Here is a 55420-nt window from a genome sequence, read left to right on the forward strand (position 1 = left end):
GCCATGAGCCGGGTGTTTCTGGTCAAACTTTTGCAGAAATACGGCAAACGCCGCGCCGAAGATGTCGAACTGTCGTCGCGGTTTACGTCCCAGCACTATCAACGCGTTCTGTCCTATGTGCAAAAGCGCCTGGATCGCACGATCACCGTTGATCAACTAGCGTCCGAGGCTGGAATGAGCGCGTCACACTTTGCCCGGGTCTTCAAGGAAACGCTTGGGTCAACGCCCATGCAATATGTCATGTCGTTCCGGGTCGAGCAGGCGATGAAGATGATCGAGGATCCTGCGCGTCCTTTTGGCGACATTGCCTTGGCTTGCGGGTTTTCCGACCAGGCGCATTTCACACGCAGTTTCAAGCAAGTCACCGGGCAGACCCCGCGTGCTTTTCGGGCTGCGCTGAGCGGCTGACGCGGGACCTTTGAAAAGCAGACGGGCCGGTGCAAGTATTTTGGCCCCTGTCTTAGGACCTTTCATGTCATCTGTCTTGCGCCGAACCTGACAGTTTTGGAAGATACCGCCCTGAACATCACCGCTGCGCTGATGGCTTCGACTGCCACGCCGGTTCAGTTTTGTTGCAGGTCACTGGTGGATCAAGGCTCAGGTCAGAGCTTCGGACGTCTGATCCGTGAGCTTGCCCGAGGTCAGCGCGGCCAGAGCAACCATTGCGGCAGCGGTACCCAGTACCAAGGCCAACCCCCCGATCTGGTAGGTCAGACCTGACAATACGGTGCCGACCAGACGGCCTGTGGCATTGGCCATGTAGTAAAACCCCACATCCATCGTCACACGCTCGGACTTGGTGAAGGCCAGGATCAGATAGGAATGCAGAGACGAGTTGACGGCGAAGATCGCGCCAAAAACCAAAAGGCCGATCACAAGCGTTACGGTCAACCAGGGTTCAGGTCCATCTGACACAAAAACTGCCAAGGTCAGAGCCGCAGGGACAAAAAAGAGTGCAACGGCCCAATTGCGCGCGGCACCTATCAAATCGCTTTCGCTGCGTTGTGCGGCACGCAATATCCTTGGCGCGTTGGCCTGCACGGTGCCATACAGGATGATCCACAGGGCCATGAAGGTACCGATCATGAAAAACGCCGCCCGATTGCCGTCTTCTGTGCCGTCAGACAGAACGGCGTAGAAATAGATCGGAATGCCGACCACAAACCAGACATCCCGCGCGCCGAACAGAAAGACGCGGGCGGCGGACAGCCAATTGACATTGGCGGATTTCGAAAACACTTCTGAGAACTTCGCGCCCTTGCGCCCTTTGGGCAGACCCGGCGGCATGAAAAGGAAGACCGCCAACAGGATCAGCGCCAGAATCGCTGCCATTACAATTATTGCGGTCATGAATCCAAGCGTTGCCAACATTGCCGCGCCCAGCAGAAAACCCAGGCCCTTTACCGCGTTTTTTGACCCGGTAAGAACGGCCACCCATCGAAATAAGCCTCCACCCTCAGCCGGTGCCAGAAGTTTGACCGCGGATTTCGAGGACATTTTGGCAAGATCTTTGGCTACCCCGCTTGCCCCCTGCACCACCATCACGAAGGTGACCGAAGCGGCGACAGTCCAGTCCGGATCAAGCTGCGTCATGGCGAGCAGCGCCACCACTTGCAGGCCCAGCCCGGCATAAAGGGTCGAGGTCAATCCGAACCGAGCGGCAATCCAGCCTGCGGACAGATTGGTCACGATCCCGGCGATCTCATAAAGAACAAACAGATAAGCCAGCTGAACCGGCGAGAAGCCCAAAGTATGAAAGTGCAACAGCACCAACATCCTGAGCGCCCCGTCAGTCAGCATAAAGGCCCAATAGGCCGCCGTGACCGCGATATAGGCCGACATGCCTTCGGGCCGTTGGGTCACAGCGACGCCCCAACCATCAAGGCCACATCCACCAGACGATGCGCATAGCCCATTTCGTTGTCATACCAGGCGTAGATTTTCACCTGTGTCCCGTTCACCACCATTGTCGAGGGCGCATCCACAATCGATGATCGTTCATCATTGGTGTAGTCGGTCGAAACCAACGGGCGCGTCTCATAACCCAGAATACCCTGCAACTCACCTTCGGCGGCTGCTTTGAAGAAGGCGTTGACTTCTTCGACCGTCGTTTCCCGTTCGACTTCGAACACGCAATCGGTCAGAGAGGCGTTCAGCAAGGGCACCCGCACCGCATGACCGTTCAGACGCCCTTTGAGTTCGGGATAGATCAGCGTGATCGCCGTTGCCGAGCCAGTGGTGGTCGGGATCAGTGAATTCAGGGCAGAACGTGCGCGGCGCAGGTCTTTGGCAGGCCGGTCTACGATGGTTTGCGTGTTGGTTACATCGTGGATCGTCGTCATCGACCCATGGCGGATGCCAAGATTTTCGTGAATGACTTTGACGACAGGTGCCAGGCAGTTGGTTGTGCAGGATGCGGCGGTCACGATCTTATGGGTGGCAGGATCATAGGTGTCGTCGTTTACACCCACGACAATATTCGCCGTCGGGCCGTCCTTGACCGGCGCGGAAACCACCACTTTCTTCACGCCAGCATCGAAGTAGGGGGACAGCTTCGCCTCGGTTTTGAATACACCTGTGCAGTCGATCACCACGTCGACGCCATCCAAAGGCAAAGCAGTCAGGTCTGTGGTGCCGATAAATGGCAGACGCGTTCCGTTCACAGTGATGCTGTCGGCATCATGGCTGAACTCTGCATCCCAGCGCCCATGCACAGTGTCAAATTCCAACAGATGCGCATGCATTTCGGGATCACCAACAGCGTCGTTGATCCACGCGATTTTTGCGCCCCGTTCCAGCAAAGGTTTCAGCGCTAGTTTTCCCATTCGGCCAAGGCCGTTTAGTGCATAGGTCGTCATTTTACGTCCTCAAAGGATGTTCGCCCGATGTCGTCGACAGCGGATTGCAAAGCGATCCGATCTAGGCTTTCGACCGGCAGCGAAGTAAAGGCTTGAATCCGACGCTTCAGCGCGCCGTAAGCGTTTTGAAAGGCCAGGCTTTTTTCGGCGTCGGTGCCTTCTGCCTTGACCGGATCCACCATGCCCCAGTGGCCGCTGATCGGCTGACCTTCCCAAGCCGGGCATTCCTCATTTGCGGCCTGGTTGCAGACCGTGAAAACAAAATCCAGATCAGGCGCGTCCGGCCCTGAAAACTCGGACACATTCTTTGACCGCAGAACCGACGTATCGTGGCCCTTGTCTTGCAGGACCTGAACCGCAAACGGGTTCAACTCGGAAAACGGCTGTGTTCCGGCGGAATACACATTGAACCGGTCACCACCAATTTCCCGCAACAGAGATTCGGCAAAGATCGAGCGGGCGGAATTACCCACGCAAATGAACAGCACGTTGAACTTCCTGTCAGTCATCGTCTCACTTCCCTTGGTTGAAGGCATACAAAGATCAGGTCGGCCGCGGCAGCAGTCCACAATCAGAAAATCAAACATTTTCTGTACGTTAGCCATGTCTATCGAATAGCGTAGGGATGTTCCGAGGCGCTCTTGTGTTACAAGGCCCGATCGTTGCAGGGCGTTCAGATAGTTTGACATGGTGCTGGGCTTGATCCCCAGCTCAGACGCCAGCTCCCCTGCTGGCACGCTGTCAGGAAACCGTCGCATTAACATGCGAAACACGGTGATACGCTGCGGATGGCCAAGGATAGCCAGTTGATCGGTTATCATTTCTATCATAATTCATGAAATATTGAATTAAATATGATGAGTCAATTTGAACCCACTGCCGTTACAAAAAATTCACAGAACGCAGTATCCGCCATATGGGTGGCCCCCTCTCGCCTCGCATCAGCATTTGGGCGCGGTACATGGGAAGCTGGCGCATCTGGACTTGCAGGCGCCAGAGTGACGGTTTAAACGATCCACTGCAGCCGGACAGAGCCAGCTCCGGCTGCCAAAGGTTGCCTCAATAGCTCAGCTGGTAGAGCAGGTCCTTCGTAAGGACAAGGTCGGGGGTTCGAGTCCCTCTTGAGGCACCATTTTTTGCTTATCTCAAAAGATCCCGCGTTGAACTCGTATTCGTTTTCGAGTTGGAAGGGCGTCGGTTACACAGGCGTCGGCCCGAGGTTCTTTGCAAAAAGGTTCATTTCTCGGTGCCGAAGGCGGTCCGCACGTGGGTGTCGACCCTATCCCGACCTTGCCCCAATACCTTGCGTGAGGCATGCTTGTCTTAGGAGGAGAGGTATCTGTTCACCGCCGGGTTAGTCGGTCAGCAGATCAACGCGGCGCCATACTTTGGGAGGAGTGTGCCATGACATCCAAGACCGCAGGTTCAACGCCACCAGACAAACTTACGCCGCAGCAATCCATGCCCAAGATCAATAAGGTGACAGCAGATGACATAACCGCTGCGCTCAAGGCCGGGTTTTCCGATTTTCTGGCGCGCCCTGTCATGAGCGGTTTCTTCGGCCTGTTCTATGCGGTTTTCGGGCTTCTGTTGATTTGGGCTTTGGTTTGGCTTGGTAAGATCTGGATGATCATTCCTGCCATTGTAGGATTCCCGCTGGTCGCGCCGTTCGCTGCGGCCGGGCTATATGAAATGTCGCGCCGCTTGCAAAAGGGGGAAAGTTTCGGTTGGTCCGAAATCCTCACGGTCATGGCCGATCAACGCAAGCGTGAGATGGGCTGGATGGCTTTTGTGACCCTGTTCATTTTCTGGGTGTGGGTTTATCAGGTTCGGCTTTGGCTGGCGATTATTCTGCAAAACGCATCTTTCTCGGATTTCGATGGGTTCTTGAACACCGTGCTATTCACGCCGCAAGGCTGGACCTTCCTGGCCATTGGCACCTGCGTCGGCGCGTTTCTGTCGGCGGTCCTGTTTTCTGTGACCGTTATTGCCATGCCTATGCTGCTTGACCGGGAAACCAATTTTGTGTCTGCCATGCTCACGTCTGTTCGCGTTGTCAGGGAAAGCCCTGTCGTTATGCTCACTTGGGCGGCAATCATCTCGGTTACCATGCTGATATCTCTGGTTCCTGCATTTATGGGCCTGATCTTCACGCTACCGATCCTGGGCCACGCCACGTGGCATCTGTACCAGCGGGCAGTACCATCGGACGAGGTGTGATCTATCGGTAAGCTCTGTGCGATAGTGGAACAGAGGCACACCTAATATTGTGCTGACAACGAAGAGATTTAGGCCGCTTTTCTGGCGCCGGTATCTGAAATGGTTCAGCTTAAATTTGTTTATGTACAGAGAAGCTATATCGGCTAACGAAGCGGGAGTGCCCACGTTCCTTTTACCAAGAACACTTCAATTCGGCACAATCCTCATCGCTCGGATCCCAAGCGCGCCGGAAGAAACCATCGGATCAATGCGCCGCTCAGGCGCGCTTTTCCCCGATTGATGCAACGCCCAAAACGTCCAGAACCTTGGCTTCGATCTGTTCGGCATTCATGCCGGCCACGGCATACATGTCCGCTGGGCTGGCCTGATCGATGAAGGTGTCGGGCAAAACCATCGAGCGGTATTTCAGCCCTTGATCAAAAACGCCTTCCTCCGACAAAAGCTGTGCGACATGGCTGCCAAAGCCGCCAATCGCGCCTTCTTCAATGGTGATCAGAGCCTCATGGTTGGCGGCCAGATCCAAAATCAGGTCGCGGTCCAGAGGTTTGGCAAAGCGGGCGTCGGCAATGGTTGGCGTGATGCCTTTGCCAGCAAGGGATTCGGCGGCTTTTTGAACCTCAGACAATCGGGTTCCGAAAGACAGCAAGACCACGCGCGCGCCTTTCTGGATCATGCGACCTTTGCCGATCTCAAGCACCTCACCCCGCTCTGGCAGGTCGACGCCAACACCTTCACCACGCGGGTAGCGGAAGGCAATTGGCCCGTCGTCATGCGCAACAGCGGTGGCCACCATGTGCATCAGCTCAGCTTCGTCTGCGGCGGCCATGACAACCATGCCCGGAAGGTTGGCCAAATACGCGATATCGAACGATCCGGCATGGGTGGCCCCGTCGGCACCCACCAAGCCTGCGCGGTCAATGGCGAAGCGAACCGGCAAGCGCTGGATCGCCACATCATGGACCACCTGATCATAACCGCGCTGCAGGAACGTTGAATACATGGCGCAGAACGGTTTCATCCCGCCCGCAGCAAGCGCTGCGGAAAATGTCACCCCGTGCTGCTCGGCGATCGCAACATCGAAACAGCGCGACGGGTAGCGTTCGGCAAACAGGTTCAGACCGGTACCGTCTGGCATGGCGGCGGTCACGGCAACGATCTTGTCGTCGCGGGCGGCCTCTTCCACCAGTGTCTTGCCAAAAACAGAGGTATAAGACGGCGCGTTGGACGGTGCCTTTTTCTGTTCACCGGTCATCACATCAAATTTGGCTGTTGCGTGCCCCTTGTCGCGGGCTTGCTCGGCCGGACCGTATCCTTTGCCTTTTTTCGTCAGAACATGGATCAGGATCGGGCCGGTCGCCCGCGCCTTGACGGTCCGCAACACCGGCAGCAATTGGTCCAGATCATGACCATCGATGGGGCCGACGTAAGAAAAGCCAAGCTCTTCGAACAACGTGCCGCCGACGGCCATACCTTTCAGAATTTCCTTGGCGCGTTTGGCCCCTTCGCGGAAAGGCTCGGGCAGCAGCGAAACCGCGCCTTTTGCTGCGGCTTTCAGATCGTGGAACGGTTCTTCCGCGTATATGCGGGACAGATAGTTGGACAACGCGCCCACAGGTGGCGCAATGCTCATCTCGTTGTCGTTCAGAATGACGATCAGTCGCTTGCCCAGATGGCCCGCGTTGTTCATCGCTTCAAACGCCATGCCTGCGGACATTGAGCCATCGCCGATCACAGCAATCGCATCGCCCAGACCTTCGGGTGTGACACCGCCCAGATCGCGCGCCACGGCAAAACCAAGTGCCGCGCTGATCGAAGTGCTGGAATGTGCTGCGCCGAACGGGTCATAGGGGCTTTCGCTGCGTTTCGTAAAACCACTCAACCCATCCTTCATCCGCAAGGTGCGGATACGGTCGCGCCGTTCGGTCAGGATCTTGTGCGGATAGCACTGATGGCCCACGTCCCAGATGATCTTGTCGCGCGGCGTATCGAATACTGCGTGCAGCGCCGTCGTCAGTTCAACCACGCCCAGACCAGCCCCAAGGTGCCCGCCCGTCACGGACACGGCCGAGATCGTCTCGGACCGTAATTCCTGCGCCACCTGTTGCAACTGCGCGTCCGAAAACTGCTTGAGATCCGCAGGGCGGTTCACAAGGTCCAGCAAGGGCGTATTTGGTCGGTCAGACATATGGCGCGTTCCTGGCTTAGCTGTCCCGGGCAATAACGAAGCGGGCGGCGTCCTTCAAGGTTTCTGCTGACGCACCGTACCCGTCCAACGCAGCACAGGCTGTTTCCACCAGCTCTGTCGCGCGGGATTTGGCCGCCTCAAGACCCAAAAGCGAAACAAAGGTCGCCTTGCCCGCGTCGGCGTCCTTCTGCAGCCGTTTGCCTGCCTTTTGGACATCACCTTCAACATCCAAAATGTCGTCAGCAATTTGAAAGGCAAGTCCAAGAGCTTGGGCATAATCGCGCAGAGGCGCCGGATCGGCCTGCGCCAGCCGCGCACCCGCACATGCAGACCATTCGATCAACGCACCTGTTTTGCCCGCCTGCAACCGGGTGATTTGTTCCAGCGTCAAAGGCGCAGCAGCGGTTTCGGCTGCGATATCCAGCGCCTGACCCAGAACCATACCCTGCGCCCCGCTGGCTTGGGCCAGAGTCAGAGCCAATTCTGCACGAATTTGCGCGTCTCCGACCTCGGGTCGTGTGCACAGCTCAAACGCCAGAGATTGCAACGCATCACCGGCCAGCACCCCGATCCCTTCGTTCCACTTTATGTGAACAGTGGGTCGTCCCCGACGCAGATCGTCATCATCCATGCAGGGCAGGTCGTCATGGACCAAAGAATAAGCGTGCAGCGCCTCGATCCCCGTGGCTGGCCAGATCGCGCGGGCCTCAACCACACCATGCAAACGCGCGCTTTCCAGCACCAGAAACCCGCGCAACCGTTTGCCGCCTTCTGTGGCGTAAGCCATGGCTCGCGTGACGTCGATATCTTCCAGAGCACCAAGAATCAGGTCAAAATGCGCCTGAATACGCGCTGCATCTTGAGCCAGTCTTTCGCGAAACATTTACTGACCGTCGACAGGTGTGGTCCCGGTGGGTTGCCCCGTGGCATCCAGAGTGATTGCGGCCACTTTCTCTTCAGCCCGCTTCAACTCGTCCTCGCACCGTTTCTTCAGGGCCGCACCGCGTTCATACAGCGCGATCGACTGATCCAACGCCACGTCGCCGCGTTCAAGCTGGCCCACAACGGCTTCCAGCTCTTTCATGGCCTGCTCGAATGTCATCTGCTCAACTGGGGTATCGGTCATCGTGCTGCCTTCATCAATTCTTCCACATGGGCGCGTGTGGCCGCGGCCAACGCGTTCAGATCATACCCGCCTTCCAGAGTCGAGACGATACGACCGTCACAAACCTCGTCGGCAATCTTGCACAGCTCGGCAGTGATCCACGCAAAGTCACCGGTGGACCAGTTCAGATTGGCCAGCGGGTCGTCCTGATGGGCGTCGAATCCGGCGGAAATAATGATCAGATCGGGGTTGAACGCCCGCAACCGTGGAAACGCCTGAGACTCGTACGCTGCGCGCATCTCAGCCCCGCCGCTGCCCGGCGCCAGAGGAATATTCAGAACCGTGTCGTGAACCCCCGTCTCATCCGGGCGTCCCGAGCCGGGCCAAAGGGGCATTTGCTGGCTGGTGATCACCAGCGCGCGCGCTTCATCCCACAGCAAATCCTGCGTGCCATTGCCGTGATGGACATCAAAATCGACAACAGCGACCCGGTTCAGCCCGTGGTGGTCCAGCGCATGTTTCGCGGCCAACGCTGCATTGCCAAACAGGCAAAACCCCATTGCAGTGTCTGTTTCCGCATGGTGCCCCGGTGGACGAATGGCGCAGAACGCGTTCGACACATCTCCGCTCAGCACTAGATCGACCGCCCGAACAACAGCCCCCGCAGCACGATAGGCGGCGTCTACCGAGCCCGGCGACATGAACGTATCCCCGTCAATCTGCGCAAACCCATCTGACGGGCGCGTGGATCGAATATCGCGAATGTAACCTTCCGGATGCACCCGCAGCAGATCGTCATCTGCCGCCAATGGCGCTGTTACCCTTTTAAGGTCTAACCCTTCCAAGGCGTGCAGGATATGTTCCAGCCGCGCCACCCGTTCGGGGTGACCCTCGGGTGTCACATGGCCCAGACAATCGGCATGGGTCAAAAGGGCAGTTGTCATTGGGGTCCCCTGTTCATCTGGCTACAAATACCTTCGCCGAAGGCATAAAACCGCCGCGCAGCGGCAAGCTTAATCGGGCGCCAGCATATAGCCTGCGCCTCGGACTGTTTGCAGGTATCTGGGCTGTTTCGGGTCCTGCTCGATTTTACGCCGCAGGCGCGTGATCTGCACGTCCACTGCGCGTTCCTGCGCTTGGCCCTTGTCGCGCCCCAGATCCTCGACCAGCTTCGCGCGGCTGATCGGTTCGCCGGGCTGGGCCGAGAAGATTTTCATCAACTGGCTTTCCGTCGCGGTCAGACGCACCGGATCTTCGCCCTGCCACATCTCACCCCGTTCAATGTCGTAGCGGATCGGGCCAAGGTTGAGGATCTTCGCCGCTGTTTCCTCGGCAGGTGTTTCTGGCATCCGGCGCAGAATGGCGTTGATCCGCAGCAGCAACTCTTTGGGCTCGAACGGTTTTGCCAGATAATCATCCGCCCCGGCCTCGAGCCCCGCAATACGGTGTTCCGTTTCCCCTTTGGCCGTCAGCAAAAGGATGGGCGTGCTGTGAGTCTCACGCAGGGATCTTGTCAGGCTGACACCGTCTTCTCCGGGCATCATCACGTCCAGGATGATCATATCGAAATCCAAACCCGACAATACCCGCCGGGCATGCGCCGCATCGCGCGCCGCCGTCACCAGGAACCCGTTTCGCATCAGGAATTTCTTCAGCAGGTCGCGAATGCGCTCGTCATCGTCAACAATCAGCAGATGGGCATCCATATCGCTCATGAGGTCGCATCCCGAAGTTTCGTATAGGCATGACGCATATCAGCATCCATCATTGCTTCAAGCACTTTGCGAAATCCGGCCACGGCTTCGGGGCCGGCATCCTTGTAGGCCGCGCGCATTCGGGCACGCTGCGCGTCGGACAGCGTGGTTTCCAGCGCTTGCCCCTTCTCTGTCAGAAATAGGTGGCGTTCACGTTTGTCCACTGTGCCAACGCGGCTTTCCACCAGACCATCTTCGATCAAGGTGCGCAAAACCCTGTTTAGAGACTGTTTTGTGACACCAAGGATCGCTAACAAGTTGTTGACCGTCGTGCCCGGCGCGCGGTTGATGAAATGGATCGCCCGGTGATGGGCGCGGCCATAGGCCATTTCGGTCAGGATGCGGTCAGGATCTGCGGTAAATCCGCGATAGGCGAAGAACATGGCCTCAATCCCCTGTCGCAATTGCTCATCGGTCAAAAACAACAAGCTCTCGCCCCCGTAACGCGGGGCAGGGCGGATGTCGGACATGGTACGCCTCATTTGTTACTCGGGGCCGAGTTTATGTCAGCCTTATTGACATTCCAAGGGCAGAGCGGTATCGAATCGCAGTTTTTGCGCAAGATTATGTCCGTATCGGACCTAAGTGGCGCAATAATCGCAAATTCAACCCGGTTCAGGAGGTTTCGCATGGCGGGGTATGATGATCGTGATGGCACCATTTGGTTGGATGGCAAGCTGGTGCCCTGGCGTGAGGCCAATGTGCACATTCTGACCCACGCAATGCATTATGCGTCTTCCGTGTTCGAGGGTGAACGCGCCTATAACGGCAAGATCTTCAAAAGCCGCGAACATTCCGAGCGTCTGATCGCTTCAGCCGAAGCGCTGGATATGCCGATTCCCTATTCGGTCGATGAAATCGAAGCCGCGAAGGAAGAAGCGCTGAAAGCCAGCGGTCTGCAAGACGCCTATGTACGTGCCCTGGTCTGGCGCGGCTCGGGCGAAGACATGGGAGTGGCGTCGGCGAAGAACCCGGTGCGCATGGCTGTCGCGGTTTGGCCTTGGGGCGCTTATTACGGCGATGCCAAGATGCAGGGCGCAAAGCTGGACATTGCCGAATGGAAACGCCCCAGCCCTGAAACAATTCCGGTTCACGCCAAGGCCGCAGGTCTTTACATGATCTGCACCATCTCGAAGCACAAAGCCGAAGCCAAGGGATGCTCGGATGCCTTGTTCATGGACTGGCGCGGGTACGTGGCCGAAGCGACCGGTGCGAACGTGTTTTTCGTCAAAGATGGAGAGGTTCACACACCCCTGGCCGATTGCTTCCTGAATGGCATCACGCGTCAGACAGTCATTCAGATGCTAAAAGACAAGGGCATCACCGTGCATGAACGCCGCATCAATCCAGAAGAGATGGCTGATTTCGAACAATGCTGGCTGACCGGTACCGCTGCCGAGGTCACTCCGGTCGGGCAAATCGGTGAATACACCTTTGAGGTGGGCGACCTGACCCGCGAGATAGCGGAAGACTACGAAAAGCTGGTTCGCTCGTAAGCTTTCAAACCCCCGCTTCGGCGGGGGTATTCTTTGCAGGACGTGCAAATCTTCGTGCAAATCGTCCGGTAGGCTGGACGATCTGCACATATCGCGTATCTTTGGCGCATGTTGGATCTGCTCAGCGATATTCTCACGCGCCTGTCCCTGCGTGGCACGTTCTATTTCCGCACATCTTTCACACCGCCTTTCGGCATTCAGGTGCCGGCCTACGAAAACGTGGCGCGGTTCCATTTTGTGCAGCGCGGTGAGCTTAAGGTGCATGTCTCAACGACTGGCGAGACTCTTCGGCTGCGGCAGGGTGACTTGATCCTGATCCCCCACGGCGCACCGCACGCGTTGCTCTGTGCCGAGGTCAAGCCATTGGATGCCTTGCCTTTGGAACAGGTGCTGGAAGTGGCTGGCTACACAGGCGACGGTGTGCTGGTTTTCGGCGGTCCCGACGACGAACGCGATACGCAGCTGATCTGCGGTCATTTCTCTTTCACAGGTCCTGCCGGGCGGAAGGGCACTGGTCATATGCTGATCGACCGTTTACCGCCCTACATCCTGATCGAAAACTACGGCGAAGAGGCCGGGGCCTGGATGGAAGCAACTCTGCGCATGATCGGTTCCGAGGTTTCCGGCGCGAAAATTGGCGGCGACCTGATTGCGATGAAATTGTCCGAAGTTCTGTTTGCGCAGGCAGTCCGGGTTTACCTTGAACGCCAGAGTCCACAGGATTCGGCTTTGGCCGGGTTTGCCGATTTGCGCATCTCGCGGGCGTTGACCGCGTTCCACCAAGCCCCGGCTGAGGATTGGAGCGTCGCATCTTTGGCGCGAGAGGCGGGTATGTCACGCACTGCCTTTGCTCAGCTTTTTGCCGAGAAAATGGGAACAACGCCGATGCAGTATCTCACTGACTGGCGCATGCAGATCGCCTGCCATGGTCTGACCGAGGCACGCTGGAACGTGGCTGATGCCGCGGCCGAAGTCGGATACGCCTCGGAAGCCGCGTTCTCGCGCGTCTTCAAAAAGCAGGTTGGTCTGTCACCGGCTGCATACAGGGCGATGCACTGATACACCGATATTTCTGAACGATCTGCATGAAGTCAGAAACGATCAGGAATTCAGCGTTCGGGATCGCCAGGTTAGCTTCCTTTCATCACTGATTGAGGAAAGGAAAATCTTATGTCCCTGCGTTTTGTCACCCGCTCTGTCCACGCGTATCTGGATTACCCGGTCGCCGTTGCCCTGATGACCTTGCCGTTTCTTCTGGGGCTGGGTCAGTTCAACCCGCTGGCCCTGTGGTTGTCTGTTGCGACCGGGGTGGCCGCCTTTGTCCTGACGGTTCTGACCGATCACCATCTGGGGATCTGGCAGGTTCTGCCCTACAGGTTTCACCTGGCGGTGGATTTGCTTGTTGGCGTCACCTTTCTGTTTGCACCCAGCTTCTTTGGCTTCACGGGAATAGATGCGGCGTTTTACTGGCTGAACGGTGCGGCTGTGGTGCTGGTCATCTCACTCAGCGCGCCCGAACAGGACGTCGCTGCCTGACGACGTTATCCACATCTGTCATGGTATCATCATGATACTGTCAAGAAACTGAGCCGCGGGTTTTACAAACTGGCGGTTCATATCGGCGCACCAATCGCGTGGTCGGAGAATCGATCACCAGACAGGAGAGCCTCACTATGACCAAGATCTTACGTCCAAACCGTCGTTCGTTTCTGGCAGGCAGCACTGCCTTTGCCGCTTCTGTGGCCATGCCAGCCATCAGCCGCGCCGGATCGCGCCCCGTGTTCACACACGGCGTTCAGTCTGGTGACGTTGATACGACATCGGGCATGATCTGGACCCGTACGGATCGCCCGTCCCGCGTGATGATGGAAGTATCTACCACAGAAAGTTTCGCAGACGCCCGCACACTCCCGCCGATGGATGCCATCCCCAACAGCGATTTTGCAGTGAAACGTCTGATCGAAGGACTTCCGTCGGATCAGGATATTTTCTACCGATTTGTCGCCGCTGATCTGAGTGACATCAACACTGTATCAGAGCCTATTATTGGGCAATTCCGCACTGCACCGACCTCGCGCCGCAACATTCGGTTTGCCTGGTCAGGCGACACTGCCGGTCAGGGATGGGGTATTGATGACGAAGGTATGCGCACCTACGCGACCATGGCGCAGCACAAGCCGGACTTTTTTATCCATTCTGGCGATACTGTCTATGCCGACGGTCCCATGACGGATGAGGTCGAGAAAGACGGACAGCTGATCTGGAAGAACACAACTCTGATCGACGAGAAACGCAAGGTGGCCGAAACGCTGGACGAATTCCGCGCCCAGTGGAAATACAATATGATGGACGAGCATGTGCGGGCCATGAATGCCGTTTGTCCAACCTTTTTCCAGTGGGATGACCATGAGGTTGTGAACAACTGGTCCGATGAAAAGGATCTGATTTCCGATGACCGGTATACCGAGAAGTCGGTGCATGTTCTTCAGTCCCGCGCCGGACGTGCTTTCCATGAGATGACACCGTTGCGCATTACTCCGGCAGAGCCCGGGCGTGTGTATCGTAAGATCTCCTATGGTCCGATGCTGGATGTCTTCTTTCTGGACCTGCGCAGCTATCGGGGGCCGAACGGACCGTCGATGGAGGATGAAATCACGGATCAGTCCCGCATTCTGGGCGCGGAACAACTGGCATGGCTCAAGCAAGAGCTGGCAGGATCGCAAGCGACCTGGAAGGTGATTGCCTCGGACATGCCAATCGGATTGATCGTCTGGGACAACTGGAAGGAACAGGCCGGAGCAGAGGCGATCTCGAACGGCGATAGCGGACCAGCCAAGGGGCGCGAGTTGGAGATCGCTGATCTGCTACGTTTCATCAAGACGGCTGGCATTACCAACACGGTCTGGTTCACGGCTGATGTTCATTACACCGCCGCGCACTATTATGACCCTAACAAAGCCCAATTCCAGGATTTTGAACCGTTTTGGGAGTTTGTTTCAGGTCCGCTGCACGCAGGGACATTTGGACCAAACGCTCTGGACGGCACATTTGGACCCGAGGTCAAATATGTCAAAGCACCCGCCGAAGGGCAGGGGGTGAACCTGCCGCCCAGCGAAGGTCTGCAATTCTTTGGTCTGGTGGACATTGACGGCGCGACGGAACAGATGACGGTTCGGCTGATGGACCGAGCAGATACCGAACTCTGGTCGGTTACGTTGGACCCACAGAATCGCGCGCTTTGATTTCCTGTAAGGACGTGTTTGCACCCCGAGCGATCCTCGGGGTGTTTTTCGACTTGAAAATCCCGACATAAATAGTCAGATTATGTGCAACGCCAGATGTTGTACCATCAAGCTCATGGTTTCGGGGCGGTTTGCGGGCTTAGCATAATCATAGTGATAGCTTGCCACCGCTCCGGAAACGAATCTGTCTAAACAGAGCGAGGCCGAAATGAGCGAGTCACTAGATGAGATTATGGCGCGCCATGATGCGTTGACCACGTGTGGATGCACGTGTTGCGACGGAGATTATTGCGCCTATGTCGACTGCCAAAAGCCGCGCCGCGACCATCCCGAGGTAAAACAGCCTACTCGTTCGAGGGTCGGCGATCTTACCCCTCGCGCTTCGATTCGACAGATTGTTGAAACAACGCTGAGCCGTTTTGGCTGAACGAAGCAGGCCCGAAGGCCCGCGTCAGTCACATATCAAAAATCCACGCCGCGCTGCGCCTTGATCCCCGCTTGGAACGGGTGCTTTTCTTCGGTCATCTCAGTAACCAGGTCGGCGTAATCACGCAGCGCTTGGGGCGCGTCGCGGCCTGTCAGAAATACGCTGGTCTTGTCCGAACGCGCGTTCAGGCCGTCGATGACCTGATCTGCTGACAGGTACTCGTACCGCAAGGCAATGTTGATCTCGTCCAGCACGACCAGATCGTATTCGCCGCTGGACATCAGTGCGCACGCCTTGTCGAAAGCCGCGTTTGCTGCGGCGATGTCGCGCTCACGATCCTGCGTGTCCCACGTAAAACCTTCACCCATTGTGTGCCACGTCACCAGATCGCGTTCTTCAAAAAAGCGGCGCTCGCCGGTTTTCCATTTGCCCTTGATGAACTGCACCACAGCAACCTTCTGGCCCCAACCCAGGGCGCGAATGACGACGCCAAAGGCAGCCGAGGATTTACCCTTGCCCTTACCGGTGTTGATCAGAACCAGACCGCGGCCAGGGTCCAACGCCTCGGACACTTTCTTGCGGTGCTTGGCCTGCACCTTTTGCATCTTTTCCTTGTGATCCTGCGCGTCGCTCATGGGGGAACCTCTTTGATTGTCCGGCCCAACCTAGGGGAAGATTACAAAAGGTAAAGTCACGCTTTGGGGTCTGTGACCGACCGGGCTTTGCCCCGCTCGAGCCCCAACTGGTGTTCGCGCCAGATCACAACGACATTGCCTGCGATGACCAAAGCGGCCCCAATCAGGATTGCAAGCGTTGGCAGTTCGTCGAACCAGACATAGCCGATCACAATCGCAAACAGCATGGTCGCATAGTCATAAGGTGCCAGCATCGAAGCCTGACCAAAGCGATAAGAAGACGTCACTAAAATCTGCGCAACCCCGCCGACGAGGCCCATCATGATCAGTATTAGAGCCTGATTCAGCGTTGGCATCGACCATCCCCAGAACGCGGTCAGCGCCGACAGCAGCGTCGCAGTCATCGAGAAATAGAAGACGATCGCAGCCGGGTGATCGACTTTGACAAGCTGCCGGATATGAATCTGCACAAAGGCGCGCGCGATGGTGGCCCCCAAAACGCACAGAGCGCCGACGGTTGCGGCGACCTCCATCTGGGTGGTGCCCAGGCGTGGCCAAATCATGATCAGGACCCCCAGCAGACCAAGAGCCACCGCGCCGATACGGATCAGACGAATGCGTTCGCCCAGCATCACGGCGGCCAGAATCAGGGTGAAGATCGGTGTGGCGTAGCCAATTGCCGTCACCTCGGGCAGGGGCAGCAGGCTCAGGCCGGTAAAAGTAAGGCCCATGGCGCTGGTGCCCAGAACACCGCGCCAGAAATGGCCCATGGGTTTCTTGACCACAAAGCCCTTGGACAACTCACCGCGCACGATGAGCCAGAGGATGATGACGGGAATCGCAAACAGGGACCGAAAGAACACCAATTGGCCCGGTGGGAATTCATCCGATAAAGCTTTGACCAAGGCGGACATCGACGTGAACAGGAACAGCGCGCCCAGTTTCAGCGTCACTGCCAGCAGAGGTCGATGCGATGTTAAGGGTTTTGTCATCGGCGCGAACCTGCGCCTTTGGCGGGCAAAGATCAACGGGTGGGTTTAGTCATTCACCCAGGATTGAGGCAGGGAATTGCCGATTTCCTCGGCGAATTCTTCAAGAAACCGGATCATACGCGCGGTGCGTTGCTCCGCGATCTGCCTACCGGTTTGGGTCAGCATGTCGCCCGGCAACCCCAGCAGTTTGACTTTCCAATGGTCGAGCGAGAAATGCAGGTCGTCCAAAGGCCGGTTTTGCGCAAAGGGATCCGTCGCGTCATACAAAGTGCGCCCCAGAGCACCGGAAACGGAAAAGTTGCGCGCAATACCGATGGCTCCCAAGGCGTCCAGCCGATCTGCATCGCGCAGGATGCGTGCCTCGGCCGTTTTTGGAGCAATATTGGCCGAGAAGCTATGCGCTTCGATTGCGTGCTGGATGGCGCGGATCTGGATCGAATTATACCCCAAATCCTTCAGAATAGGCTCTGATTCAACCGCTGATTTGCGAGATGCCAAATGCCGGTCTGGATCATCCTTGGCCAGATTTACCAGATCGTGCAGATAACTTGCGGCCAGCAAAACGGACATATCGGTTTGATCATCCGCGATGGCCTGAGCATTGGTCCACACCCGATCCAGATGGGCCAGATCATGGGCTGGATCCGTTTCCATGCGATGCGCGACCACCGCACGCAGTCGCGTGCGCAGATCAGCCGATCCGTCCACGGTTCTCTCCGATCTGACCGCGGTGCAGCAGCAAGTGGTCGAGAATCACGCAGGCCATCATCGCCTCACCCACCGGAACCGCGCGGATGCCGACGCAGGGGTCGTGGCGGCCTTTGGTGATGATCTCGGTCTCTTCACCCGACTTGGTGATCGTTTTGCGTGTGGTCAGGATCGACGACGTAGGCTTTACAGCAAAGCGTACCACGATGTCCTGTCCGGTTGAGATACCGCCCAGAATGCCGCCCGCGTGGTTCGAGCTGTATTGCGGGCCGTTCTGACCCATGAAGATCTCATCCGCGTTGGCTTCGCCGGTCAGTTCGGCGGCGGCCATGCCTTCGCCGATCTCAACTCCTTTGACGGCGTTGATCGACATCATCGAAGCGGCCAGATCAGTGTCTAACTTTGCATAAACGGGTGCTCCGATCCCTGCAGGGACACCGCGCGCAACGACCTCAACCACTGCGCCGACCGAGTTGCCGGATTTGCGCAGATCGTCCAGATACACGGCCCAGTCCTCGGCTGCTTGTGCATCGGGTGTCCAGAATGGATTCTGCTCGATCTGAGACCAGTCGAAATTCGCACGGTCGATCTTATGCGGTCCGATTTGCGTCATGTAGCCGGTGATCTGTACATTCGGCGCGATCTGTTTGATCGCCTCGCGCGCCAGCCCTCCGGCGGCAACACGGGATGCGGTTTCCCGGGCTGAGCTGCGCCCGCCCCCGCGATAGTCGCGGATGCCGTATTTCTGCCAATAGGTGATGTCGGCGTGGCCCGGGCGGAACTTATCCATGATGTCGCCGTAGTCTTTCGAGCGTTGATCGGTATTCTCGATCATCAGCTGCACCGGGGTGCCGGTCGTCTGACCTTCGAACACGCCGGACAGGATTTTAACCTGATCGGGCTCGCGGCGTTGAGTGGTGAACTTGTTCTGCCCCGGTTTACGCTTGTCCAGCCAGTGCTGGATCATCGCCTCGTCGATCGCAACGCCCGGGGGGCAGCCATCGACCGTTGCGCCCAAAGCAGGGCCATGACTTTCGCCCCAGGTGGTGACGCGGAAGAGGTGTCCAAAGCTGTTCATCGACATGGGGCGTGCTCCTTTGCGGGTCGTGATTAGCGGGCAAGGCCCCCGGCCTCAAGCGGATTTGGTCTTTGAGGACGTGAACGCCGCCCGGTGGGCGGCGCATTTGAGTATTTTTGAAAAGATGAAGCTCAGGCGGCCTGCGCGACTTTTGCGCGGGTGTCGGTGATCATCAGTGCGGCCTGAGCCGCTTCGCGCCCTTTCTGAACGAAATGGTCGCGGTAGATCGCGTTGTGATGGTCGGTTTCCTGATACTGGTGCGGTGTCAGCGAGACCGACAGGACGGGTACACCCGTGTCCAGTCCGGCGCGCATCAGGCCATCAACGACAGCTTGCGCGACGAAATCGTGGCGGTAAATGCCACCGTCCACAACGAACGCGGCGCACGCCACGGCGGCGTATTTGCCGGTTTGGGCCAGGTCGCGGGCCAATAGGGGCATTTCGAACGCGCCCGGGACGTCGAAGACATCGACCTGCTCGGCGGGGATGAGTTCGAGGAAGCCGTCAAGCGCGCGGTCAACGATATCGGAATGCCAGTTGGCTTTGATAAAAGCGTAGCGGGTGTGTGTCATCATGATCTCCTTTCGTAACAGACACGTCACCCAAGGCGATCACGGGCAAGCACACCGCTGGGCGGCGCTACTTGCACGTTCTCTTTCATCCGGACTGTAACCGTCGGCTCTGGCATCTCACCAGATCTGCTTGACACCCTTTGGCGATTCCACACTTTGTCCGAAAACCGTTTGCCGTTTTTCGGATCGTGGTCGCCAACGGGCCGCTCGCGGGCTTACGGGTCGTCGCCCGCATACCGCCGGTGGGGAATTTCGCCCCGCCCTGAGAACAAGACGGACCTTGCATATCTTGGGCCTGCTCTGCAAGAGATTTGGCAGGAGGACTGCCATGCACCCGAACCCAGCCTTTCGCGCCGAGGACCGCGCGCGCCATATTGCGTTCGCACGTGACCGAGGATTCGGCGTTTTGGCCTTGTCGACAGATGGTGCCCCGCTGTTGAGCCATGTGCCGTTTCTTCTGTCAGATGACGGCAGGGTGGCTGAGCTGCATCTTGTTCGCTCAAATCCCATCGTGCGCGCCTTGGGCACGCCGAAAGCGGTGAAGATCGCGGTGCAGGGACCGGATGGGTATATCTCGCCTGATTGGTATGAGGTGGAGGATCAGGTGCCAACCTGGAACTATGTGGCCGTGCATTTGACCGGGCAACTGGAACTGCGCCCGCAAGAGGAGCTGTTGGAGCTGTTGAACCGGCAATCGGCCTTTTATGAAGAACGCCTGCTGCCCAAGCCGCCATGGGGCACGGGCAAGATGTCAGAAGAGGCTTTGACCAAAATGATGCGGATGATTGTGCCCTGCCGAATGCAGGTCGAGGATGTTCAGGGCACGTGGAAGTTGAGCCAGAACAAGCCCGATGATGTCCGTGCACGGGCGTCTGAACAGATTGCGTCAGGGATCGGGTCCGAATTGAGTGTTCTGCAAGAGTTGATGCGCAACGCCTAGCCGTCGGCGAAGTGTGGGCTTTCGTTTTTGCGGACCTCCTGTAAGGTCGGCGCAAACAGGGAGCCTGCCGATGAAACTCTATCACAGTCTGACCTCGCCCTATGTGCGCAAAGTCATGGTTTTGCTGCATGAAACAGATCAGCTTGACGATGTCGAGCTGGAGACCGTGGCTGGAACGCCGATCTCACCGGCTGAGCCTTTGATCAGCAAGGCACCGTTGACAAAAGTTCCGGCGCTTGAGCGTCCGGATGGACCTACCTTGTTCGACAGCCGGGTGATTTGTGCGTTTCTGGACGCCCGTGCCGGAGGGAAGCTGTACCCCGAAGGCGCAGGTCGCTGGGATGTTCTGACGCTTGAGGCGCTTGCTGACGGCATTCTGGATGCAGCCCTTTTGATGACCTACGAAGACCGCCTGCGTCCCGACGACAAGAAATGGGACGCTTGGATCGAGTCGCAATGGGTCAAGATTGAACGGGCCTGTGCCGTGCTGAACCAACGTTGGATGGCGCATTTGTCGGGCCCGTTGGATATGGGGCAGGTCGCCGTTGGCTGTGCGCTGGGCTATCTGGATTTGCGCCATGATGCGCGGGGTTGGCGCAAGGGCAATGACGCGCTTGCCAAGTGGTTTGCGGATTTTGGCGAGCGACCCAGTATGGTGGCCACCCGCCCTCAGGGCTAAGGCATTCTCAGCCGCATCTGCGTTACTGGCTGAACGTGGCCAGATACGCGGCGATATCTTCCGCACCTTTCTTGAGCTTGACGCTCATGTTCGGGCGGGCGGTGTCATCGTCGAGATAATCCTTGATGAACCCGATGGGGTCTTTGGAATAGGCGGCGATGTTGTCTTCGGTCCAGACCAGACCTTCTTCACCGGCGCGGATCATGTCGTCGGTGAACATGCCGATGGGCAGGCGTTCGCTGCCAAAACGGTAGTCATTCTCGGATCCGGCGACTCGCCCGATGACGCCGTAGAGATTCGGCCCGGTGATTCCGCCTTTGACCAGAACTTCTCCGTCTTTGATGATCGCGTGGCATGACGAGCAGCGGTTATACATCGCCTTTCCCTTTTCGGGATCACCAGCGGCAAGGGTCTGAGTGGACAGGGCCAATGTAAGTACAGCTGTGGTCAACAGGGTTTTTGACATAGGGGGTCTCCTGACAGGAGTTCGCGCGTTTTGCCCGCTGTCCTGCATTCGCGCAAAAAGTGCAACGGTAGAAGAGTGCACAATTTACAATTTAAATCATCTATTTCGGGAATATGATTTTACCGACAACAATCCTGCAACCATCACAATTATTGTGGGCATCTGATGCGCCAATCAGCGGTCCACCCAATCAACGGTTTGACCCGGTTGAGATCCGTCGAGAGTGACTTCAGGCAATCGAATCAAAGCACCCTGATTCGACCTGATGAACAAAGTTGAGCGCGAGATTCACCAAAAAAACGGCCACGTTCCCCAAATGAAGCGCCACATGCGGCGTATTGCGCGTTTATGAACGCTGGACGAACACTATTCTCCCCGATAGTAAGCGCGTTTAAGACGCCGCTTTCACGCGGTGCGCGAGCTTTTTGCCCGTCCGCGGGCGCCAGACAATCGGAGATAACCTCGTGTCCCACGCAGAAGACCACGAAGGCACCCGCAGAGATTTCCTGTATTACGTCGCTGGCGGCGCAGGTGTCGTTGCAACGGGTGCAGCCGTATGGCCCCTGATCAACCAAATGAACCCGTCAGCAGACGTGCAGGCGCTTTCGTCGATCCGCACGGATGTAAGCGGGGTTGAGCCGGGCACACAGCTGACAGTTAAATGGCTGGGTAAACCCGTGTTTATCCGTCACCGCACCGGTGCCGAGATTGCCGAAGCCCAGCAACAGGACGAAGAAGCCGTTGGCAACTTGCCTGATCCGCTGGCCCGCAACTTCAACCTGAACGCAGATGCACCTGCAACGGACGCCAACCGCGTCATGCCGTCGCCCGAAGGCGAAGCAGAGGGCGCATGGATCGTTCAAATGGGCGTTTGCACGCACCTGGGCTGTGTGCCTCTGGGTGATGCGGGCGACTTTGGTGGCTGGTTCTGCCCGTGCCACGGCTCGCACTATGACCTTGCCGGCCGGATCCGCAAAGGTCCCGCGCCTGAAAACCTGCCGATCCCGCCCGTTGAGTGGGTCGACGCAACAACCATCAAACTCGGCTAAGGGAGCCCCAGTTTATGTCCGGAATTCCCCACGATCACTACGAGCCGAAGTCAAACGGCGAAAAGTGGCTGCACAGCCGCTTGCCCATTGTTGGGCTGCTTTATGACACCCTGATGATCCCGACCCCCAAGAACCTGAACTGGTGGTGGATCTGGGGCATCGTTCTGGCGTTCTGCCTGGCGCTGCAAATCGTTACCGGCATCATCCTGGTGATGCACTACACCCCGCATGTCGATCTGGCCTTTGCCAGCGTCGAGCACATCATGCGCAACGTGAATGGCGGTTACTTCATCCGTTATCTGCACATGAACGGCGCTTCGCTGTTCTTCGTTGCGGTCTACATTCACATGTTCCGCGGCCTGTATTACGGCTCGTACAAAGCCCCGCGTGAAATCACGTGGATCATCGGTATGCTCATCTACCTGATGATGATGGGCACCGCGTTCATGGGCTACGTTCTGCCTTGGGGACAGATGTCTTTCTGGGGCGCGACCGTGATCACCGGCCTGTTTGGTGCGATCCCGTTTGTGGGTGAAGCGATCCAGACTTGGCTGTTGGGCGGACCCGCTGTGGACAACGCTACGCTGAACCGCTTCTTCTCGCTGCATTACCTGCTGCCGTTTATCATCGCGGCGCTGGTTATCGTGCACATCTGGGCCTTCCACACCACTGGCAACAACAACCCGACAGGTGTTGAAGTACGCCGGGGGTCGAAAGCCGAGGCTGAGAAAGATACCCTGCCATTCTGGCCGTATTTCGTGATCAAGGACCTGTTTGCGCTGGCCGTGATCCTGGTCGTGTTCTGGGCAATCGTCGGCTTTATGCCGAACTACCTGGGCCACCCGGACAACTACATCGAAGCCAACCCGCTGGTCACACCTGCACATATCGTTCCGGAATGGTACTTCCTGCCGTTCTACGCGATCCTGCGCGCCTTCACCGGCGAGGTTTGGGTTGTGCAATTCGCAAGCTTCATCACCGGTGGCATCATCGACGCCAAGTTCTTCGGTGTGATTGCGATGTTTGGTGCGATCCTGGCTATGGCGCTGGCGCCCTGGCTGGACACATCGAGCGTGCGTTCGGGTAAATACCGTCCGATGTTCAAATGGTGGTTCTACCTGCTGATCATCGACTTCTTTGCGCTGATGTGGCTGGGTGCGATGCCCGCGGAAGAGCCCTATGCGACCTTCTCGCTGATCGCGTCGGCTTACTGGTTTGCTTACTTCCTGGTGATCCTGCCGATTCTCGGTGTGATCGAGAAGCCACTGCCGCAGCCCGAGACCATCGAAGAAGACTTCAACGCGCATTATGGCAAGGCTGACGCCGAAGCCACGCCGGCCGAGTAAGAAGAGGGACCGGATACCATGTTCAAGAAACTTGCAATCGGCGCTGCGTTTGCTCTGGCCCTGACCCCTGCTGCATCTTTTGCGGCAGGTGGCGGCGATCAGCATATCGAAGACTTCGCCTTTTCGTTCGAAGGTCCGTTTGGCACCTGGGATCAAAACCAGCTGCAACGCGGTCTGCAAATCTATACCGAGGTTTGCGCAGCCTGCCACGGCCTGCAATATGTTCCTCTGCGCGATCTGGAAGCGCTGGGTTACAACGAAGAGCAGGTCATCACCTATGCGGCGGACAATTTTGAGGTTTTCGACCCTGAGTTGGACGATTTCCGCCCGGCGATCCCGACCGACCACTTCCCGGCCAATACCGCCGTCGGCGCACCGGACCTGAGCCTGATGGCCAAGGCGCGTGCGGGCTTCCACGGCCCTTACGGGTTGGGCATCAACCAGCTGTTCAAAGGCATGGGTGGCGCGGAATACATCGCCTCGCTGCTGGACGGCTATACTGGCAAGGAAAAGGAAGAGGCAGGCACCATCCTGTACGAAAACACCGCCTTCCCCGGCGGTTGGATTTCGATGGGCCCGCCACTGGCGGACGAACAGGTTGAGTTTGCCGATGGTCACTCGAACACCGTCGAACATATGTCGGAAGACGTCGCTGCCTTCCTGATGTGGGCGGCTGAGCCCAAGCTGATGGATCGCAAGAACGCCGGTTTTGTTGGCGTGATCTTCCTGTCTGTTCTGTCAGTCCTGCTGTATCTGGTGAACAAGCGCCTGTGGGCGCCGCACAAAGGCAAGCTCCGCCCCGAGGATTGATCCTTTTTCGGATTTTGAAATCGAAACCCCCGCGCCACCCGGTTGCGGGGGTTTTTCTTTGCGATGTCGCTTTCAAGGGGCCAGCCCCTTCTTGGCCTTTGGCCAATTCAACCCCGAGGTATTTTGGGCCAGATGAAGGGCGGATCAGACAGTGAGTTGGTTTGAAGTCTGTCCGGTGATTGCAGCCGTAACGATCTGACCTTCGGGCTGAGGCGCAGCGAAGGACACTTCGGTGAATTGCTCGGTCCGGCCCATATGGGGGTTTTCCATTAGGATGTGATGGGTTTTGCCGATCTGTTCCGACAGGTGCTTTGAGACCTGAGCATCCCCGGCCGCGCGCAGACGGGCGGCGCGGTTTTTGATCACTGCGCCATTAACCTGCTGCGGGATTCGTGCGGCAGGCGTGCCGTCACGCTTGGAGTATGGGAAGACGTGCAGCCAGGTGAGGTTGCAGTCTTTGACCAGCCTGAGCGAGTTTTCGAAATGCTCTTCGGATTCCGTCGGAAACCCCGCGATAATATCGGCACCAAATGTCATGTCAGGGCGCAGCTTTCGGGCGTCTTCGGTAAATCGGATTGCATCGTCGCGCAGGTGGCGGCGTTTCATCCGTTTCAGGATCAGGTCGTCCCCGTGCTGAAGCGAGAGGTGCAGGTGTGGCATCAGGCGCGGCTCGGTTGCGATGGCCTGCATCAGGTTCTCGTCGACCTCAATCGAGTCGATTGAACTGATCCGCAGGCGCGGCAGGTCGGGCACCAGTTTGAGGATGCGCATCACAAGATCGCCCAGCTTGGGCTGCGCAGGTAAGTCCGCGCCCCACGAGGTGAGGTCGACACCGGTCAAAACCACCTCGTTATAGCCCTTGTCCACCAAGCGTTTGATCTGGTCCACCACAACGCCTGCAGGCACGCTGCGCGAGTTGCCGCGGCCGAAAGGGATGATGCAGAAGGTACAGCGATGATCGCAGCCGTTCTGCACCTGCACATACACACGCGAGCGGGTGCCGAACCCATCGATCAGATGGCCCGCCGTTTCAGTCACAGACATGATGTCGTCGACCTGAACCACCTCGGTCTCGCCGATGAAATCGGCGGCCAAGCCATTCCAGGTGTCTGGCTGCATCTTCTCGGTGTTGCCGATGACCGCGTCGACTTCCGCCATGGCAGAGAAGGTTTCCGGCTCTGTCTGCGCCGCGCAGCCGGTGACGATCAGACGGGCGTTGGGGTTTTCGCGCCGCAGCTTGCGGATCTCCTGCCGGGCTTTGCGGACCGCCTCAGCCGTTACCGCGCATGTGTTCACCACAACAGCATCCGTCAGACCTGCTTGCTGTGACAGCTCTTTCATCGCCTCGGTTTCATAGGCGTTCAGGCGGCAGCCTAAAGTGGTGAACTTGGGCGGGTTCATCCCAAAGACCTCAAGAATTCAGGGGTGAGGGTGCCCGAGAAGACGTGGGCTGTCGGGCCGGTCATCCAGACTCCATCCTCGCGCCAGTCGATCCAGATCGTGCCGCCGTCCAGTTCGATCTGAACTTTGCGCCCCGTTAGACCGCGTCGTGCGGCTGCAACCGCCGTCGCGCAGGAGGATGAGCCAGACGCCAATGTGACCCCCACACCTCGCTCCCAGACGCGCATACGGATATTGTCCGGGCCAATCACCTGTGCGACCTGAACATTAGTGCGCTCAGGGTACAGGGGGTGATGCTCGTAACGCGCGCCGAACTCGGTCAGGGGAATGGCCTCGGCATCCTCGACGAAAAAGGTGCAATGCGGATTGCCCATCCCGGTCGCTGTCGGCGCGCCCTCGATTGGCAATTCCAGCGTGTCCATCTCTTCTGCCAGTGGGATGTCCTGCCACTCCAGTTGAGGATGTCCCATGTTCACCGAGGTCAGACCATCGCCGATGTCTTTTGCAAAAAGGGTGCCCCGTTCGGTTGTCAGCACCAGGTCGGACTTCCCGGTCTCATCCATCAGAAACCGCGCGATGCAGCGTGTGGCATTGCCACAGGCGGCCGAGGTCGATCCGTCGGAATTGTAGAAGACCAGATGCGCGTCTGCCTGTCCGTTTTCAATCACGGCCAGTTGGTCGAAACCCACGCCAAACTGTCGATGGCCGATTCCCTTTGCAAGAGCCGGGGTTATCCGGGAATCGCGCCCGCGCGCATCCACGATGACAAAGTCATTTCCCAGCCCGTGCATCTTCATGAAGGGCAAACCGGTTTCGAGTCTCTGTTGCATGGCGGCGATATAACCCCGGTCCGAACATGAATCCACCCTGTTGCGCAGAATCGTGAAAAAAGGGGTTGACCCCCCTGCGACACCTGCCTAATTAGGCCGCCTATCGGGTCGCCGGAAACACAAGATGTGTTGGCGAAACGAGGCGTAAATTAAGGGCTTGAACCTGATCAGGGAATTGCCGTAAAGAGCGCCACGGATCGTAGAGATCCACCAAAAAAGAGTGGGCCGTTAGCTCAGTTGGTAGAGCAACTGACTTTTAATCAGTGGGTCGCAGGTTCGAATCCTGCACGGCTCACCACTTTTCATAAATTTTCCTTTCCTCGCTTGGGTTTGGTGTCGGGATTGACGAACCTCTTGGGAAGGTTCGCCAAGTTACGCTCGCCGTTGGGGCGGGCGATCAGTTTCTCAATCGCGGAATCGGCCATGCCTTCGCGGCCTGCGGCCTCTGTGTAGCGCTGCACGAGGGCCAGCGTTTTGTGTCCCGTGACCGCGCCGATCTCGTGCGCTGTGGCTCCAGCTTCGGCCAAACGGCGCGCGCAAGCCTTGCGCAGCCCATGGGCGGAACACTGGGGCAGTTTGGCCTCTTCGGTCCAACGCTGCATGAGATTGCCCAGACCACCGGCAGAGCGCATCGTGCCTTTGCTGGTTGCCAGGAAGGGGCGATCCTCGGGCAGCTTGTCCAACACCTCGGCCAAATCCGGGTGGATTGGCACGGAAACCAGCACCCCACCAGACCGCTGCGTCTTCTGACGACGGTACTCAATCTTGCCGTTGCGGACATTCTTCGGCCCCAGCTTCACCGCATCGACCCGCGCCGCGCCGGTGTAGAGCATCAGTGTCACCGCCGTATGCGCCAGAGTTCCGGGCTTGTGGGTCTTAAAGAACTGCGCCAGTTCGTCCTCATCCCAAGTATGGAAGCCATCACCGCCCACGCGGAACGGCTTTGTTGCGCGGGCCGGGTTGTCGCCGCGCCAGTCGAGCGTGATTGCGAAATCCATTAACTGGATCAGCCGCTTGCGCAGGTTGTTCGCTGCTGTCGGGGTCTCGGCCTTCTCGGCCAGGATGGTCTGCACATGCCGCCGCTGCATCAGCCTCACCGGCTTGTCGCCATGCTTCTCCCGGAATTTCTCGACGATTCCGCGATACACCTTCTGCGTGCTAGACGCGAGATCGAGGAACTCGGGCGAGCGATACCAGAGCGCGACAAGTTGGCTAACACTGTATGGCTTTGTCCGGTCCCCCCCGATCAGCCCACGCGTCTTGTGGCCGTTCACTGCATCTTCATACCGCCGGACAAATTCGTCCGATCCATAGTCGCTCCCAAGCTCAGCCGAAAACCCACCCTTACGAAACCGCCACCGCCGCTTCCCGTGCCGGTCGAAATAGGCTGTCGCGCCTGGAAACTGCTTGCGGCGTTTCACGGGCGATCCCACGGGTTATTGACCTCGTTGATCTGCTTCTCGGTGCTGTAAATCACGACCTTGCCGTCACGGCTGATCTCGGACCGCACGACAGGGATGCCCGCATCCCGGTACGCCTTGAGGTATCGTGTAAGTTCGGTCTGCGTTATCGACGCACGAGACGTGCTCATTGAGTGATCTTTCGCATCAAAGGTTTGAGTGCGGAGGTTCGCCAATTGGCAAACTCGATTGTTTGACTGCCGTATGTTTGATCTTTGTGGCTTCCCTTTGGAATCGCTCCCAACCACTTAAAGTAAGCATCTTGGTTTTCGAAGATATCTCAACAAACTCGAGCCGCCCGTCGTTCATCAACGCTCGAACTTGCGCTGTACTGAGGCCCACGATCTCTCCAAGTTCCTTCGGTGAAAGTAGTTTTTCTCGTGTCAAAAGCTCTTCCTTTTCATAAGGTAGCACGAATCAAGCCATACTCACTTTGGCGCAGTGATCCGACTACGAAACACAACATATTACGCTCAATTGTGCGTATAGCATTCAATTGTGCGCATCTGCAAGAGGAACGATGCCAGTATGGCGGATCGGCCCTACGACTACCTGAGCTCTCTTGGTGCGCGCTTAGCAATCGCGCGCAATGAGCTTGGCATGTCACAAAAGAAAATGGCGGATGCGCTCGGGATTTCGCTTCGCGCTTATCAGAGCTACGAACTCGGGAAACGCTCAATTCCCGTCGAGCGGCTTGTGGAACTGCACCGCAAATTTTCCGTTGACCTAAATTGGGTTCTCTTGGGCGTCGATGCGGTAAGACTGAAACACGACTTGTTCGCCCTTGAAGAGTTCGAAGTCGCGCTGGATAAGTATCTATCTGATAGTGAGATATCGCTAAAAAGCGAAAAGCGCGGGGCCATTGCAGCACGCTGGTATCGTTCTTTCCTAGAGGGGAAGGAAGTGATCATGGATGACGTTCATACTTGGATTGAACTACTTAAGGAGTGAATTTTGGAACAACCAACCGTTCAATGGCAACGCGCTAGAATTGCGGCACTTGAAGGAGCTCACCGTAGAATCCTCGAGCCATTTGGTAGAGCTCTGTTTAATGGCACAGCAACGGCTACACTTTGCTTTTTAGTGGTTTTTGTCTGGCACAACTTATTCACTTTTCCAGGTATCGGGAATTCGTTGATAATTGAAATTCAACATTTGATCGCCGCATCGTCGATGCTGACAATGTTACTCTTAACTGTGATCGCGTGTCCCGTCGCTCTTATTGATTGGCTGTATCGCCGCGAAATTGAATACGGCTCTAATAGATCATAAAACAAATGAATCTCTTCAATAAAAAAACTATTAAGCGACACCTTAAGCCTGCAACGATCCCTGACGATCATTACGATACCCTGTCTGCTTGGGCCAGTATGATCCATGACAGTCGAATCTACTCGCTAAAGGAAGTCGCTCTGCATGGGCAGTTCACCTCAAAGATTGTTGAGGATGTTCTAGGGTACCATGGCCCAGCTGGTGGTGCAGATTATACCGTTTCAACCGAACAGACGATCCTGAGAGGCAGTGTCGATCTGGCCCTCGGGCGCTTCGGTGGCCCCAAGCTTGAAATCCTTGCACCGTTTGAGCTGAAGGGTGCGGATACCCGCGACCTCGACGCGATCATGCCTGGACGGAACAAAAGTCCCGTTCAACAGGCATGGGAATACGCCATGAACGCCCGCGGCGTAAAATGGGTTCTGGTGTCCAACTACATCGAACTGCGCCTCTACGGGTTTGGGGAAGGCACCTCGGCGTATGAGGTTTTCCGCCTCGACAAGCTGACCGACCCGGATGAGTACGCCCGCTTCATGCTCCTACTCTCGGCGGAAAACCTGCTCTCTGGTCGAACGCTTGACCTGCTCAAGGAAAGCCGCCGCGAAGACAAGGACATCACGGACAAGCTCTACCAGGACTACAAAGACTTGCGCCTGAAACTGCTCCACGCGGTGCAAGAGGCCGATACATCCATCGACGCGCTCGACGCGATTGCCCTTGCGCAGAAGATCCTCGACCGCGTGCTGTTCATCGCCTTTGCCGAAGACACCGGCCTCCTACCAGACAACACGCTCGCCAACGCCTTCACTGCGCGCGATCCCTATAACCCGCGCCCTGTCTGGGAAAACTTCAAAGGCTTGTTCCGGGCCATCGACTCGGGCAGCGAAGATCTGAAAATCCCCCGCTACAATGGCGGGCTGTTCCGAACGGATGATCTTATCGACGGCCTCACCATGCCGGACGCCATCTGCGAAGGGTTCAAGACGCTGGGCGAGTATGACTTCGCCTCCGAAGTCTCTGTCACCGTCCTCGGCCACATCTTCGAACAATCCATCGCCGATGTGGAACGCCTGCAAGCCATCGCGCGGGGCGAAGAGGAAGAGCCGGAAAAGACCAGCGGCACCAGTGGGCGGCGCAAGCGCGACGGGGTGGTCTACACACCCGACTACATCGCGCGGTTCATCGTGGTCGAAACTCTTGGCGCGCACCTCAAAGAAGCCTTTGAAACCATCCTGCGCGATCACGCCAGGAAAGGCGCGGATGTATCCGACTATGCCACCATCCCGTGGCGCAGGAAATCGGCCGAGCTGGAAGCCTGGCAAGCGTACCGTGACCGGATCAAGACGTTGCGCATTGTTGATCCAGCTTGTGGGTCGGGCGTGTTCCTCATCATGGCCTTCGACTTCCTAAAGGCCGAACTGTCCCGCGTGAACGACAAGATCGCTGAGCTGCAAGGCAAGGATCAGCACATCCAGGACCTTCTCGATCCGGACAGTGAAATCCTGTCGAACAACTTATTCGGCGTGGATGTGAACGCAGAAAGCGTCGAGATCACCAAGCTGTCGCTTTGGATCAAGACCGCGCGGCGCGGCAAGGTGCTGGACAGCCTTTCGGGCAGCATCCGCGTGGGCGACAGCCTGATCGAGGACAGCAACTTCGCCTATCTGGATCACGCCTTCACCTGGGAAACGGCGTTCCCCGAAGTCTTTGCCGAGGGCGGCTTCGACGTGGTGCTGGGCAACCCGCCTTATGTGCGCCAAGAACTTATCTCCAGCCTTAAGCCATATCTACAAAGGCGCTTTGAGAGCTACCACGGTGTGGCCGACCTGTTTTGCTATTTTTACGAGCGCGGTCTCCGCCTGCTGAAGCCAGGTGGCCGGTTGGGCTACATCTCGTCGAACACTTTCTTCAAAACCAACTCGGGCAAGCCATTGCGTGAGTACCTGTTGAAGGATTCAACGATTGAAGGCGTCGTCGATTTTGGCGATCTTCAAGTTTTCGAGGGCGTGACAACCTATCCAGCGATCTTGGTGCTGAAGCATGGCACCGCACCCAAGGACCACGATTTGCGGTTTTGGAGAGTGGACGAGCTCCCTGAAACAAACTTCTTGGCCAGTTGGGAGGCTGCTCAAGGTCCATATCCGCAAACGGCACTTGGCGCTGGTTCCTGGGAGTTGGAGAACCCCACGATGAGAGCGCTGCGCGATAAGATTAGGTCAGGGCGCAAGACGCTGAAAGAAGTCTATGGTTCTCCAATCTATGGAATCAAAACAGGTCTAAACGCGGCTTTTGTAGTGGACACGCCAACCAAAGAACGGCTGTGCGCGGAAGATCCTAGGTCTGTAGAAGTTTTAAAGCCATTCATGGAGGGGAAAGACCTGCATCGTTGGCGTGGTGAACCGCGCGGACTTTGGTTGATCTTTACACGTCGTGGCACCGACTTGAATGAATATCCTGCAATTCGCGCGCACCTTGAAAAACGAAGAGTCTCGCTTGAACCAAAGCCGAAAGACTGGAAGCCCTCGAAACCAAATGAAAAATGGCCCGGGCGCAAGGCGGGAACTTACAAGTGGTTCGAGATTCAAGACGCTGTGGATTACCACGAACGTTTCACGAAGCCGAAGATAGCGTACCGCGATATCGCAAGGACTGGTTCGTTTCATTTTGACCGTTCAGGGGCGTATCTTGAGACCACTGGCTCCGCAATCGTGACTGATGATGAGGCTCTGGTTGCGCTACTCAACTCACGCGTTTCATGGTTCTATTTCACTGCCCTGACCCCATTGGCTCAGGGCGGTTTCTACAGAACCAAAAAGCAGTACTTGGACCAAATTCCGATCCCCACCATCCCAAAGCCAAAACACGCCGAACTGGTCCAGTTGGCGCAGCGTGCCGCAAGCCTTGCGTCCACGCGCTTCAACCTCCAAATCGCTCTCACCCGCCGCATCCCCGACCTCTGCCCGCCGGAGCGCGAGCCAAAGCTCAACACCAAGCTTAAAGAATGGTGGACGCTGCCAGACTTCGCCGCCTTCCGCGCCGAGGTGAAGAAAGCCTTCAAGGCCGATATCCCGCTTTCCGAACGCTCCGACTGGGAAGACTGGATCACCCGCGACCGCGCCGAAATCGCCCGCCTCACCGCCAAAATCGCGCAAGCCGAGGCGAAGATCGACGGCATCGTCTACGACCTCTTCGACCTCACCCCCGACGAAATCGCCCTTCTGGAAAGTGTGGTGTGACATGAGTTCCGGCCTGCCCGACGGGCGCAACATGTGGATACGCGCCTTTTACGGCTTCGATCCGGAACTGGACGGCTATGTCGGCTGGACAAGAGAGAGCGGTCAGGCACGCGCCCTGCGTGAACTCAACGACGGCGATCTGATGATGATCTACGGCGCGGCTTCGGGCAACACCAAGAAATCCATGCGGTCGCATATCCTCGGGTTTGTCGAGATCGAGGCACGCCCAATACGCGATCACGAAAAGGCGTCTAAAGCTTCGCTTGAGGCCAAACGAGAAAGAGGCAACGGCGAAAAGTGGACCTATGGCCTTCCCGTGCGTCGCGCATGGCGTGCGCTCGACAAGATGTCGATCGAACGCATCGCGCCCGACACTTACGACAAGGACGCGGGCCAAGGCATCGGCGTCTGGGGGCGCGCGCTGACGCCTGCAGAGATCGACACAGCGCTGAAGATCAAGGTGACCGAGGTCAATGTATTCGGCGAAGAGCCCGTCGGGCACAGCGGTCTGACCGACACCCCGTTCAAGGAAGAGTTCTTTCCGTCAAGGGCGTTTCCGGGGTCGAGTGGCCAGCGTACCTCCACCTACACAGATGGCGAGACGTTCCTTTACCTCGCGAAATTCGATGGCGACGGTGCTGCGCTGTTGGGGCGCGCCCATTCTTTTGGCAGTAAGTCGGTCGCACTGAAGATAGGCGTCTCGAACGATCCGGCGTCGCGGTCTGACCAGTTAAACGCGGGAATTCCACCCGCTGCGAAGGGGCGGTGGCGGATCGAACTTCAGGCCCCGTTTGCTGATCGGAAAGCGGCTGAAGCGGCTGAGCAGTTGTTCAAGGATAAATCCGGCAAGCTGGAAAGTCTGGGCGGGGAGTTCTTCTGGGGCGATAGTATGGACGCCGTCCTGTTGTTTTCATCGATCCCAGGTGTGTCGCGGTTTTGAATGAGGGATTTTGATGAGACGATTTGAAATTGACGCAGAGACGCTCCCAGACCTTCCCGGAATGATGCTTGTCACGGTCGAGGCGCTGAAAGACCTCGGCGGGTCTGCGACGATCCAGGAGCTCGATGAGAAGGTGATCGAGCTGGAAGGCGTGACAGAGGCCGAACAGGCTTTCACCATGCCGCGCGATGAGAATCGGACGCGGGTGAACTACTACTTGGCCTGGGCGCGAACCTATCTGAAGCGCGGAGATGCACTGAACAACTCCAAACGCGGGGTCTGGGCTTTGACGGAGACAGGGTCCGCGATCTCGGACCTTAGCGCGACACAAGCGATCTATGATCAGGTGACGCAGGAAGAGCGTGAGCGCGCGCGCCTGAAGCGTCTGGCCGCCAAGAAGGCTGATTCGGACAGAGGCGAAGAGATCGAGGTCATGGCTGACGATGGCCCGACTGATGAGGAAGACTGGAAATCGGCACTGCTGGCTGTGTTAGGCAAGATGACCCCAGACGGGTTCGAGCGCCTCGCGCAGCGACTCTTGCGTGAGGCGGGTTTCACGAAAGTCGAAGTGCGCGGCAAGTCGGGCGACGGCGGGATCGACGGTGTCGGCGTGCTACGCGTGAACCTCGTGTCGTTCCAGGTCTACTTTCAGTGTAAGCGCTGGAAGGGCAGCGTTGGCTCCAAGGAAATCCGAGACTTTCGGGGAGCCCTGCAGGGCCGCGCAGATAAAGGGCTTTTTATCACCACAGGGCATTTCACTAGCCAAGCTTCGGATGAAGCGACACGCGACGGCGCGATTGCGATTGATCTGATCGACGGTGATCGGCTCTGTGAGTTGTTGAAGGAAAATCGGCTGGGTGTAGCAACTAAGATGATCGAGAGGGTTCAAATTCACCCAGATTGGTTTGAAGGAATTTAATGCGATTGATGCAAAGGCTTAAGATCGTCCGAGCTTGGGCACGAGATCATCGGCGTTTATGGCTCAGATTATCCGGGATAAGCACAACTCACCGAGACTGAGCATATTATCGGGCTTGTGGTCCGAGAACGACTGGTCGCATCGCCAGGCCCGAACTAGTAAGATGCGGGAAAAAATTATCGTTCGCGTTAAACGGCCCAATGGCCACTTCCGGACAGGCGAGGGCATGTAGGGTTTATTGTGTTAAGGAATCTTTGCTGTGCGAAATGCGGATTTTGGAACAGGATTACCGAAACGCAACGACATGATCATGTCAGCGTGTGCCAAGCTTCTACGAAGCTTTCGTAGTCCATCCGCAGCCTAAGATAGTGAACTCTGGAAAACCTCTTAAAACTAGTATCGTCTTCGCTTTTTCGAGCGCCCAATGAGTTTCGTATGAACTCAAGCGCTTGTATGGCTTCCGTCAGGCGCTGCCCATACACAGGCTCATGATGAGCAACTCGGTTTCGAACCGCATATATCACTTCAAGTGATCTCGAAATATCACTTCTTTTCAAAGCTTTATTGGGAAAAACTTTCTTTATTGAAGGTTTCCAAAGTTCATCATCGTAATCGCTGGAATAGAGTCGTTTCCAAAATGAGAACGTTGTTTGTGAAATTATTTGCCCGTGCGATACGACGAACAATGCTTGGCGTTTTTTTACGGCAGATTTGTGGCTTGTGCCTGAAGGTACGCCTCCGGGGAATGCGAAAGCGTCGAGGTAGGATTTCTCCCTATAACTCAATTTGGCATAGGCTGCTTTTTGCGCGTGGTTAATGGCGCTGCTGATAGCATTTCGTTCAAAAGGTTTTAGGGGCAAAGTCGTGTGACCCGGCAGCAGCCACTCATCATCCCCAAAATCATCGATCAAGCGTTGGTTTGTACTGTTGCGCAAGGAAAGCTCTAACAGCGCAATCATTGACATTAGTGATGAACCAAGCTGAAGGGTGTGATTGTGCAGTGCAATCGCCTTTTTCTGCCTATCGGTATGATTTTCATACGTTTTAAGCCGTTCGGCGGAGATGAAGTCTACTACGTCCATAAAGTCACCAAATGAATATCCCCTTGAATATCGGTGGATGTCACGCTATGTCCAGAGTTGAAAGGCCGGGGATTAGGTCGGCAGCGCCGCGAAAGCAGTGACGGACCCCCCGCCTATTGAAGAGAGGTTCACCTACATATGCAGGTGAACCTCTTTCTTTTTCGCCACACGAGAACAATGATTTGGTGGCAGTCAGCGTGACAACTTCCTTCGTAGTTGCCTTACATGCTTCGCACAAGGTGCATAGAGTTCGACCAGGCGAGGTTGGATCATGAGCTATACAAACGGTAAGGTTTGAAACGGTCAAGTGTTGGTATTCACTACCTGTCCCACCTCGATCGCCTTCGCATCCACATCCAACTCCCTAATTAAAAATCCTTTGTCGCCCCACTTCTGGATGTAGCGCATGTAGCCGTTGCCTTCGGCATCCAGGAACAGACAACGGATGTCGCTGTATTCGCCCCAAACACCTGCAATGGCGATCAACGGGACGCCCTGCGGCAAGCAACGCACTTTCTCGAAGTCGCGATAGTCGATCCCGAAGTCGAGTGCCTGGCGAAAACTCATGGTGAAGCGTTGGTGTGGAAACAGCATTGTTTTTCCTTCAGATTATAGGTGGAAGCCGTATTCACGGTCTTGCTCAAGGTTCTGCTCACTCAGCTCTTGTTCAGCTGATTTTCGGCGGCTCTCGCTAGTCTCAAACTGGTCTGCAAGTTCTCTTCTAGCGTCGTGTAGCTCTGCTCTTCTGTCAGTAAGTCGGCCAATGTGCTGACTGACACGAGATGCGATTTCATGAGCAGCTCCACGCACTGCACTAAGCCATCCAGTCTGGCTTCGATCCCGGTCGTCGAGCGTTTTTCCAAACTGCGCAATTCCTTGGCGGAGGTCTCGCAAGCCGTCACCAACCGTTCGACGCACGCGAGCAAATCTCTCTCCAAGGCTGTCAGAGGCTGATCCATCTAGTTCGGCTCCACTCTGACGCAGGAAACCAACCTGCTCGCCACCGAACAGGTGCGCATGCTTGATGTTTCTGGCGGCAGGATCAAATAGGTCGCTTGCTCGTACAGCACGGTCTGAATGCCCAAGCTCTCTAACTGCGTCGTTGTCGCCATCGTCGAAAGTTTCCAACTCCACAGAAAGGTCAGCCCTAACGTCACTGAGATCAGCACCAGACAGGCTGTTGCCGTCGCCCAGGGTGAAATCCGTAGCAGTCGTTTGATCGTGTCGATGTGATTCTGCCAGGTCGTCTCGCTCCAATCCAGAAACATGCGGGTATCGGCTTCGATTGTATTCCGCGCGTGTGTCACACACTTCTGAATATCGTTCCTGAAGCTCTGCAATTGAGATTCCATCAAGGCGGCGTGTTCCTTGCGGATCTCGTTCAGATCCGCGTTCAATTTCTCGCTCAGCCGCGCCGGCTTGCCATTCGTCACGGAATATTTCTCCTTTCAATCGCCAGCGTTCGCCGGTCTCTGGGTCTTTGGCGGTGATGTAATTCTTGCTGGCGCGGGGGATGTCATAACCAACATCCGTCAAGGTATCGATCATGCTGGCGCGGTCGGTGATGGCACCGATGCTGATCTGGTCGAGGATCCAGCGGTGCAGATCATCGCGGCCTTGCGCGCGTGTCGGGGTCTCCAGGGCCGCCTGCACTTCTTGCGCCCGCTCTAGCTCCATCGGATCGGCCCAGCCGTGCGTCTTGTTCATCAGGTCACGCAGGCTGTCGTAGGCTGTCTGATAACCTGGAGGCGCGATGTTGAGGCTCTTGCCTGTGGTCAGCTCCATTCGTGGCGTGCAGAAATGCAATTCAATGCGATCTTCGTGGCTGTGGCGGACCCAGAGCATGTCGTATTGCTCGCCATCCAGCCCGGCAAAGGCCAGCTGCTCGAAGGCATCCATGACCTTGGCCTGCTGTTCCTCGCCGGGCGCGTCACCGGCGGCAAAGCTGATCACGCCCGCCCGGTAGGTCCATTGGTGGCGACTGGCGTCGATCAACGCCTCGGTGCGGCTTGGATCGCCGCGCAGCACTTCGGGCAAGGGATTGCGCGTGACGGTCAGAGGCTGGCCATCGGCATCGCGGACCAGGTCGCGATTGCCGTCATAGACCAACACGCGCTCGGCCACGAGGTAACCGACAGGACCTGCGCCCGCGCCCTTGCCGTTGGGGAAGAACTTGATCAGCACTGCCGCGCCTCGTCGAGGAGCTGCGCGAGCTGGCGTTCGATCACCAACAGACGGCGCGCAACGGTCAGGCTGTCGAGGTCGGTTCGGCCCACCAGCATCGCACGGTTCAGCCAGCGCGCGATCTGGTTGAGGTTACCGCCGATGCGCCCGACCGCCAGCACCAGCGCCGGGTCGACTCGCGGCACGGCCTTGCGGCGGCGGGCCTCGGTCAGGCCAAGCGCCTCGCGCAGGAGCGTTGCGGCGGGCAGGCCTGCGGCTTCGGCCTTGGCGCGCAGTTGGGCCTTCTCGGACGCGGTACAGCGGAAGACGAAGGTCTCCGTCAGCGGCTCCTTTGCGCGGGCTTTACCCGCGCCGGTGGGGTTCGAAGGGGCGGCTTGCCGCCCCTCGCAAGGTCCCGTGTCAGAAGCGCCAGTGTATGACAAGGGTGGCCTTGCTCTTTGCTCAACTCGCATGGCGCACTTCCGGCTCAGCTGGCTCGAAAACAGTCCAACCTTTCTCGATGAGCCAGTGCTGCCAAGCGGGCCAGTCGTCCTTGTTAGTTGGCGGGAACCTGTCCGGAAGCCAGTATCCGCTAGCGCCGTTCTCCCAGGCAGCTGGCAGGATTCTGTCGATCCAGGTTCCAAACATGCGTTCTGCGAACACTTCCCATTGGCGACAACCGAATGATGATCGCGGAACGAATACGGCCTGCGGTACACCTCCGCGCGCCGAGGCGGATGGCCCTCCATCCGGCAGATCCGGCTCAAGCGCGGTTTTTTGTTCTTTGGATTGTTCAATCTTTATATAGGAAAGATCACCTGCGAGCCTCTTTTCACCCGCGATTGACCCCTTTTCAGTATTCGAATGGCTCATTGGTGCGCCCTTTTTCTTGGGACGAAATGGGATGATTTTGGAAGGCGCGCGAAGGTCATAGTTGGTGCAGTTTCCGGCGCCACGTCCTTCGGTTCGAAAGAGCCAACCGAACTCAACAAGCTGTCGAAGGCATCGCTTGATGGTTGCCAATGACATACCCACCAAGAACTCGTCCAATGTGTTCAGCGATGGATTGAGCTGGCCAGTTTTATCGTTGGCGAACTGAACGGAAAGCGCTGATGCGACCGCTTTTGTAGATGAATTGAGGTCGGCACATTGCAGAACAGCTTTCAGCCATTCAAAACGGTTAAGCTTAGGCATGTGCACCTCCCGCGATTGCGGTCAGATGGTCTTTTTGATAAACTGTGTGTGCAGAAAGATTTGCATTGCCGTTGAGGTGGGTGGCTGCCCCCTCAGCGGTTTCTCTTTGAGTTGCACCGGCTTTTTGGTTCGCCAGGCACTCAATTTCTCTAGTAGTTTCAATGCGCCATTTTTGGCGGTTCGCCAGTTTAAGTCTTTGATTTCTTTGCGCAGGTCCACTCCTGCACGGCTCACCACTTTTTTCAAAGGGTTAGCAAGAATAGGCGAGAGTTTCTCGCGCCTACAGCAACCACCTAGCAACCACGCGGCATAGATTGACGTAGAAACGTGTGGAATTCAGTTGTGGCTGGGTGGCTTAATCCAAGTCTGCTACCACAGGATAACTTTTTGATAAATGGTCTCTTTTTGACATTTTTGTCGATTAATAGTACGCTGACAATGCGCAGCCAAAGCAATACTGCTTTTGGGCGTGGGCCATACCCAACATTATAGCACAAGCAATGCGCGTCAGTTTCAGAAAGTGAATTCCTGACCGAAAGCAATCTCTATACGTCCTAAATGATAGGACCATTTCCATGGTTGGAAACGGAAGCAACAGTGGTGCCAAACATTCTATTGCCGTATCGCGAGTTCAAAAGAACAGAGTATTGAACGACACTTTCCGAAAATCGGGTGCAGACGGTATCGTCATGATCTCAATGGGCATATGGGTATCGCTTGATCGTCGTCGGGGGGCTGAAGGTCGAAAAAATGCCGCGGATATTGGCACTTCTGCGGAAATTTCTGAGACATCAATCCATTCCTGACGCGATGTCCCGTCTGACACGATGAGGCTGCCGTTTGCGGGTTTGCCTGCCTGACGGCATAGTTGTCTTGGTAGTTCAGTCGGAATTTGTGGCGTTCTATTTGAGGGGATCCCAAACAGGGTGTTGTCCACTTTGGCGGCGCTACAAATCTTGTCTTGCGGACCCGTTGTAGATGCAGATCGACAGCACGCTTAGCGAGATCGCGCATCCGGCCTGACAACACCTGGTTGCGAGCGCGTTTTTGCCTATGCAAAAATTGCTTTTTTGCACCTAAACCGATAGGTTTTTTCGAAAAGGTGTCGAACACCGGAGGCAGTGAGAACGCAGATGCGACAGGCAAAAATTCGTGTTTCGCGGGCCCGGGTGCCTGCGGGATTGATGGGCAAACGGGACGGCCTGTTTTTCCTTTGGGGACAGATTGAGCGGGCTCGTCTCAATCTGGAAAACGGCACTAAGTCCGAAAGCGGGGTCTCGGATGGGTCGGGAAAAAACCGGGCCGGTACGCCCCAAAAAACACTGCAGTCCCCGGTGGATGAGTTCATCTTTTACTGATGCCAATCGACAAGTTGTACTTGCGTCGACTATCGCTTTTCGAAGAACAGGATCACTTCGCCCAGACGCACGCCAAAGCGTGACACGTACGCGCGGTTCAGCAGGCGATCATCGTCCAACAGCCACATCCAATCGTCAAATCTGACACGCATCGTGCCGTCCTTGATCGGCAGGTCGATTTTGTACTTCCAGTTGAACGTATCACCGCGCTCGATCCCGCTGGCCGTGCCCAAAACGCCAGGAGCCGTCCCTGTCCACGTATCTTCACCCGTTTTTGTGAGTGTCCAGATGCGCTGCTCGGTGGCGCCATCGTCATAGACGAAGTCTTCAACCAACGTCAGAGTTTCACCATCCCAGGTCCCGTCGATATCCACCGTAAATCTTCGGGGAATGTTGCCCAGAACGTCTTGAAACTGACCATAGGCCACTGTTTTGCCTTCAAAGAACTCCTCGAGGTTCAATTGCCGGTCGGACAAGAAGGTTTTTGGCACTCTGGGCTTGCTGGAACAAGCCGCCAGTAGGGCAAGGCTTGCAATTGCAACAATGGTGATCAGCGAACGGAAAACCCTCATTGCAGCGGTTTCCCTTCGGATGTCGCGTCATATCCGTTTGTACCTGGCACATGTGTCGTTTTTACTTCGGGCGAAGGGCGCATGGTCGCGACCAGCTCAGCTACTTTGATGCCGAACTTGCGCATCTCGGACCGGTTCATGATTACGCCGTGTTCCGTCAGATACATCCAGTCTGTTACATCCAAAGTGTGCCCGCCAGCATCCTCTGGCAGGATGATCCGGTAGGTCAGTTTGACTGTCGAACCAGACATGATGCCCCGACCCTCGCCGACGATATCATCCGCCGTTGCAGTGAAGGTGTTCCCGGTGCCAAGCGTCAGATACCACTTTCGGGTCATCTGTTTGCCGTTGGAATAGGTGAAGTATTCGGACAGCGTGCCCGAGTTTCCGTTCCATTCGCCCACCATGCGGGCGACGAAGCTGTTCGACATCTTTCCATTGGGGCCGTAGATCAGCCCCTCGGACAGGATTTCCCCGTTCAGATGCTTTTTCAAAGAAAAGTCAGGTCCGGTTCCCGCGTAGTCGGCAGGAGATTGCGCGCGAAAGCTCAGCAATCGGGCGCGGATGAAAACTGCGATCAGAAGGACCAGCAGTATGATGGCAATAGCGTTCATTTGCTTGTGACCTCGGTTGGCAGGGTCAAGACCATCCCAAACGCACCAAGCTTCAGGATGCAGGGCAGCACCGCGTAGGCTAAGTTAAGCGTTTCCAACGCTTGCGCGGAATTGTTTTGACCGGGGGTGAAACCGCTGCGTTCCAGCAACGGCAAGGTGAAAAAGGCAGCCAGAGCGAGCCCCAGCTTGCCAGCGAAGGACCAGATTCCAAACGCGGCAGACGCGTTTAGTCCGGCCCGAGTCAGGACGACCGAAAACATGGCGGGCAGCACGACCATGTCCGCCCCCAAAGCAGCGCCAGAGGCAAGGCAGATCACAGCAAATCCGGCCAAATTTCCGGCGCTCAGGGTGGCGGCACCGATAAACCCCGCGATTGAGAGGGGCATGGCAATCATCAGAGTCTGTTTTGGGCCAATCCGGTTGCTGAGCTTGGCCCAAAGCGGAACGCTCAGGCCCGCACTTAGGAAGAACAGGATCAACAGCGGGCCTGCTTTGCCCGGCAGTTGCAACCGATCTTCAACAAAAAACAAAAACAGGGTCGAGGTGATGGCCACGGGCAGGCTGTTGACCAGAGCCAGCCCCAGCAGGCGCAACCCTCCGGCCTGACCCAGCCCTGCAAAAGACAGACCAGTGCCGGTGATTGGCGTACGCCTCCAGATCGGAATAGTCAGCAACAGGGTCAGAACGGACAGCAGCCCCAAAAAAACGCCAAACGCGGGATAGCCCTGGGCTTGCGCGCCAAATGCAACCAAAAGCGCCGGGGCGCTAGCGGCGATGACCACGCCGGTCAGTTGCCCGCCTTCGCGATAGGCGGCCAAGGTCATAAGCTCTTGCGGGTCTGGACGTTTTGCCAAAGTTGCGCTGCGCCCGTACAAAAGGATGGTGCCCAGGCTGTAAGCCGAGAACAGCAGGATCAGAATCGCGATCAGCGCGGCGACACTGGCACCCTGCGACAAGCTAAAGAGCAGTGGGAACCCGACCGCCAGCCCCAAAGCTGCCAGAGAAGCAAATACCAGCTGGCCCTTTGGCCATTTGTCGATCGCCCAGCCGATCAAAGGATCCTGTACCAGATCCACAAGGCGGATCACCAGAAGGACGGTGCCGATGACCCCCAGGCCAATACCCAGATTCACCGCCGCAAAGCGCGGCAGGTGAATATAAAGCGGAATGCCCGCCGCAGCGAGCATCAGCGCATAAAGGCTGACCCGAGGATAGAGCATCAGCGCCCCTGAAGTTTCTGTGTAAACGAGGCGGACCGCGTGTTGTCGCCCAGAAATACGGACATGAAACTGCGTTTGATGCCCGGATAGGACATCGTGCAGGTCTTTTGCCCGTTCAGCCAGAAGCTCACGCTGTCCGGCCCATCGGACACGGCCAGAAAGCTGTCGCCTTTGGTCACGGGTTTGAAGCACTGGTCCAGTTGACTGCGCACCGGGGCAGATCGTCCGATCCGGTCCATCTCGTCCAGAGTCGAGTTGACCAGCGCTTTTTTCTTGAAGTTCTTGCGGTAGGTCAGTTGCAGGCCGATATCTTCGCTCCAACTGAACGGAGCGCCGCCGGGGGTATAAAGTTTGGCGTCATAGATCGGCAAACCCAGATACCGAAAGGTCGCCGAGCCGCGCAGTTGCGCGTCCTTCAACTCATCCGTTACGGGCGAAGCCAATAGCCCTGACGGGGCCAGCAGCGCCACTGTCAGCAGCGCTGCGCGCAAAAGCCCATTATTCGGCCGCCACAGGGATGGCCGGGTCGTTCCCAGAAATGCCATTGTCAGCTCCGATGGTTTGCGGGGTGCCATTTATTCGGGCAACGACATGCATCGCGCTGGCAATCCCGTCTTCGTGAAATCCATGCCGGTTGTAAGCGCCGGCAAACCAAGTTCGGTTCTGTCCCTGCATCTCGCGGATTTGCCCTTGTGCCTTCAGGGCGGCTTTGTCGAATACCGGATGGGCAAATTCGACCTGATCATAGATTTTATCCGCGGGAATTTCTGATGAGGCGTTCAGCGTCACAAACAGCGGATCGCTGTCCGGGATATTCTGAAGCCGGTTCATCCAATATGTTACGCCGACGTTTCCCGCTTGTGAGCGGTAAGTCCAGCTAGACCAGCACGCGCGCCGTTTTGGCATCTGACGTGGGTCACAATGTAGAATTGCCGTGTTGGGCTGATAACGGATCGCGCCCAAAGCTGCGGCCTCGGCCGGTGTTGCGCCTTCGCCCAGAATTGCAAGGGACTGGTCCGAGTGCGTTGCCAGGATGATCTCGTCGAATTGATCCGCATACCCCTGGCTGGTGACACTGACGCCGATGTCGTTGCGGTGAACGTGCTGAACCGGGGCAGCCAGTCGGATGTCGCAGCCACGAGCGCGCAGGGCGGCGTCTATGCGGCGGACATATTCGATGCTACCGCCTTTGACAGTATACCACTGATGTTGATTGGCGCGCCCACTGGCCAGCAGGGCATGGTTGCGGAAGAACTGCACCAGTGACCGCGCCGGGAATTGATCTACGAACTCAACCGGAGTGGACCAGATCGCGCCACACATGGGCATCAGATAGTTGTGCCGGAACCAGTGACCCAGACGCAGTTGATCGACCAATTCACCAATCGTTGTGTCATCGTCCTTGGCGGCCTCGGGCGCTTCTTTGCCAAAGCGCAGAATGTCCGCGATCATCTTGTAATAGGCGGGGCGCGCCAGATTGCGTTTCTGTGCGGTCAGGGTGCGCAGATTGTTCAACCCGTATTCGATGCGGCCATTGTCGATGGTCGCGCCAAAGCTCATTTCGCTTTTGATGACGGGTACGTTCAGCTCGTCAAAAAGCTGGGTCAGGTAAGGGTAGGTTGCATAGTTGAAAACGATAAAGCCGGTGTCGACCGGCTGATCTCCGCTTTTGCCAGCCATCACCGTACGGGCGTGGCCGCCCAGTCTGGGTTCGGCTTCATAGACCGTCACGTCGTTGTTTTCTGAAAGGTAATACGCGGCAGAGAGCCCCGAAATGCCTGCACCTACAATCGCGATTTTCTTCCGTACACCCCGGGTTTCGTCGAACATTCCAGCCTCGTTATGTGACATTTTACAATGAGATACGCACGGTAGGGCGTGCTGGATCAATCCGGATAGAAGTTTTTAACAGATGCACTATCTTGTGACTTCGGGTTACAGCGCACGCTTCCCAGCGTCACCCAATGATCCACCGCGGGTGCAGGGCCGTAAAACGGATAAGTTCAACAATACGGCACGGGTATGAGCAGCTTTGACGGAAAAACCTATTGGATCATCGGCGCAAGCGAAGGCTTGGGCCGTGCCTTGGCCGAGGCGTTGAGCCGCAAGGGCGCGCATTTGATCCTGTCTGCGCGCAATGCCGCGCGTTTGAATGACATCTGTTCCAAGCTTCCAAATGCGCGCGCGATTCCGTGTGATGTGACCGATTTAGACTCTGTGCGTAGTGCCGTGGCCGAGGCCGGTCGGGTCGACGGGCTGGTTTACAATGCAGGCGCTTATGAACCGATGCGTACTGGCGATTGGGATACCGAGGCGTCGCTCAGGATCAGCGATGTGAACTATTCGGGGGCGTTGCGGGTATTGGGTGAAACGGTTCCTGGCTTTGTTCAGACAGGTCAGGGAGAGATCACGTTGATCGGGTCGCTGGCCGGGTATCACGGTTTGCCTGCAGCTATCGGTTACGGGGCCAGCAAGGCAGCGCTGATCTCGCTGGCCGAAACGATGCGGCATGATCTGGCGGGCACGGGCGTGACGGTACGTATTGTCAATCCCGGCTTCATCAAGACCCGCCTGACCGACAAGAACAGTTTCAAGATGCCGATGCTGATGACAGCTGATGACGCGGCAGAGCGCGTGGTCAAAGCGATGTCGCGCCGCCGGTTCCGTACCGATTTCCCGGCACCGTTTTCCTGGTTTATCCGCTTGATTGACTACTTGCCGGATTTGCTGGTGTATCGCGGAAAGTAGATTCTAACAAAACTGTCCCTGACAGAACCAGCCTGCCGACATCGCGCCTCCGTGTCCGTAGAACAGCCATAGGCGTTCGCCCTGTTCCGTCACCACCACCCAGTAATCGCGCACGCCGCTGCGCCAGTTGGGGTCATCCAGCCACCATTCCGGTGCGATCCGTTCCGGGCCGGTGGCCTGCGCCAGTTGCCAGTCGCGCCCACGCCACCGGAAGGTGGTTGGGACATCCGGGGTCTCCGGTGCCATCACCGGCTCGGGTTGCCACATCTGCAAGGGCCGTGGGCGTGGCGGCGCAGGCCAGTCGCGCGCGGGTTCCGACCATGCAGCCGCCAGCGTCTGTGCCGTTTTTTCGGGGATATGAGAGGCGGCCGGGTGCCGTCTTGTGATCGCCTCCAGCCCCACCCGCGCACCCAGCTTGCCGATCAGGTCATCCACGGCTGTATTGCCCTCAAGCCGGTTACGGGCCACGCGGCGTGCCTCGGCATGACCGGCGATGGTGCGGGCATGGATGGGCTCGGTCTGGATCGCCTCAAGCCGCAGCATGTCGATGCCATAGCCCGCATCGATCTTGTCGACTTTCATCTCTAATAAAGGGCGAATACGATGTTTGTCATAGGTTGGACGGGCCAGTCCAATCTCGATGACCTCGGCCGCCTGATCGGCGCGATGCGCCTCCAGCCGAAGGGTGCGGACACCACGATCTTTCTCTTCCAGCTTGGCGCAGAGCGTGGGCAGCACCCGATCGACAGCGGCCATCACATCCTCAATCAGGCCGATTGGGTTGGGCAGAGTCATCCGCACCGCAAAATGATGCGGCGGGCGGGCCGGTGAAACCGGCTCGGGCGCGCTGCCCATGGCCTGATCCAGCCGCAATACCAACCCCCGCCCGAAGCGGCGCGCCAAACTGGCGCGCGGCTGGCCCAGCAAATCGCCGATCCGGCGCAGGCCCAGACGGTTCAACTGCGTCACAACCGGGTCGTCCAATCGCAGCGCCGCGATGGGCAGGGGGCTGAGCGCGCCATAGGATTGCCCCGGTGCCGCAATGCGTGCACCTCTGCCCAAGGCCATCACCTGCGGTGCAGCCCCGCCTTTGGTCCAGTGTCGCCGCTTGCCCGCCCGGGCGCGGGTGGCGCGGGCTTCCTGGCTGATGGCGTCGCCGTTGCGGTCGGATGTGGCCTCTTGCCCCGCATAGCGCGCCAAAGCCCAGGCCGCGCCCAGCGTGTCGGCAATGCCCATTTGTACGCTGAGCCCCATATCGGCGCAGTCGGTTTCCAGCACACTCAGCAGCGTCTCTTCCCCGCCAAACAGATGCGCACAGCCCGACAGATCCACGATCAGCCCATCCGGAGCTTCTTCGGCCACCCAAGGGCTGAACTTGCCGGCCCAGCGGCGCAGCGCGGTTAGAAACGCGGCCTCGGCCGGGGCGTTGCGGTGTCGTGTGATCAGGCTGGCGCACATGGCATGGGCATCGCGCACGGGCTGGCCCACACGCAGCCCGGCGGCCTGCGCCTCAGTATTCAATGAGGTAATGACCTGCATGTTCGACTGCTCGGTGACCACAGCCAACGGCCCGGCATGCAGCCCCCGCGCGGTGCGGATCAGCCGTTCAGCCCCAAGACGGGGAAACCACAGTGAAAGTATTCGGCGTTTTGGCATCGGCAGACATCAAAATGTTCCCATTTTGTTCTATCCGAGAATCAACGCCCGAGTCCACGCTTACCCGCAGGTCAGGCGCTGAATAACACCGGCCCCGTTTACAAAGACGTTCAGCCTGTCGATCCGGTAATCCTGCGTTGCAATATCATCGGGCCCCAGCACGCGGGTGCGTTCCGGCAAATCGGCCTGAATGGTCGAAACCGGCTGGCCCACCGAGTCGGCAAATGCTTCGCCCTGACAAAAGGCCAGATCAACCGGCGCGGCCTCGGGCGCAAGGCGCGCTTCTTCGGGGGCCGGGGGCTGAGTACAGGCGGCCAGAAGGATCAGAATCGGGATAAATCGGTGCATTGGCGTTCCTCATTCCGGCAATGTCGTTTCTGCAATATCAAACAATTAGCAAGTCTGTCATGAAAGCACAGTTGAAAACACCCTGCAATTGACGCAGGGTCGGGGCAAAGAAGACAGGGAGACAGTGATATGCGCACCCGTGCCGCCGTCGCCGTTCAGGCGGGCAAACCTTTGGAAGTGATGGATGTGAACCTCGAAGGCCCCAAAGCGGGCGAGGTTCTGGTGGAGATCAAGGCCACCGGCATTTGCCACACGGATGAATTCACCCTGTCCGGGGCAGACCCCGAAGGTCTGTTCCCCGCGATTCTGGGCCACGAAGGCGCAGGTGTTGTGGTTGAGGTCGGCCCGGGCGTGACCAGCCTGAAACCGGGCGATCATGTGATCCCGCTGTACACCCCGGAATGCCGTGAATGCGAATACTGTCTGCACCCAAAGACCAACCTGTGTCAGGCAATCCGCGAAACACAAGGCAAGGGCCTTATGCCCGACGGGACCTCGCGGTTCTCGACTTTGGATGGTGATCCGATCCTGCATTACATGGGTTGCTCGACCTTCTCGAACCACACGGTTCTGCCGGAAATCGCGCTGGCCAAGGTGCGTGAGGACGCCCCTTTCGACAAGATCTGCTATATCGGCTGCGGCGTCACCACCGGCATTGGCGCGGTGATCAACACCGCCAAGGTCGAAATCGGCAGCCGCGCCATCGTGTTCGGCCTGGGCGGCATTGGCCTGAACGTAATTCAGGGCCTGCGTTTGGCCGGGGCAGATCAGATCGTTGGCGTCGACCTGAACCCATCGAAGGTGGAAATGGCCGAGAAATTCGGCATGACCGATTTCGTGAACCCCAAAGAGGTTGAAGGCGACCTGGTTCCCTATCTGGTCAACCTGACCAAGGGCGGCGCGGACTATACCTTTGACGCCACCGGCAATGTCGGCGTGATGCGCGACGCGCTGGAATCGGCGCACAAAGGCTGGGGAGAATCAATCATCATCGGCGTGGCCCCTGCAGGTGCCGAGATCTCGACCCGTCCGTTCCAGCTGGTCACTGGCCGGTCATGGCGCGGCACTGCCTTTGGCGGCGCGCGCGGCCGGACCGACGTGCCCAAGATTGTCGACTGGTACATGGAAGGGAAGATCGAGATCGACCCGATGATCACTCATACCATGGGTCTGGATGACATCAACCACGGCTTCGACCTGATGCATAAAGGTGAGAGCATCCGGTCGGTCGTAGTGTATTGAGAAAACTGAAATATTCTTGAAGGGCGGGCTTTTGCTCGCCCTTTTTCGTTACTACATTCCGCAATACGAATTACTTTTGTTTGAGGAATTTCAGTGACAACAGCAGGCATGGATCGCTTGGCGGTTCTTATTGATGCAGAGAATGTACCGGCAAAACACGCGCCGGAGATTTTTGAAGAAATTGCCACTTTGGGTGAGGCCAGCCTAAGGCGGATCTACGGAGATTTTTCGAACGGGTCGCCGCAAGGGTGGAACTCTGGATCATTGGCGGAATACGCAATCGTTCCCCAACAGCAATTTGCAAATACGTCCAAAAAGAACTCCAGCGATATTGCCTTGGTCATAGACGCGATGGACATCCTGCATTCTGATCGCTTTGGTGGGTTCGTGTTAGTTTCTTCAGATAGCGACTTCACTCGCCTTGCAAGCCGCATTCGCGAACATGGGCTGGACGTATTTGGTATTGGTGAGCGTAAAGCTCCCAAGGCGTTTGTGGCGGCGTGTAATCGATTTATTTATATTGAAAATATTGAAGCCGGCGTATCGAACGGAAAGCAATCTGATAGTCAGGTTCCGAAACGCGAGTTGAACCATGCGTTTCAACTGATCAGAAACGTGATGCGCAATTCTGACGAGCCTGAAGGTTGGTTAAAACTAGGATTTGTGGGTAGCCAGCTTAACAAAATTTATACTGATTTTGACCCCAGAAGCTATGGCTTTTCCAAGCTAAGCGATTTGGTTCGTGCGACAGGAAAGTTTGATGAGCAAGGGGCAAACGGTGACTACAAAGTCAGACTGAAAGCTGGAAAGTGAGATGTTCTCGGAAAATGTAGCACCTAGTCTGTATCGATTTCACTCACCCGGTCGCGATGCCCCAGTATCTGATCGCGGAGACCGCACCCGGAGAACCGGGGTGTTCACAGACGTGGTGTTCGTCCGACTCTCCCTCCAGACCACAAAGACACCGGATGCAATGATGATGCTGGCACCGACCGCAACCCAGCCATCCGGGTGTTCCCCAAAGAAGACCATGCCGAAAATCGTGGCCCAGATGATCTGACTGTATTGGCTGGGCGCGACGACCCCGGCGGGTGCCGCACGGTAGGCGAGGATGATCAGGTGCTGGGCGATGACCGAAAACACACCGACCAGTGCCATCATGGCCAGATGAAGCAGGGATGGAGGCTGATACACAGCCGGTTGCGCAAGGCTCATGACCAGAATGGCCAGCAGCATGGGATAGAGGATCAGCACGGCGGATCGTTCCTCGTTTCCGATCTTACGCACCAGAACAGACCCAAACGCGCTGCAAAAAGCGGCTGTCAGGGCGGCGAGGTGGCCGAGAGTGATGTCTGTCGCGCCCGGGCGCAGAACGATCAGAACGCCGATCAGGCCAACACCGACCGCAGCCCAGCGTTGGACGCGCACAACTTCTCCCAGAATGGGGATCGACAGAACGGTCACGATCAGCGGGAAGGAAAACAGCAGCGAATAGACCTCGGCCAGTGGTAGCACCGAAAAGGCATAAAAGGCGCAGACCATGGATGTAACCACCAGGCCCGAGCGCAACAGAACCAGCCAGGGATGATGCGGACGGAAGTTGCTGGGTGTCCGGTCGGCCAGCATGGATACGGCCATTGGCACAAAAGAAAACAGTGTGGCGAAAAAGATGATCTGCATCACCGAATAGGTCCCGCCCAGCACCTTGATCAGCGCGTCATGGCTGGCAAAGACCGCGAATCCCGCAAACGCGAAACCAAGTCCCCGAAGGGTGGTGTTTTGAGTGCTCATGGATCGGCCTCGGGTGATGTCGGTGTGGTGGCACTGTGCCGTCGCAGCGCAATGGGGCTGTCGTGCCCCTGAGTACCCCCATTTGACTGGTCCGCATAGCCCTTATTTTACCGCTAACATGGCAAAGCCGCCATGCGGCCAGATCAACGCAGGATCGGTGGCGCGTCTTTGGGTTGACGGGCCGATTGCACGCCTGCCCTCATCCCAACTCCGATACGCCGGGCCAGCGCGACCCACGGGATTGCGGTTTCTGACGGCAGTGTCTGGGTGGCTACCTCTTCGAACAGGTCCAGCCAGCGGGCGAACATCTCGGGTTTTACATCGGGCCGTTCGATATGGACCCGCTGTGGATTGCCGTCGTAGCTGCGTTCAAACAAGATGGCGTTGCGCCAGAACGCAGCGATCTTGTCCTCATGCGTGGGCCAGTCGGTGACATGGTTGGCAAAGACCGGGTCCAGCACAGCATCTTCACGCACGCGGGCATAGAAGGCGTGGACCTGCGCATTGATCTGATCAGGCGTCGCCGGAAAGCGCGGCGGCAGGATGGGTCTGGTCATAAGGTCACCAAATTCGACTCTGTGCCGGGGAAGTATCCCCTTCAGCCGTCATGCAACAGGCGTGGTTTTGTCGCGCGGCTCGGGCGTCAGGATATGCCGTAGCAAGGCCACCGGATGCGCCCGCAGGCTGAGGCGGGTGGCGACGTAATCTTCGACCACCTGCTCACCCAATGTCATCTGCGGCAGATAGGCTTCGGGCTCGTCCAGCGCCTCACCTTCCAGATCTTGCGAGAACAGAGGCAAGGGCTTGGCGGTCGCAATCGCCTTGGCCTGCCACAGTGCTTCGCGCCGGGTCAGGTCGCAGGCGGCGAAGGCATCGGCCTCGGCCAGCCGTTCAATCACCGAAGGGCCAAGCCCCGCGCGGCGCCAGACATCGTCGACCTGATGGTAGCCATTGCCGCGCGCGGCGGTCAGCCAACTGGCGTCTTCCTCGCTGAGGCCCTTGATCTGGCGGAACCCCAGCCGCAGGGCCAGCCCTCCATGGCCGTCGGGCTCCATCACATTGTCCCAGAAGCTGGCATTGATGCAGACCGGGCGCACCTGCACCCCGTGTTCGCGCGCATCGCGCACGATCTGGGCAGGGGCATAGAACCCCATTGGCTGTGAATTCAGCAGGGCGCAGGCGAAAATGCCGGGATGGTGGCATTTGATCCAGGCGCTGGCATAGACCAGCAGCGCAAAGCTGGCCGCGTGGCTTTCGGGGAAGCCATAGGACCCGAAGCCTTCGATTTGCGAGAAGCAGCGCTCGGCAAAGTCGTCATCATACCCGTTGCGCTTCATGCCGCGCAGGAACAGCGCGCGGAATTCGCTGACATTGCCGTGTTTCTTGAAGGTTGCCAGCGACCGTCGCAGCCGGTCTGCCTGTTCCGGGGTGAACCCCGCGCCCACAATGGCGATCTGCATCGCCTGTTCCTGAAACAATGGCACGCCCAGCGTTTTACCCAGCACCTCACCCAGTTCGTCTGAGGGGAAGCTGACCTCCTCCTCTCCGTTGCGGCGGCGGATATAGGGATGAACCATGTCGCCCTGAATGGGACCGGGGCGGATGATGGCAACCTCGATCACCAGGTCATAGAAATTGCGCGGCCGCATGCGGGGCAGGAAGTTCATCTGCGCACGTGATTCCACCTGAAACACGCCGATACTGTCGGCTTTGCACAGCATGTCATAGACCGTCGGATCTTCGGGCGGCAGGGTGGCCAGCGTATAGCTGGTCTGGTGGTGCTGACCGATCAGATCGAACGCTTTGCGGATGCAGGTGAGCATCCCAAGGCTGAGGACATCGACCTTGAGGATACCAAGCGAGTCGATGTCATCCTTGTCCCAGCAGATGACCGTGCGGTCTTCCATCGTGGCGTTCTCGATGGGAACAAGTTCGTCCAAACGCCCCTCGGTGATGATAAAACCGCCGACGTGCTGGGACAAATGACGGGGAAAGCCGTCGATCTCATACACCAGCATTAGAGTCTGTTTCAGGCGGCGATCCTCGGGGTCGAGGCCGATCTCGCGCATCCGGTGCGCCTCAAGCCCGACGGTCGAGAAGAAACCCCAAAGCTGCGAGGACAGCGCCGAGATCGTATCTTCGGTCAGCCCCATGGCGCGGCCCACCTCGCGAATGGCCCGCTTACCCCGATAGTGCACGACCGTGGCGCACAGCCCCGCGCGTTCGCGGCCATAGCGGTCATAGATGTGCTGGATCACCTCTTCGCGGCGTTCGTGTTCAAAATCCACGTCAATGTCGGGCGGTTCATCGCGCGCCTCAGAGACAAAGCGTTCGAACACCATCGTACCCATCTCGGGGCTGACTTCGGTGATGCCGAGGCAGAAACAGACCACCGAATTGGCCGCCGAGCCGCGCCCCTGGCACAGGATGCCACGGGATCGGGCGAAATGGACGATGTCGCGGACGGTCAGGAAGTAGGGCTCGTATTTCAGCTTTCCGATCAGGGCGAGTTCATGGGCCAACATCTTCTGAGCCTTCTCCGACGCGCCCGCCGGATAGCGCCATTTCAGCCCTTCATGCGCCAGACGGTGCAGGCGTTGGGTCGGGGTTTCCTGCTCGCTGCCCTCGCTGGGATATTCATAGCGCAGCTCGTCGAGCGAGAATGTGAGTTTTTCGCTCAGCTCATGGGCGCGGGCAACAGCGCCCTCGTGACCTTTGAAGATGCGCAGCATCTCGGTCTCGGATCGCAGGCGCTGTTCGCCATTGGCCAATGCCTCGCGACCCAGATCATCGACTTTGCGGCGCAGGCGGATGGCAGTCAGAACGTCGGCCAGCTTACGACGCGCGCCGTGATGCATCATCGGTGTGGCACTGGCGAGCGCGGGGATGCCCAGTCGCTTTGATTCAGTCTCTAACAAAGAGAAATATGCGCTGTCTGCACCATCGTATCGAGGGTGCATCAACAAATGCACCCGCCCGGCAAAGCGGCGCGTCAGCTGGTGCGCCTGTGTCCGCCACCCGTCCGCGCCGCCTTGGGATCGGTCCGCTTGTGGCCAGAGCAGCAGGTGGAGGCCGTCGGAAAACTCCAAAAGGTCGGACAGGTGCAGGATACAGTCGCCTTTCTCGGCACGCAGGCGGCCAGTGGAAAGGATACGGCACAGGTTGCCCCAGCCCTGCCGGTTCAGCGGCAAGGCGGTGACGGTGGGTGCGTCGGTAAAGATCAGCCGCGCGGCCGGGATCAGGCGCGGCACTGCGTGAATCGGATACGAGGGTGGTTTGGGAATGTGGTCAGGGCAGGGTGGGCCAATGGAGGTGTTCTGCTCTTCCCACTCCAGCCGTTCGCGGACCTTACGAGCGATCTCACGCGCCTGGGTATGGGCGCGGACAATGCCAGCGACCGAGTTGTCATCGGCAATCGCAATGGCGGGCAGGCCCAGGGTGACGGCACGCTCCATGTATTCCTCGGGGTGGGATGCCCCGGTGAGGAAGGTGAAGTTCGACGTGATCGACAGCTCGGCATACATGGCGAGTCACTATTATATTCACGTTTTGTTCTTTTTCGAGTCCTTTGCGCAGGAAACGGGTCGCTTGAAATCGATCAGACAGGCAGGGTCGGCAAAAAGGAGACCCGATATGTTCAGGATAACCGCACTTCCGACGGATGAGGTCCGCGCCCTACAGGCCGGAGGGCCAGATGCGTACGGTGCTACGCCCGAGCGCACTATTTCGACGGGTGCGGGCAACCCTTGCCGCCACTGCCTGCAGAACATTCCCGAAGGCGAAGAGATGCTGATATTGGCCCATCGCCCCTTTTTAGAGACACATCCGTATGCGGAAACCGGCCCGATCTTTCTGTGTGCCGCACAGTGCGAGCGGTATGAGGGGGAGGAGATGCCCGAGATTCTGACCACCTCTCCTGACTATTTGATCAAGGGCTACGGACCAGATGACCGGATCGTCTATGGCACCGGGGCGATCACGCCCATGGAGCAGATCGGCGCTGCGGTGAAGGACATCTTTGCCCGCGAGGATATTGCCTATGTTCACGTCCGCTCGGCCAGAAACAACTGCTATCAGGCACGGATCGACCGCGCTTAAAGCTTGACCCGGTGCATCCCGCGGCGTGGCTGATCCTGATCGTCTACAGGTTCCTCGGCGCGCGACGATGTCAGTGCAAGGAACACATCCTCAAGATCGGCTTCCTCGGTACGCACGTCGCGAATACGGATACCCACGGCACGGACGGCTTCCAGCACCTGCTCGGCGCTGGTTTGATTGCCCTGATATTGCAGCACAAGACTGCCATCGTCGCGCAGCGCGGCTTCGACCCCTTCCGCCGCAGGCAGATTCACCACAGGGCTGTCCGGGACGATCACCATCGTCCGGCTGTCCATCCGGCCCAGCAGGTTGGCGGTGCTGTCCTGCGCGATCTTTTCACCGTGGTTGATGATGGCGATCTCGTCACACATCTCTTGCGCTTCTTCCAGATAATGCGTGGTCAGGATGATGGTCATGCCCTGTTCATTCAGTTTGCGCACATTGGTCCAGAGCATCTGACGCAGTTCAATATCCACACCTGCCGTGGGTTCATCCAGCACCAGAATCTTCGGGTGATGCACCAGCGCCTTGGCCAGCAAAAGCCGCCGCCGCATCCCGCCCGACAGCGTGCGGGCATAGGCTTCGGCCTTGTCGCTGAGCCCCACCAGTTCCAGAATCTCATCGCTGCGGCGCTGCGCCTTCGGCACGCCGTACAGACCGGCCTGGACCTCCAACGCGCCACGTGGGGAAAAGAAGGGGTCCAGGTTCAGCTCT

Annotated in this window: 58 protein-coding genes, 2 tRNA genes and 1 riboswitch (2 of these 61 running past the window's edge); of the genes, 23 read left to right on the plus strand and 37 right to left on the minus strand. The window is 57.5% G+C overall.

Going from position 1 to position 55420, the window contains the following annotated elements; all coding sequences use genetic code 11:
- Window positions 1–408, plus strand: the 3' end of a protein-coding gene (locus tag AC2FNU_RS00285; RefSeq protein ID WP_496784154.1) for a helix-turn-helix domain-containing protein. It extends 480 nt beyond the left edge of the window; 408 of the gene's 888 nt are visible here — the last part of the coding sequence; the start codon falls outside the window, past its left edge; it ends in the stop codon at window positions 406–408.
- A 189-nt stretch (window positions 409–597) separates the two neighbouring features.
- On the opposite strand, the gene arsJ is transcribed toward AC2FNU_RS00285, so the two are convergent.
- Genes arsJ through AC2FNU_RS00300 form a run of 3 tightly spaced genes read right to left on the minus strand, consistent with a single transcriptional unit; the run spans window position 598 to window position 3688 of the window.
- Entirely contained in the window at window positions 598–1842 is a 1245-nt protein-coding gene (gene arsJ / locus AC2FNU_RS00290; RefSeq protein WP_496784211.1) for an organoarsenical effux MFS transporter ArsJ, read from the minus strand.
- A 17-nt stretch (window positions 1843–1859) separates the two neighbouring features.
- A complete protein-coding gene (locus tag AC2FNU_RS00295) occupies window positions 1860–2858 on the minus strand; it encodes an ArsJ-associated glyceraldehyde-3-phosphate dehydrogenase (RefSeq protein WP_496784155.1) in 999 nt (332 codons plus the stop codon).
- Window positions 2855–3688 carry an arsenate reductase/protein-tyrosine-phosphatase family protein gene (locus AC2FNU_RS00300; protein WP_496784156.1) on the minus strand — a complete coding sequence of 278 codons (834 nt, stop codon included), beginning with the start codon at window positions 3686–3688 and terminating at the stop codon, window positions 2855–2857. Before AC2FNU_RS00300 ends, AC2FNU_RS00295 begins: the two co-directional genes overlap by 4 nt.
- Before the next feature lie 226 nt (window positions 3689–3914).
- On the opposite strand from AC2FNU_RS00300, the gene AC2FNU_RS00305 reads away from it, so the two are divergent.
- Both AC2FNU_RS00305 and AC2FNU_RS00310 read left to right on the plus strand, forming a co-directional pair.
- Window positions 3915–3990, plus strand: a tRNA-Thr gene (locus AC2FNU_RS00305).
- Window positions 3991–4262: 272 nt separating this feature from the next.
- Window positions 4263–5078: a DUF2189 domain-containing protein gene (locus AC2FNU_RS00310; RefSeq protein WP_496784157.1), complete on the plus strand. Its 816-nt coding sequence runs from the start codon at window positions 4263–4265 to the stop codon at window positions 5076–5078.
- Window positions 5079–5334: 256 nt separating this feature from the next.
- Here the strand turns inward: AC2FNU_RS00310 and dxs are convergent, their stop codons facing one another.
- The 6 genes from dxs to AC2FNU_RS00340 all read right to left on the minus strand — a co-directional run bounded on the left by dxs (window position 5335) and on the right by AC2FNU_RS00340 (window position 10592).
- On the minus strand, window positions 5335–7263 hold the full coding sequence (gene dxs / locus AC2FNU_RS00315) for a 1-deoxy-D-xylulose-5-phosphate synthase (protein WP_496784158.1): 1929 nt from the start codon (window positions 7261–7263) through the stop codon (window positions 5335–5337).
- Between the two features lie 16 nt (window positions 7264–7279).
- The gene (locus tag AC2FNU_RS00320) at window positions 7280–8146 is read right to left on the minus strand and encodes a polyprenyl synthetase family protein (RefSeq protein ID WP_496784159.1); all 867 of its coding nucleotides are present in this window, start codon (window positions 8144–8146) and stop codon (window positions 7280–7282) included.
- Window positions 8147–8389: an exodeoxyribonuclease VII small subunit gene (locus tag AC2FNU_RS00325; RefSeq protein ID WP_171092993.1), complete on the minus strand. Its 243-nt coding sequence runs from the start codon at window positions 8387–8389 to the stop codon at window positions 8147–8149. It abuts the gene before it with no gap.
- Entirely contained in the window at window positions 8386–9312 is a 927-nt protein-coding gene (locus AC2FNU_RS00330; protein ID WP_496784160.1) for a histone deacetylase family protein, read from the minus strand. Before AC2FNU_RS00330 ends, AC2FNU_RS00325 begins: the two co-directional genes overlap by 4 nt.
- A 69-nt stretch (window positions 9313–9381) precedes the next feature.
- Window positions 9382–10083, minus strand: a complete 702-nt coding sequence (locus AC2FNU_RS00335; RefSeq protein ID WP_496784161.1) for a response regulator — start codon at window positions 10081–10083, stop codon at window positions 9382–9384.
- Window positions 10080–10592 (minus strand): MarR family winged helix-turn-helix transcriptional regulator, encoded by a 513-nt coding sequence (locus tag AC2FNU_RS00340; RefSeq protein WP_496784162.1) that lies wholly within the window; start codon window positions 10590–10592, stop codon window positions 10080–10082. The genes AC2FNU_RS00335 and AC2FNU_RS00340 overlap by 4 nt, the downstream gene beginning before the upstream one ends.
- Before the next feature lie 159 nt (window positions 10593–10751).
- Between AC2FNU_RS00340 and AC2FNU_RS00345 the strand changes: the two genes are divergently transcribed.
- The 4 genes from AC2FNU_RS00345 to AC2FNU_RS00360 all read left to right on the plus strand — a co-directional run bounded on the left by AC2FNU_RS00345 (window position 10752) and on the right by AC2FNU_RS00360 (window position 14860).
- Window positions 10752–11618 carry a branched-chain amino acid aminotransferase gene (locus AC2FNU_RS00345; RefSeq protein WP_496784163.1) on the plus strand — a complete coding sequence of 289 codons (867 nt, stop codon included), beginning with the start codon at window positions 10752–10754 and terminating at the stop codon, window positions 11616–11618.
- Window positions 11619–11726: 108 nt separating this feature from the next.
- Window positions 11727–12677, plus strand: a complete 951-nt coding sequence (locus tag AC2FNU_RS00350; RefSeq protein WP_496784164.1) for an AraC family transcriptional regulator — start codon at window positions 11727–11729, stop codon at window positions 12675–12677.
- Window positions 12678–12788: 111 nt separating this feature from the next.
- Window positions 12789–13154: a hypothetical protein gene (locus AC2FNU_RS00355; RefSeq protein ID WP_496784165.1), complete on the plus strand. Its 366-nt coding sequence runs from the start codon at window positions 12789–12791 to the stop codon at window positions 13152–13154.
- A gap of 137 nt (window positions 13155–13291) precedes the next feature.
- A complete protein-coding gene (locus tag AC2FNU_RS00360; RefSeq protein WP_496784166.1) occupies window positions 13292–14860 on the plus strand; it encodes an alkaline phosphatase D family protein in 1569 nt (522 codons plus the stop codon).
- A gap of 462 nt (window positions 14861–15322) precedes the next feature.
- Here the strand turns inward: AC2FNU_RS00360 and cobO are convergent, their stop codons facing one another.
- The 5 genes from cobO to AC2FNU_RS00385 all read right to left on the minus strand — a co-directional run bounded on the left by cobO (window position 15323) and on the right by AC2FNU_RS00385 (window position 19272).
- The gene (gene cobO, locus AC2FNU_RS00365) at window positions 15323–15922 is read right to left on the minus strand and encodes a cob(I)yrinic acid a,c-diamide adenosyltransferase (protein ID WP_496784167.1); all 600 of its coding nucleotides are present in this window, start codon (window positions 15920–15922) and stop codon (window positions 15323–15325) included.
- Window positions 15923–15978: 56 nt separating this feature from the next.
- Window positions 15979–16914 carry a DMT family transporter gene (locus tag AC2FNU_RS00370; RefSeq protein ID WP_496784168.1) on the minus strand — a complete coding sequence of 312 codons (936 nt, stop codon included), beginning with the start codon at window positions 16912–16914 and terminating at the stop codon, window positions 15979–15981.
- 45 nt (window positions 16915–16959) lie between these two features.
- Window positions 16960–17622: an HD domain-containing protein gene (locus tag AC2FNU_RS00375; protein WP_496784169.1), complete on the minus strand. Its 663-nt coding sequence runs from the start codon at window positions 17620–17622 to the stop codon at window positions 16960–16962.
- Window positions 17606–18706 (minus strand): chorismate synthase, encoded by a 1101-nt coding sequence (gene aroC / locus AC2FNU_RS00380; RefSeq protein ID WP_496784170.1) that lies wholly within the window; start codon window positions 18704–18706, stop codon window positions 17606–17608. Before aroC ends, AC2FNU_RS00375 begins: the two co-directional genes overlap by 17 nt.
- Window positions 18707–18831: 125 nt before the next feature.
- Window positions 18832–19272, minus strand: a complete 441-nt coding sequence (locus tag AC2FNU_RS00385; RefSeq protein WP_496784171.1) for a 6,7-dimethyl-8-ribityllumazine synthase — start codon at window positions 19270–19272, stop codon at window positions 18832–18834.
- A 73-nt stretch (window positions 19273–19345) separates the two neighbouring features.
- A riboswitch (FMN riboswitch) is annotated at window positions 19346–19546 on the minus strand.
- Between the two features lie 54 nt (window positions 19547–19600).
- Between AC2FNU_RS00385 and AC2FNU_RS00390 the strand changes: the two genes are divergently transcribed.
- Window positions 19601–20212, plus strand: a complete 612-nt coding sequence (locus tag AC2FNU_RS00390; protein WP_496784172.1) for an FMN-binding negative transcriptional regulator — start codon at window positions 19601–19603, stop codon at window positions 20210–20212.
- A 70-nt stretch (window positions 20213–20282) separates the two neighbouring features.
- Window positions 20283–20891 (plus strand): glutathione S-transferase, encoded by a 609-nt coding sequence (locus AC2FNU_RS00395; protein ID WP_496784173.1) that lies wholly within the window; start codon window positions 20283–20285, stop codon window positions 20889–20891.
- 22 nt (window positions 20892–20913) lie between these two features.
- On the opposite strand, the gene AC2FNU_RS00400 is transcribed toward AC2FNU_RS00395, so the two are convergent.
- Window positions 20914–21357, minus strand: coding sequence for a c-type cytochrome (locus AC2FNU_RS00400; protein WP_496784174.1), 444 nt, complete (start codon window positions 21355–21357; stop codon window positions 20914–20916).
- Window positions 21358–21821: 464 nt separating this feature from the next.
- Here AC2FNU_RS00400 and petA point away from each other — a divergent pair, with 464 nt between their 5' ends.
- Genes petA through AC2FNU_RS00415 form a run of 3 tightly spaced genes read left to right on the plus strand, consistent with a single transcriptional unit; the run spans window position 21822 to window position 24562 of the window.
- The gene (petA, locus tag AC2FNU_RS00405; protein WP_480800536.1) at window positions 21822–22406 is read left to right on the plus strand and encodes a ubiquinol-cytochrome c reductase iron-sulfur subunit; all 585 of its coding nucleotides are present in this window, start codon (window positions 21822–21824) and stop codon (window positions 22404–22406) included.
- Window positions 22407–22420: 14 nt separating this feature from the next.
- A complete protein-coding gene (petB, locus tag AC2FNU_RS00410) occupies window positions 22421–23752 on the plus strand; it encodes a cytochrome b (RefSeq protein ID WP_496784175.1) in 1332 nt (443 codons plus the stop codon).
- A gap of 18 nt (window positions 23753–23770) precedes the next feature.
- A complete protein-coding gene (locus AC2FNU_RS00415) occupies window positions 23771–24562 on the plus strand; it encodes a cytochrome c1 (protein WP_496784176.1) in 792 nt (263 codons plus the stop codon).
- 144 nt (window positions 24563–24706) lie between these two features.
- On the opposite strand, the gene mtaB is transcribed toward AC2FNU_RS00415, so the two are convergent.
- Together mtaB and dapF are read right to left on the minus strand one after the other, a co-directional pair.
- The gene (gene mtaB, locus AC2FNU_RS00420; protein ID WP_496784177.1) at window positions 24707–25963 is read right to left on the minus strand and encodes a tRNA (N(6)-L-threonylcarbamoyladenosine(37)-C(2))-methylthiotransferase MtaB; all 1257 of its coding nucleotides are present in this window, start codon (window positions 25961–25963) and stop codon (window positions 24707–24709) included.
- Window positions 25960–26793: a diaminopimelate epimerase gene (dapF, locus tag AC2FNU_RS00425; protein ID WP_496784178.1), complete on the minus strand. Its 834-nt coding sequence runs from the start codon at window positions 26791–26793 to the stop codon at window positions 25960–25962. The genes mtaB and dapF overlap by 4 nt, the downstream gene beginning before the upstream one ends.
- Window positions 26794–27015: 222 nt before the next feature.
- On the opposite strand from dapF, the gene AC2FNU_RS00430 reads away from it, so the two are divergent.
- Window positions 27016–27091: transfer RNA gene (locus tag AC2FNU_RS00430), tRNA-Lys, on the plus strand.
- A gap of 4 nt (window positions 27092–27095) precedes the next feature.
- Here the strand turns inward: AC2FNU_RS00430 and AC2FNU_RS00435 are convergent.
- Both AC2FNU_RS00435 and AC2FNU_RS00440 read right to left on the minus strand, forming a co-directional pair.
- A complete protein-coding gene (locus AC2FNU_RS00435) occupies window positions 27096–28214 on the minus strand; it encodes a site-specific integrase (protein ID WP_496784179.1) in 1119 nt (372 codons plus the stop codon).
- Window positions 28211–28384: a hypothetical protein gene (locus AC2FNU_RS00440; protein WP_496784180.1), complete on the minus strand. Its 174-nt coding sequence runs from the start codon at window positions 28382–28384 to the stop codon at window positions 28211–28213. The genes AC2FNU_RS00435 and AC2FNU_RS00440 overlap by 4 nt, the downstream gene beginning before the upstream one ends.
- Before the next feature lie 397 nt (window positions 28385–28781).
- On the opposite strand from AC2FNU_RS00440, the gene AC2FNU_RS00445 reads away from it, so the two are divergent.
- Together AC2FNU_RS00445 and AC2FNU_RS00450 are read left to right on the plus strand one after the other, a co-directional pair.
- Window positions 28782–29204, plus strand: coding sequence for a helix-turn-helix domain-containing protein (locus AC2FNU_RS00445; protein ID WP_170361327.1), 423 nt, complete (start codon window positions 28782–28784; stop codon window positions 29202–29204).
- Between the two features lie 3 nt (window positions 29205–29207).
- Window positions 29208–29525 carry a hypothetical protein gene (locus tag AC2FNU_RS00450; RefSeq protein ID WP_496784181.1) on the plus strand — a complete coding sequence of 106 codons (318 nt, stop codon included), beginning with the start codon at window positions 29208–29210 and terminating at the stop codon, window positions 29523–29525.
- A 221-nt stretch (window positions 29526–29746) separates the two neighbouring features.
- On the opposite strand, the gene AC2FNU_RS00455 is transcribed toward AC2FNU_RS00450, so the two are convergent.
- Window positions 29747–29902, minus strand: coding sequence for a hypothetical protein (locus AC2FNU_RS00455; protein ID WP_496784182.1), 156 nt, complete (start codon window positions 29900–29902; stop codon window positions 29747–29749).
- Window positions 29903–29950: 48 nt separating this feature from the next.
- Between AC2FNU_RS00455 and AC2FNU_RS00460 the strand changes: the two genes are divergently transcribed.
- The 3 genes from AC2FNU_RS00460 to AC2FNU_RS00470 are packed head-to-tail and all read left to right on the plus strand — an operon-like array spanning window position 29951 to window position 34620.
- Window positions 29951–32761 carry an Eco57I restriction-modification methylase domain-containing protein gene (locus AC2FNU_RS00460; RefSeq protein WP_496784183.1) on the plus strand — a complete coding sequence of 937 codons (2811 nt, stop codon included), beginning with the start codon at window positions 29951–29953 and terminating at the stop codon, window positions 32759–32761.
- 1 nt (window position 32762) lies between these two features.
- Window positions 32763–33701, plus strand: coding sequence for a GIY-YIG nuclease family protein (locus AC2FNU_RS00465; protein ID WP_496784184.1), 939 nt, complete (start codon window positions 32763–32765; stop codon window positions 33699–33701).
- A gap of 13 nt (window positions 33702–33714) precedes the next feature.
- The gene (locus AC2FNU_RS00470) at window positions 33715–34620 is read left to right on the plus strand and encodes a restriction endonuclease (RefSeq protein ID WP_496784185.1); all 906 of its coding nucleotides are present in this window, start codon (window positions 33715–33717) and stop codon (window positions 34618–34620) included.
- Between the two features lie 308 nt (window positions 34621–34928).
- Here the strand turns inward: AC2FNU_RS00470 and AC2FNU_RS00475 are convergent, their stop codons facing one another.
- From AC2FNU_RS00475 to AC2FNU_RS00500, 6 genes are all read right to left on the minus strand, one after another.
- Window positions 34929–35702 (minus strand): hypothetical protein, encoded by a 774-nt coding sequence (locus AC2FNU_RS00475; RefSeq protein WP_496784186.1) that lies wholly within the window; start codon window positions 35700–35702, stop codon window positions 34929–34931.
- A 303-nt stretch (window positions 35703–36005) separates the two neighbouring features.
- The gene (locus AC2FNU_RS00480; RefSeq protein ID WP_496784187.1) at window positions 36006–36296 is read right to left on the minus strand and encodes a hypothetical protein; all 291 of its coding nucleotides are present in this window, start codon (window positions 36294–36296) and stop codon (window positions 36006–36008) included.
- Between the two features lie 15 nt (window positions 36297–36311).
- Complete coding sequence (locus AC2FNU_RS00485) at window positions 36312–37886, minus strand: relaxase family protein (RefSeq protein WP_496784188.1); 1575 nt, start codon at window positions 37884–37886, stop codon at window positions 36312–36314.
- Window positions 37880–38308, minus strand: coding sequence for a plasmid mobilization protein (locus AC2FNU_RS00490; RefSeq protein WP_496784189.1), 429 nt, complete (start codon window positions 38306–38308; stop codon window positions 37880–37882). The genes AC2FNU_RS00485 and AC2FNU_RS00490 overlap by 7 nt, the downstream gene beginning before the upstream one ends.
- 19 nt (window positions 38309–38327) lie before the next feature.
- A complete protein-coding gene (locus AC2FNU_RS00495) occupies window positions 38328–39065 on the minus strand; it encodes a hypothetical protein (RefSeq protein WP_496784190.1) in 738 nt (245 codons plus the stop codon).
- Window positions 39066–39080: 15 nt separating this feature from the next.
- Window positions 39081–39293, minus strand: a complete 213-nt coding sequence (locus AC2FNU_RS00500) for a hypothetical protein (RefSeq protein ID WP_496784191.1) — start codon at window positions 39291–39293, stop codon at window positions 39081–39083.
- Between the two features lie 899 nt (window positions 39294–40192).
- On the opposite strand from AC2FNU_RS00500, the gene AC2FNU_RS00505 reads away from it, so the two are divergent.
- Window positions 40193–40417, plus strand: coding sequence for a hypothetical protein (locus AC2FNU_RS00505; protein ID WP_496784192.1), 225 nt, complete (start codon window positions 40193–40195; stop codon window positions 40415–40417).
- 29 nt (window positions 40418–40446) lie between these two features.
- Here the strand turns inward: AC2FNU_RS00505 and AC2FNU_RS00510 are convergent, their stop codons facing one another.
- Genes AC2FNU_RS00510 through AC2FNU_RS00530 form a run of 5 tightly spaced genes read right to left on the minus strand, consistent with a single transcriptional unit; the run spans window position 40447 to window position 44653 of the window.
- Window positions 40447–40989, minus strand: coding sequence for a DUF3833 family protein (locus AC2FNU_RS00510; protein WP_496784193.1), 543 nt, complete (start codon window positions 40987–40989; stop codon window positions 40447–40449).
- Window positions 40986–41603: a DUF3833 domain-containing protein gene (locus AC2FNU_RS00515; protein ID WP_496784195.1), complete on the minus strand. Its 618-nt coding sequence runs from the start codon at window positions 41601–41603 to the stop codon at window positions 40986–40988. The genes AC2FNU_RS00510 and AC2FNU_RS00515 overlap by 4 nt, the downstream gene beginning before the upstream one ends.
- Window positions 41600–42823, minus strand: coding sequence for an MFS transporter (locus AC2FNU_RS00520; protein WP_496784196.1), 1224 nt, complete (start codon window positions 42821–42823; stop codon window positions 41600–41602). The genes AC2FNU_RS00515 and AC2FNU_RS00520 overlap by 4 nt, the downstream gene beginning before the upstream one ends.
- On the minus strand, window positions 42823–43368 hold the full coding sequence (locus tag AC2FNU_RS00525) for a hypothetical protein (protein WP_496784197.1): 546 nt from the start codon (window positions 43366–43368) through the stop codon (window positions 42823–42825). Before AC2FNU_RS00525 ends, AC2FNU_RS00520 begins: the two co-directional genes overlap by 1 nt.
- Window positions 43322–44653: an NAD(P)/FAD-dependent oxidoreductase gene (locus AC2FNU_RS00530; RefSeq protein ID WP_496784198.1), complete on the minus strand. Its 1332-nt coding sequence runs from the start codon at window positions 44651–44653 to the stop codon at window positions 43322–43324. Before AC2FNU_RS00530 ends, AC2FNU_RS00525 begins: the two co-directional genes overlap by 47 nt.
- 192 nt (window positions 44654–44845) lie before the next feature.
- Between AC2FNU_RS00530 and AC2FNU_RS00535 the strand changes: the two genes are divergently transcribed.
- Window positions 44846–45571: an SDR family NAD(P)-dependent oxidoreductase gene (locus tag AC2FNU_RS00535; protein ID WP_496784199.1), complete on the plus strand. Its 726-nt coding sequence runs from the start codon at window positions 44846–44848 to the stop codon at window positions 45569–45571.
- A gap of 3 nt (window positions 45572–45574) precedes the next feature.
- On the opposite strand, the gene AC2FNU_RS00540 is transcribed toward AC2FNU_RS00535, so the two are convergent.
- Together AC2FNU_RS00540 and AC2FNU_RS00545 are read right to left on the minus strand one after the other, a co-directional pair.
- Window positions 45575–47227 (minus strand): DUF6504 family protein, encoded by a 1653-nt coding sequence (locus tag AC2FNU_RS00540; RefSeq protein ID WP_496784200.1) that lies wholly within the window; start codon window positions 47225–47227, stop codon window positions 45575–45577.
- Window positions 47228–47287: 60 nt separating this feature from the next.
- Window positions 47288–47575 carry an I78 family peptidase inhibitor gene (locus AC2FNU_RS00545; protein ID WP_496784202.1) on the minus strand — a complete coding sequence of 96 codons (288 nt, stop codon included), beginning with the start codon at window positions 47573–47575 and terminating at the stop codon, window positions 47288–47290.
- Window positions 47576–47704: 129 nt separating this feature from the next.
- On the opposite strand from AC2FNU_RS00545, the gene AC2FNU_RS00550 reads away from it, so the two are divergent.
- Both AC2FNU_RS00550 and AC2FNU_RS00555 read left to right on the plus strand, forming a co-directional pair.
- A complete protein-coding gene (locus tag AC2FNU_RS00550; protein WP_480800502.1) occupies window positions 47705–48817 on the plus strand; it encodes an S-(hydroxymethyl)glutathione dehydrogenase/class III alcohol dehydrogenase in 1113 nt (370 codons plus the stop codon).
- 108 nt (window positions 48818–48925) lie between these two features.
- On the plus strand, window positions 48926–49630 hold the full coding sequence (locus AC2FNU_RS00555) for an NYN domain-containing protein (RefSeq protein ID WP_496784212.1): 705 nt from the start codon (window positions 48926–48928) through the stop codon (window positions 49628–49630).
- A 39-nt stretch (window positions 49631–49669) separates the two neighbouring features.
- Here the strand turns inward: AC2FNU_RS00555 and AC2FNU_RS00560 are convergent, their stop codons facing one another.
- From AC2FNU_RS00560 to AC2FNU_RS00570, 3 genes are all read right to left on the minus strand, one after another.
- Window positions 49670–50608 (minus strand): DMT family transporter, encoded by a 939-nt coding sequence (locus tag AC2FNU_RS00560; protein ID WP_496784203.1) that lies wholly within the window; start codon window positions 50606–50608, stop codon window positions 49670–49672.
- A gap of 143 nt (window positions 50609–50751) precedes the next feature.
- The gene (locus tag AC2FNU_RS00565) at window positions 50752–51165 is read right to left on the minus strand and encodes a group III truncated hemoglobin (protein WP_496784204.1); all 414 of its coding nucleotides are present in this window, start codon (window positions 51163–51165) and stop codon (window positions 50752–50754) included.
- A gap of 48 nt (window positions 51166–51213) precedes the next feature.
- Entirely contained in the window at window positions 51214–54132 is a 2919-nt protein-coding gene (locus AC2FNU_RS00570; protein ID WP_496784205.1) for an error-prone DNA polymerase, read from the minus strand.
- Between the two features lie 109 nt (window positions 54133–54241).
- On the opposite strand from AC2FNU_RS00570, the gene AC2FNU_RS00575 reads away from it, so the two are divergent.
- Window positions 54242–54706 carry a DUF1203 domain-containing protein gene (locus tag AC2FNU_RS00575; protein WP_496784206.1) on the plus strand — a complete coding sequence of 155 codons (465 nt, stop codon included), beginning with the start codon at window positions 54242–54244 and terminating at the stop codon, window positions 54704–54706.
- Here the strand turns inward: AC2FNU_RS00575 and AC2FNU_RS00580 are convergent.
- Window positions 54703–55420 carry the 3' portion of an ABC transporter ATP-binding protein gene (locus AC2FNU_RS00580; protein WP_496784213.1) on the minus strand. It continues 272 nt past the right edge of the window, so 718 of the gene's 990 nt are visible here — the last part of the coding sequence; its start codon lies off the right edge, out of view — the gene reads right to left on this strand; the stop codon is at window positions 54703–54705. The two genes, AC2FNU_RS00575 and AC2FNU_RS00580, sit on opposite strands and share 4 nt — an antisense overlap.

The organism is Ruegeria sp. BHSB064, assembly GCF_059613205.1.

Excerpts from the sequence above, each read along its gene's own strand:
- arsJ (WP_496784211.1), bottom strand. The coding sequence starts at position 1,842 with ATGTCGGCCTATATCGCGGTCACGGCGGCCTATTGGGCCTTTATGCTG.
- AC2FNU_RS00295 (WP_496784155.1), bottom strand. The coding sequence starts at position 2,858 with ATGACGACCTATGCACTAAACGGCCTTGGCCGAATGGGAAAACTAGCG.
- AC2FNU_RS00300 (WP_496784156.1), bottom strand. The coding sequence starts at position 3,688 with ATGATAGAAATGATAACCGATCAACTGGCTATCCTTGGCCATCCGCAG.
- AC2FNU_RS00310 (WP_496784157.1), top strand. The coding sequence starts at position 4,263 with ATGACATCCAAGACCGCAGGTTCAACGCCACCAGACAAACTTACGCCG.
- dxs (WP_496784158.1), bottom strand. The coding sequence starts at position 7,263 with ATGTCTGACCGACCAAATACGCCCTTGCTGGACCTTGTGAACCGCCCT.
- AC2FNU_RS00320 (WP_496784159.1), bottom strand. The coding sequence starts at position 8,146 with ATGTTTCGCGAAAGACTGGCTCAAGATGCAGCGCGTATTCAGGCGCAT.
- AC2FNU_RS00325 (WP_171092993.1), bottom strand. The coding sequence starts at position 8,389 with ATGACCGATACCCCAGTTGAGCAGATGACATTCGAGCAGGCCATGAAA.
- AC2FNU_RS00330 (WP_496784160.1), bottom strand. The coding sequence starts at position 9,312 with ATGACAACTGCCCTTTTGACCCATGCCGATTGTCTGGGCCATGTGACA.
- AC2FNU_RS00335 (WP_496784161.1), bottom strand. The coding sequence starts at position 10,083 with ATGAGCGATATGGATGCCCATCTGCTGATTGTTGACGATGACGAGCGC.
- AC2FNU_RS00340 (WP_496784162.1), bottom strand. The coding sequence starts at position 10,592 with ATGTCCGACATCCGCCCTGCCCCGCGTTACGGGGGCGAGAGCTTGTTG.
- AC2FNU_RS00345 (WP_496784163.1), top strand. The coding sequence starts at position 10,752 with ATGGCGGGGTATGATGATCGTGATGGCACCATTTGGTTGGATGGCAAG.
- AC2FNU_RS00350 (WP_496784164.1), top strand. The coding sequence starts at position 11,727 with ATGTTGGATCTGCTCAGCGATATTCTCACGCGCCTGTCCCTGCGTGGC.
- AC2FNU_RS00355 (WP_496784165.1), top strand. The coding sequence starts at position 12,789 with ATGTCCCTGCGTTTTGTCACCCGCTCTGTCCACGCGTATCTGGATTAC.
- AC2FNU_RS00360 (WP_496784166.1), top strand. The coding sequence starts at position 13,292 with ATGACCAAGATCTTACGTCCAAACCGTCGTTCGTTTCTGGCAGGCAGC.
- cobO (WP_496784167.1), bottom strand. The coding sequence starts at position 15,922 with ATGAGCGACGCGCAGGATCACAAGGAAAAGATGCAAAAGGTGCAGGCC.
- AC2FNU_RS00370 (WP_496784168.1), bottom strand. The coding sequence starts at position 16,914 with ATGACAAAACCCTTAACATCGCATCGACCTCTGCTGGCAGTGACGCTG.
- aroC (WP_496784170.1), bottom strand. The coding sequence starts at position 18,706 with ATGTCGATGAACAGCTTTGGACACCTCTTCCGCGTCACCACCTGGGGC.
- AC2FNU_RS00385 (WP_496784171.1), bottom strand. The coding sequence starts at position 19,272 with ATGACACACACCCGCTACGCTTTTATCAAAGCCAACTGGCATTCCGAT.
- AC2FNU_RS00390 (WP_496784172.1), top strand. The coding sequence starts at position 19,601 with ATGCACCCGAACCCAGCCTTTCGCGCCGAGGACCGCGCGCGCCATATT.
- AC2FNU_RS00395 (WP_496784173.1), top strand. The coding sequence starts at position 20,283 with ATGAAACTCTATCACAGTCTGACCTCGCCCTATGTGCGCAAAGTCATG.
- AC2FNU_RS00400 (WP_496784174.1), bottom strand. The coding sequence starts at position 21,357 with ATGTCAAAAACCCTGTTGACCACAGCTGTACTTACATTGGCCCTGTCC.
- petB (WP_496784175.1), top strand. The coding sequence starts at position 22,421 with ATGTCCGGAATTCCCCACGATCACTACGAGCCGAAGTCAAACGGCGAA.
- AC2FNU_RS00415 (WP_496784176.1), top strand. The coding sequence starts at position 23,771 with ATGTTCAAGAAACTTGCAATCGGCGCTGCGTTTGCTCTGGCCCTGACC.
- mtaB (WP_496784177.1), bottom strand. The coding sequence starts at position 25,963 with ATGAACCCGCCCAAGTTCACCACTTTAGGCTGCCGCCTGAACGCCTAT.
- dapF (WP_496784178.1), bottom strand. The coding sequence starts at position 26,793 with ATGCAACAGAGACTCGAAACCGGTTTGCCCTTCATGAAGATGCACGGG.
- AC2FNU_RS00440 (WP_496784180.1), bottom strand. The coding sequence starts at position 28,384 with ATGAGCACGTCTCGTGCGTCGATAACGCAGACCGAACTTACACGATAC.
- AC2FNU_RS00445 (WP_170361327.1), top strand. The coding sequence starts at position 28,782 with ATGGCGGATCGGCCCTACGACTACCTGAGCTCTCTTGGTGCGCGCTTA.
- AC2FNU_RS00465 (WP_496784184.1), top strand. The coding sequence starts at position 32,763 with ATGAGTTCCGGCCTGCCCGACGGGCGCAACATGTGGATACGCGCCTTT.
- AC2FNU_RS00470 (WP_496784185.1), top strand. The coding sequence starts at position 33,715 with ATGAGACGATTTGAAATTGACGCAGAGACGCTCCCAGACCTTCCCGGA.
- AC2FNU_RS00475 (WP_496784186.1), bottom strand. The coding sequence starts at position 35,702 with ATGGACGTAGTAGACTTCATCTCCGCCGAACGGCTTAAAACGTATGAA.
- AC2FNU_RS00480 (WP_496784187.1), bottom strand. The coding sequence starts at position 36,296 with ATGCTGTTTCCACACCAACGCTTCACCATGAGTTTTCGCCAGGCACTC.
- AC2FNU_RS00505 (WP_496784192.1), top strand. The coding sequence starts at position 40,193 with ATGCGACAGGCAAAAATTCGTGTTTCGCGGGCCCGGGTGCCTGCGGGA.
- AC2FNU_RS00510 (WP_496784193.1), bottom strand. The coding sequence starts at position 40,989 with ATGAGGGTTTTCCGTTCGCTGATCACCATTGTTGCAATTGCAAGCCTT.
- AC2FNU_RS00515 (WP_496784195.1), bottom strand. The coding sequence starts at position 41,603 with ATGAACGCTATTGCCATCATACTGCTGGTCCTTCTGATCGCAGTTTTC.
- AC2FNU_RS00520 (WP_496784196.1), bottom strand. The coding sequence starts at position 42,823 with ATGCTCTATCCTCGGGTCAGCCTTTATGCGCTGATGCTCGCTGCGGCG.
- AC2FNU_RS00525 (WP_496784197.1), bottom strand. The coding sequence starts at position 43,368 with ATGGCATTTCTGGGAACGACCCGGCCATCCCTGTGGCGGCCGAATAAT.
- AC2FNU_RS00530 (WP_496784198.1), bottom strand. The coding sequence starts at position 44,653 with ATGTTCGACGAAACCCGGGGTGTACGGAAGAAAATCGCGATTGTAGGT.
- AC2FNU_RS00535 (WP_496784199.1), top strand. The coding sequence starts at position 44,846 with ATGAGCAGCTTTGACGGAAAAACCTATTGGATCATCGGCGCAAGCGAA.
- AC2FNU_RS00540 (WP_496784200.1), bottom strand. The coding sequence starts at position 47,227 with ATGCCAAAACGCCGAATACTTTCACTGTGGTTTCCCCGTCTTGGGGCT.
- AC2FNU_RS00545 (WP_496784202.1), bottom strand. The coding sequence starts at position 47,575 with ATGCACCGATTTATCCCGATTCTGATCCTTCTGGCCGCCTGTACTCAG.
- AC2FNU_RS00550 (WP_480800502.1), top strand. The coding sequence starts at position 47,705 with ATGCGCACCCGTGCCGCCGTCGCCGTTCAGGCGGGCAAACCTTTGGAA.
- AC2FNU_RS00555 (WP_496784212.1), top strand. The coding sequence starts at position 48,926 with ATGGATCGCTTGGCGGTTCTTATTGATGCAGAGAATGTACCGGCAAAA.
- AC2FNU_RS00560 (WP_496784203.1), bottom strand. The coding sequence starts at position 50,608 with ATGAGCACTCAAAACACCACCCTTCGGGGACTTGGTTTCGCGTTTGCG.
- AC2FNU_RS00565 (WP_496784204.1), bottom strand. The coding sequence starts at position 51,165 with ATGACCAGACCCATCCTGCCGCCGCGCTTTCCGGCGACGCCTGATCAG.
- AC2FNU_RS00570 (WP_496784205.1), bottom strand. The coding sequence starts at position 54,132 with ATGTATGCCGAGCTGTCGATCACGTCGAACTTCACCTTCCTCACCGGG.
- AC2FNU_RS00575 (WP_496784206.1), top strand. The coding sequence starts at position 54,242 with ATGTTCAGGATAACCGCACTTCCGACGGATGAGGTCCGCGCCCTACAG.